The organism is Clostridium sardiniense (genome assembly GCF_019753795.1).
Classification (GTDB): domain Bacteria; phylum Bacillota; class Clostridia; order Clostridiales; family Clostridiaceae; genus Clostridium; species Clostridium sardiniense.
On record NZ_JAIKTU010000010.1, the window covers coordinates 57,672 to 115,342 of the forward strand.

Here is a 57,671-nt window from a genome sequence, read left to right on the forward strand (position 1 = left end):
CTTTTTTTGTATAATAAAATAGCTTTTTAGTATATTTAACCATTTGTTTAATGATAGTTTAGAAGGTGTATTTAATGTTAATATTTTCATATCAATATTGTATTTAGATTCCTTTTTGATTATATTTTTATATTATATAATTTAACATTTACAAGTAATTTTTATATTATTTACCTGTATTTTTAGATTAATATATTTATATATTTTTTGAATGTTTTCACAGACTCTTCTGTAGCCCAATTATCTATAATTATGAATTCATTTAATAGGTTTTATAATTCGATTATTAATTTATGATTATTAAATATTACATATAATAATATAAAAAGATAATGGAATTATACTTTATATAATCCCATTATCTTTTTGCATTCCTTTATAATTTCATCCCTAATTTCTTTAGGTTCTAAAACTTCAACATTACTTCCCATCTCCATTATCCAATTTACAATATCAGTTTTTCCCTCTATATTTCCACTATAAAGCAAATACCCTTCATTATAATGATCTTCAATCTTTTCTTCTATAACCCATTTATGTTCCTTAAAACATTTTGCATATGGGTAGAATATTTTAAGTTTAACTAAAAATTTTTCTCTACTATTATGTATACCAAGTCTACTGTTAAGATAGGCCTTAACATCAAAATTCCCTTTATCAAAGGTTTCATCTAAAACTTCTATCTTTCTTATTCTTACAAGTTTAAAATTTCTTATTTTATTTCTATATTCACAATGGGCAAGCATATAGTTTGCGCCTTGATAAATATAAACAGCATATGGCCATACAGTTCTTATCATATTTTCATCCTTAAGATTTGAGTAATCTATCTTAAGCTTATTTAAATTAATTATACTCTCATTTATAGTAATCCACTTTTGCTTCAACTCATCTGTATTTCTATTTATTCTTTTAAATTGAGCTGTAGCATTGGAATTCCAAAAACTATTATCATCTACTTTATAATTTGATAGGATTTTAGTTATTCCAGAATTAAAGTCTGTCTTTAAAGGAAATGTTCCTGCCTGTAAGTAATTCATTACAAGTTCTATAGCTTTTACTTCATCTTCAGTTAAATCTGCATTAATCCAAGCAGTTTTACCTTTTATGCTATAACCTCCATATCTTCCACGCTCTTCTTCTATTAAAATTCCAGCCATACACAAATCTTCTTTATACCTGCTGATTTGTCTAATATCAACTTCTAATTCCTCTGCAATTTCACGCCTAGTCATTTTATTTCTAGTTTTTAGAAGCATCAACATATTTAAAGCATTATTTACCTTGCCCATAATCACTCTCCTCTGTATCTTTAAAAATGTTCTAATTATAAAGCAAAAAAAATGAGATTCCGCCCCCTAGCAAAATCTCATCGGTCAAAATAATTCCCAACTTCCTATCATGATAGCAGTAGTTATTAGCTTAATTACACCCTATACTTTGAGAAAACTTCGTTTTATGTACCATGATTAAAAGGAATTACCGTACAATTATATAATACGCTATAATGGTGACATATAAATGTAACAATACATTTTATTATCTATTTTTCAAAGATTATATTATCATATTATATTATTATTATATATATATTTAAGTAATTCCTTTAATGATAATTTTAATTTTTTAAATATTTCTATTATATTACTCTATAAATGGAGTAACTGCTTATAAATACAATAAGTATTATTGTAGCATTAAATATTCTCATTATATTTTTTTCAGACAAATTTTTATTAAGCTTATATCCTAAGAACCCTCCAAGTATTCCCCCTATAACCATTACTGGTAATACCTTCAAATTATAACTTGAAAATCCTGTAGTTACTGCTATTGATAGTATTTTAGCCCCCTGTGAAAATAATATAACTATAATCGAGTTTCTTGCAGCTTCTTTAGTATCCATAGAAAATAACGTAGCAAATATTGCAACATTTATAGGTCCTCCACCAATGCCTAAAAAAGCTGAAATAGCACCTAGAATAATTCCAATTATAGCAATTATTAAACTACTATTTAAATCACGTTTTTTTATTCTATCTTTTACTCTCATATAGAAAAAAACACTAAGTAACAATACTATAATAAGTGTGCTTTGAAGTATTGAAACTGACTCAGAATGCTTATTTATTGAAACTAATATCTTAAGTATATTTTGTCCAATAACTCCTCCTATAATTGAACCACCTGCTATAATCATTGTTCTTTTTACATCTATTTTATCCTTCTTAGCAATCTGCTTCCCTATAGATACCACTGCCATTGCAAATATAGTTGCTGAGGATAGTAAGTTTACTGTTGGAAGAGAATATGAACTAATACTATCTAAAACTGGTTTTATTACAATTCCTCCACCTATTCCAGCTGCTGCACCTATTGTAGTTGCTATTACTGCTAAAAGAAAATATACTATTTCCATTTAATCTACCTTCTTACCTTTATTAAGGTTTTACATAAGCATACCCTTCATTTTGCTTTTTTATAAGTTCCATAACACCGGCTGGAACTACTTCAACAAAATCACAAAGTTCTTCTTTTTTTATTTCCATTTTAGTTAATGTGTTATTACAAGCTGCAAATACAACTCCCTTAGAAGCTAATTCACTAATTTCACTATAAAATCCTAACTTATTAGCATCTGCCTCTCTTAAATTAACTATTGGGTTGCCATGAACTAGCATCTCAACAGTTAAGGTAGGATCATCTTTTAAAATATTTTTAATATTACCTACAGCCATATTCCATTTATCTTTTTCATTTACATGTACAATAACTTTCATTATAATCATCTCCTAAGCTTTTCTATAGTTTATTATAGAAAATTAGAATGTAACTAGTATGATTAGTTTTTTAACATTGTATAAAGTGTTATACAAATAATTTATTGTTATTATTACAATTACTTATTTATTAGCTTATTTTAGAATATATTATGCACTTTTGACATATATTATATAGATATTTTTATTCTAATTTTCCTTTTTAAATTTAATTAAAAAAGAGATGTCTCTTGATTTTACTTAATCTAAGAGATATCTCTTTTCATTTTAAATTATTGTACTTCCAATTTAATTCCATATATTGTGTATGCATCTTCCCATCCACTAAATATATACATAATATAATTTCCTTTTCTTTCTGGTACTCTTATATAATCAATACCATCATCTTTAGTTGCAAACATTCTCTCATCTAGATCTACCCCCTTATCTCCATCTAGAACACAAAAACCTATGTATTTTTGTCCTCCTTCACTAAAATTTAATTTTAGTTCTTCTTCTGGAGATACTTTATATACGGGTAGTCCTTTTCCTCTAATAATATCATCACTTTCTTCTTTAATTATCTTTACATTACTTTTCTTTTGAGAGTACATAATTAATCTAGCATCTTCTGTTATACCTTCGTATGTTATTTTTAAGGTTGGATTTTTTTCTATTTCATTATTTAAAATATTCCCCTTATCTTTTTTAAATTCATCATAGTCTTTATTATAATCTTCTATAAATAATTTCATTCCTGATGCCTTATTAACACCCTCTACACTAATAACCTTTCCTACATGGAAACCACAGCCAATTAAAGCAATCGAGGCTCCTAGGAATAATGCCACTACTACATAAATCCTCAAATTTCTTTTCATTTCTTTTCCCCCATAATATTTTTCTTTAGTAATTAGTAAACATTATATAAATAAATATATATTTATTTATATAATGTTTATATTTATTTTATCATTTTTGGAACAAGATACCAATTGTTTTATTGTAATTTTTTATTATATTTTTTATTATAAAATTTAATTTTTCATTATAATTGTTTGAAATTTTTATTTTATTCTTAAAAAATGTACATCAATAGTTTTTTATAAATAAAATAACATCTTTTTATTGATTAGAGTAACAAAAAAGCTTTACCTAAATATATAGGCAAAGCTTTCTATTAATTTAATTTGGGAAATATTATAGTGCACCTTCTAATATTTTACGACTAACATCTAGAGTTATTTGTCCATTCTCTCCTATAGCCGTCATATTATGTTCTTCTAAGGCTTTAACTAAATCATCAATTTTACTTGCATCAATACCATAATCTGATAGTCTAGTTTTTATACCTAAGCTTTCGAAGAATTCTCTAGTCTTATCTATTGCAAGGTCTATTCTCTCTTCCTTAGTTCCAGAAGTTATATTCCAAACCCTCTCTCCGTATTGTATTAATTTATCTTTCTTTTTATCCCTCATTATATTCCAAAGTGATGGTAATATTATAGCTAAGGTCTTACCATGATCTATTCCAAACATTGCTGTAAGTTCATGACCTATCATATGAGTTGCCCAGTCTTCTGGTACTCCTGCCCTTAGTAATCCATTTAATCCCATAGTTGCACACCATACAAGATTTGCTCTTAATTCATAGTCTGTTGGATTATCTATAGTTTTCTTTCCTATTTCAATTAATGTTTGAAGTATACCTTCAGCAGTTCTATCTTGGAACATTGCATTTGCTGGATATGTTGCATACTGCTCTAGAACATGAATAAATGTATCAACTACTCCATTAGCTACTTGAGTCTTTGGAAGTGAGAATGTTAAAGTTGGATCTAAGAATGAGAATTTAGGAAACACTAATTGATTTCTAAATCCTCTCTTACCTATACTTGAAGTAACAACTCCCCCACAGTTCATCTCTGACCCTGTAGCTGGAAGTGTCACTACTGTTCCAAGTGGCAATGCTTTAGTTAAACCAAAGGCCGCCATTCTATCTCTTAAAAGATCTATAGCATATTCTCCATCATATTGTGATGCTAATGAAACAAATTTTGTTCCATCCATTACAGAACCACCACCAACAGCTAACAAGAAATCTATATTTTCCTTCTTAACTACATCTACAGCCTTCATTAATGTTTCAAATCTTGGATTAGCTTCTATGCCTCCAAATTCGACTACTTCTCTATATCCAAGTCCCTTTAATACTTTTTCTAGAGTACCAAATTTTTTAACACTTCCTCCGCCATAGAGCACAAGAACTTTAGCATCCTTTGGTATTAAATCATCTAATTCTCCTAAACGATCTTTTCCAAAAACTATTCTTGTTGGATTATAAAAATCAAAATTCATCATATAAAATTTCCTCCTTAAGTCATAGGTAATCTATTAATCTTTACTTAGATTACCTTCAATCAAACTTAGTATAGTCCTTAGAGTACACTTTAAGTCAATAAATTATTTACTATTTAGTTTATAGTTTAAAATTTATTAAAATCTAAAGCTTTATCCACCTACTAATATTATTGAAATTAAAAAGATTTCCTTTATATAAAAGCAATTCCTAATTAATTATTTCATTTAAATAATTCTATATATAAAATAAAGAAGCCTCATAAAAAAATGATGCTTCTTTATTATCTATAACTTAGTAGCTTCTAATGAATTAATACAAATCTTTTTAGTTAACTTTAATAAACATTCTTTTTCTTCTTTAGAAAAATTACTTAATAAAAAGTTTTTCCAATCATTTATTATCTTATTGATCTTTGGATAGACTTCTAAAGCTTTTTCTGTAGCATAAAGATTATATGTTCTTTTATCATCTTTCTTTGCTACCCTTTGTATAAATCCAAGCTTTTCTAACTGACATAAAGCTCTTGTAATATTGCTAGGATTTAAATGAATTATATCTATTAATTTATCCTGTGTTATTCCAGGATTTTCATAAATTTTTAGTATATAAAAGTGCTGGCTACTATTTAACCCTATATCTTTTAACTTCTTATCTAGATATATTTTATTATGTCTGTCAGTAATTGAAATCCATTTAAGTAAATCATCCATCATTTGTGCCTCCATAATTAGATTCAACCTAACTTTAATAATAAGATAAACTCACAATAAAATCTACTATTTTTTGAATAATCTGTATGCAGAAACTAAACATGCAATAAGACATAATGCAAATGAAACTGCAAAGGCTATATGCATTCCATAGACAAATAACATCGGCTGATTATCTATATAAGTTATTACTTTATAACCTGCTTTATGGCTCATTCCAAGATAAAGAATTGTAGTTGATAATGATATACCAATAATCATCCCTAAGTTTCTTGCAAGAGAATTTAAACTTCCAGCTATCCCTAACTTATTTGGTTTCACAGAGGACATTATTATTGAATTATTTGGTGATTGGAATAGTGCAACACCAACTCCATTCATAGTTGTAACTGCAACTAAATAAATAACTGATGTACTTTGATCTATAAACATATATAAAAATTGAGTTATTGTAACTACTACTAATCCTATAAATGTTAATATCTCTGATCCCATTCTATCTGATAAACTTCCACTTATAGGTGCAACAATCATCATTGCAATTGGAACAGACATTAATATAAATCCTGATACAATAGATGAATATCCTAAGGTCTTTTGAAGATAAAATGGCATTAAAACATTAAAGAATAATATTGCTGAAAATATTAAAAGTGCGCAGAATAACCCCATTGAGAATTCAAAGTTTTCAAACATCTTCATATCTATTAATGGTTCATCAATCCTATTCTCAACTCTTATAAATACAATTAATGAAATTATAGATATTATAAATAAAGTTATTACTGCAGGAGCCATAAATCCTGTTTCTTGACCTATAAAGATCGCTACAAATAATGAAACTACACTAATATCAAATAAAATAAACCCTTTATAATCTATTTTTATCTTAACTTTATCTTTATCTTCTTTAGGAAATACAAAGTATCCTAAAATTATAGCTACTATTCCTATTGGAATATTTATTAGAAATATATAATGCCATGAATAACTCTCGATTATAAATCCGCCTATTCCCGGCCCTGCAATGCTACCTAAAGATACAAAGCTTCCAAGAATTCCAAGTCCCTTTCCTCTCATTTCTCTTGGAAAATACTCAGTTATAATTCCAAAGTTTGTTGCCATAGTCATACTAGCTCCAATAGCTTGAACTGCTCTTGATACTAAAAGAAAAGTTAAACTAGTACTTATACCACATAGAAGTGATCCTATTACAAATATAACTGTCCCTATCTGGAAAACTTTAATTTTTCCTTTTGTATCACTTATTCTTCCGAAAAATATTAAAAGCATACATATTACAACTATATATAAAGAAACTATCCATTCAGCCTGATTCATGTTAATTGATAAATCTTGTGACATTACCGGCATTGCTATATTTACAATACTTCCATCTAATGTAGACATAAATGTAAATAAACAAGTTGCAATTAACATAAGCCAAATATTATACTTTTGTTCTGATTTACTATTATCTTTTATCATTTGTAATCCTCCCTTTTTTATTTTGTACAAATTTAAGTTATTTATCATATAACCTAATATATTTGCGCTCGCAATTTTACTGATAAAAAAATAAATCTTTGCGTTCGCAAATATAGTCTAATGTAAACTAGATTAATAGTCAATGTAAATATTCGGTAAGATATAATCTATACTTATTATGAAATCATTATAAAATTAAAAGGAGTTCAATTATTTCAACTCCTTTTATATCTATTTTATTTAATTTTATATTATGTAAGATTTCATTATCATTTACTACTATTTACTATTTTCATCTATGTAATTTTTTATATCCTCTATTTGTGCATTTGTAGATTTTATATTATCATCTATAGAATTTAATTCTTCACTTTTTGCTTTTAAAGTCTTTTCTTGACTTATGTATGTCTTTTCTAATTCTTCTTTTGTCTTATTATTTTTTGAAGTAAAAGCTGTACATCCTAATATAAAAAATATTACACCTAATATAATTGTACCTTTATTATATTTTATAAATTTAAAAATTTTATTCATCTAATATACCTCCATTAATAACATTTTGAACAAGGTGTTAAACCTTCTGCCTGTGCTTCACTTAATGTTATTTCAGTAGCCTGTGCTGAATGCGTGTTACCACAATGACTTGTACTATGATATTTTTTACCTGTTTTTGTTCTCCAAACCATAGCTCCAACTTGTTTGTTATCTGAGGATTTAGTATTGTCAGCATTCCTACTATTTGAAGAAGGTGCTACACTTTTAGATACTTCTGCCTCTTGCTTTTTCTTTGCAGCCTCTGCTTCTGCTTGCTCTTTCTTTTCTTTTTCTTCTTGTTCTTTTGCAAGCTTTTCTTCTTTAGCCTTGTCTATATCATCTTTTTTAGTTTGATATTCTGAAAGATTATTTTTTAGTTTATCTAAATCTTTTTTATCAGACTCTAATGATACATTCTTTTGTGATATTTGAGCTGCTATTTCTGTGTTCTTTGCTTGCATATCGCTTATTTCTTGGTCTGGAACATTGCCTGCAAAAGCAATTCCCCCTCCAATTAAAAAGCATGCTATACAAGAAATTAATATTTTCTTCTTATTTGATATAAATGACTTTATATTCAATTTTATCCCCCCTTGTTTATATAAGGAAATTATATCATGTATAATAGAAGTATTTTTTATTTTCAATAAACCAATTATTCTGAAATTTTTATTTGTTTTATGAAACTTTATATATAATAATATTTTTCTAAATTTTGTTATATATTTTGGATATTTTTTATAAAAATTGCTTTATTTTTTATAAGTTATTAATTTAACAATTTTATTTAATAAATAGAGTAATAGATTATAAAATCTATTACTCTATTACTTTTTTAAGTATTATTCCTTTTTTAAAGCTACCTCTTTGTGATTTCTTCTCTGCTCTTTTATTTAATAACTCCTCTTCTGAGTATCCTAAATTATCTGCAAGTGCAAATAGTACTTCCATAATATCTGTAAGTTCCTCTAAATTTTTATCTTCTAAATATTCATTTACTTCTTCATTTAATTTCTTTTCTAGGTATTTTTCTTTTTCTTTTCCCATTACTATTTTTATATCACATGTATTACCTGACTCTTCTATTATCTTTGGTATATCATCTCTCACTAATTTATTATACTCTTTCAAGATCTGCCACCGCCTCAATATTTTTATGGTCAATAAAATTATTTTCCCATATATTAAATCCTTGATTATACGCAATTTGATATAAAGGCTTTATTGTTTGCTCTATAGAACCTATAAAAATCTCTTTTTTAATTGGTTCATATAATTTAGTATCTTTATTAAAGCTTATATATAAATTTATATTATTATAATCTTCAAGTATTTTTCTTCCCTTTTCATTCTTCCTCATAAAATCAAAAGATTTAAATTGAAGTTCACAAAAATCATTAAAATATCTATCTAAATCAGGTAAATTATCACTTTTCTTGCTATTTATATTTTTAAATGTAGGTATTAAATTCCAAAGTTCATCATGTAATACAAAGCTCCAAGGAATAAAATGATCTATACTCATTACACCATATCTTTCATAATTCTCTTCATTCATTATTTGACCAGTATATATATCCTTTACCCCTATCTCTTTACTTACAAACTTCCAATAATCAGTTGGTGCTTTAAGGTTTCTATGAATTGGTGCCTCTAATTTAAATGCTATAGCTGGAACATTCGGATTTCTTTTTTGCAAGAAACATATTAGCTTGTACCTTATCCATCCATAAATTATTCTTTCATTACTTTCTATATATTTAGCCCATAAATCATTTACTATTATCCTTTTTTCACTTGGATCTGTTATATCTATTTTATAAAGTGAACCTTCATCTTCATTTGATAACTCAATAATTTTTCTATTTTTCTGACTCTTATCTAATCCTTTTATTTGGTTTTCATAAAAAGGTGATAATAGTCTATATGGAACCATATTACATAAATTTAATATATCTTTTTCTACCTCTTTATCAGTTTTACTCTCTAAAAACTCAATTAAATCTTCTTCTTTTGGATTTTTATTTATCTCATACCTATCCTTTATCTTATTTACCACTTCTCCTAAATTATCATGTACTCCAAAACTTAACTTAAATTCAACTAATGGATACCAAGCTGTAGCTATCATTCTACAAGCTAATTTTTTAAATGTTATCTCTTTATTTCCCTTTATTATTTCTTTTAATATTGCATCAAGCCAGAATAATTTATATGATGCTACCGTTACTTTTTCATCTAGTAATTTTTCTAACTTATTTATTCTTAAATTATTATCGTATGGTAATTTGATTTGCATTTATCTACTCCTATTTTTATTTATATGATTATTTTACCATTTTACTTTATCTATAATCTATATATTAGATGTATTCCTATATTATTAATTAACTTACAATTATTAAATCTCATAAAAAATAAAGCATCATTTCTGATGCTTTTGTATGTTTTAATTATTTAGTATTATATAAAATTTATTTATTACTTTCTATATATACTTGTAAATCTTCTAACTTATTATTTATATTTTGTATTTCATTATCTATAGAAGATATTTCTGTTTCCTTTTCCTTAAGTATAGATTCTTGGCTTGTATACTTATTCTCTAATTCTACCTTAATTGAGTTATTTTCTGATGCTCCAGCACCAATTCCCATAAATAAGAAAACTCCTGAAATAACTATAACTATTATATTACCTTTTATAAAATTTAATGATTTCTTCATTTAAATTGATCCCCCACTAATAACATTTTGAACAAGGTCCAAGCCCTTTAGCTTCTGCATCTGACTGTGATATTTGAGATGCCTTTGATGAATTTGTATTTCCACAATTATTTGTTCTATGATATTTTTTTCCCGTTGCAGTCTTCCATACCATAGCTCCAACAGGCTTAGTTACTGAATTATTTTCCTTGTTTCCACTACCATTTGATGTTTTTTTATTAGAAGGCTGATTATTTTTAGCTTCATTATCTTTAGCTATTTGTTGCTGTTTTTCTTTAGCTAGCTTTTCTGCTTCTTCTTTCTCTGCCTTTTCTTTTGCTAATCTCTCAGCATTTTCTTGCTCTTCTTGCTCTTTAGCCAACTTCTCTTGCTCTGCTTTTTCTATTTCATCTTTTTTATTTTCTAACTCAGACGTTGTACTTTGTAGTTTAGCAAGTTCTTCTCTCTTAGATTCTAATAAAGAATCCTTTTGAGAAACTTGTTCTACAATTTCTGAATGTCTAGCTTTAAAAGTACTAATTTCTTCATCTGAAGCATTAGTTGAAGTTGACATGGCTGTTCCAATTAAGAAACAAGCAATACAAGATATAATTGTTTTTTTCTTTTTCAATAAAAATGGCTTTATGTTCATTCTATTCCCCCCTCATTTTTCCTAGGAGATTATACCATATTTTTACTGGAATTTATTTAATTTAATCCCTCTAATATACACTTTGAAATAACATTTTGTTTAAAAAACTTATATTCTAAAAATTAAATATAATAAAATAAGTATATCGTTTAACAAATTATACCTATTTTAGACATTTTATTAATAATTTATTAAATTTTATATTATAATAAATCTAATATATATATCCCATAATACTTAATTTAATGTACTTAATAACATTCCATAATTAACTATTGTATAATTATTCTATAATATAAATCTTTATTAGGTGGTGATTTAAAGTGTATAAAGAATTAATGGATATTCCAGATTATAAATATTGGACTCTTATCAAGAAAATAGATAAAGGTTGGTCAGCAGATATAAAATATTACATAGAAGATTGTAATAAAAATAAATTACTCCTTAGACTTTCAGATATTAGTATGCTAAATCCTAAAAAGAAAGAGTTTGAAATAATAAAAAAATACAATTCTTTACCTTTTGAAATGTCAAAAGTAATTTCTTTTGGGATATGTAATAGTAAACAAAATATTTATATTCTCTTAACTTGGGTTGAAGGGGAATCCTTAATAACTGCTCTTCCAAAACTTTCTGAAAAGGCACAATATAGACTTGGCTTAGAAGCTGGAAATATTCTAAAAGAAATACACTCTATACCTATAAGAAAATCTGATATGCCTGTAGAAAATAGACAAGAACGAAAAGTGAAAAAACTAATTAAATATGAAAATAGTTCTATTCGTATTGATAACGATCAAGATGTATTAAAATTCATTAAGAAAAATATAAACAAATTAAATTCATTGCCTCCAGTATATACCCATGGCGACTTTCATGTTGGTAATTTAATTCTTACTCCTCATAATACTATAGGTGTAATTGACTTTAATAGATGGAAATGTGGAGATGTATATGAAGAGTTTTATAAAGTTCAATTCTTTGATATTGAAGTGAGTATTCCATTTTCAATAGGTCAAATTGATGGATATTTTAATAATGATCCTCCATTTAAATTTTGGGACATATTATCTGTTTACGTTGCACACTCTTCACTTACTGCAATAAATTGGGCTGAAACATTTGGAGAAGATGAAATTAATGGAATGAAATTAAGATGTATTAATGCTTTTAAAGACTTTAATAATTTTAAAAGCATTATTCCAAACTGGTACAAAGATAATTATAAAAAATATAGAACTATGATATAAATATATAAAAAAGAACTATTAGGTTAACCTAATAGTTCTTATACTTTCTATAATACTTTCAAAGTTTCTTTTAAAAACATTATGCAAAGCACTTAATTATTTTCTAGCTTTCATATCTGATTCTAGTTCTTTTGCAAATTCTTTTTCCATAGAAGCTTCTTCTTTTGCTTCTCTATCTAATTCTTGAGTTATTTTCTTTCCAAGAACATTAGCTTCTTTTTGATCTTCTTTATAAGCTTTGCTATTTTCATTTACAACCTTAAGATCTTCTTCTGCTTTATTTTTTATTTCTTCTTTTAATTCTTCAACTTTTTTACTCATAATAAAACCCTCCTAAATAGAAATTCAAATAGATTTCTAATATTTTTATACTCATATTATAACAAGATTATTTGAGAAAAAAATATCTTTGAATTAAGTTTAATTAAAACTATAATAAATCTTTACAAAGTAATATTTTTATTCATTTATAAACAAATTTATTATACTTTACTAGTTCTTAATAAAAGTTCTTCATCTATCTTAGAATAAATTGATTCTACATAATATATTCTATTACAAATTTTATATCTTATTTTAATTTATATTATATATTCTTTTATACTTGCTAAACTTATACCAGTTTTAATTGCTTTATAAATTTAATTAACATATAATGTAAATACAATCTATTTTTTTATAAAAGGAGGTCCTCATGAAAAAAATAATTTCTATAGCTCTACCAAGTCTACTTATACTTTCATTAATATTCATTGATCAATTAAATCCCCTTTCAAAATATATCTTAGTTGGATTATATCTTATATTTCCAATTGCATTTATCATTCAAGGTATACTTTGTAAAACTTCAAAAAATGATTTTATAGTAGGATTAGTACTATCTTCTATATCTATAATACTACCAAGCTATCTATTCTATAACATGGGTGGTGTGATAACATTTACAATAGTATATATACTAATTGGAACTTTATCCTTTTACTTATCAAACAAAGTAAAAGGAAAATCTATACTTAAAAGTAACTAATAAATAAAAGGTTTAGAATCTAAAAATATAAATTCTAAACCTTTTTATATGTCTTTATAAACAATAAATATCATGTGCAAAATACTTTATCTTACTCTTTTTTCTCTTTATTATTTCTGATACAAAGTAGAACACCAACAGTAGTAATAGCTATATTACAGCTTATCTCTGTAACCCAGCTATAGAAGAAAGTACTAAATATTATACTAAGGAAATATCCTATCATCGGACTTAAAAATATAATAACATATCCTATCCAATCAATCTTTAGTATATATTTAAAACTATCTAAAATACTTTTCCATGAAAGCTTATCCATCCTTCTCCCCCTAAATCCCTTAAATATTAATTATAACCCATATATATTTTACTATATTTTCTATAAACCTCCATTAAAAATATTAATTATATTTTAAAAATCTTTATTTTAAAAGTCTTACTATCATAATAGCTATCCCTAATTCTTTTATAACTTTTCATTTAATTCCATAAGTTTATCATAAAATTCCTTATACTAACTACTTAATACTTTCGTATTAGGTATAAAGATATCATAGTATCCACTGCTACTTAAATTTTATCTTTCTTTCCCTCTATCAATTAAATACTAAAATTAATTTTTATTATTTATATAGTTTAAAAATTAAAATCTAATTCTTATTAACTCAGATAAATATATACAAACTCTAAACTTAACTGATATTAATAAAAAAGCTTAGAAGTTATAAATCTATATCTTCTAAGCTTTTTATTTTACTTTAAATATTTATTTTAAATATTAATATAATTGCTTTCATCCCTCTATCATTAATATCTATTTTTTATATTAATTTTAGTACCTAAATTAGATATTTTATTTAAGCCTCTATTTCTATACTCTTTTGGGGGTATAATGTTGTACCCCAAATTGAAAAAGCACTTTGTTTTGTTAAAGGAACATTCTTTTGATCAAATACAGTTCTCCACCATTCCCACGCAAGGCCTGTACATTCTTCTGCTTTAACTCTTATATTTCTTGCATTCCCATCTAGTGGAATTTCGGTATAGAAATGAGCTGTTCTATCATATCCATTTCCATCCCAAGCCTTATGCTTTAAAACTTCATTTCCATCTTTATCATAAGAAACTTCATCCCAAGTAACATAGAACCTTGCTACATAGGCTCCACTATGATCTAAAGATATTTTTCCACTTGAATATTCTGTAGATGTAGTTTCTACATAATCAGTCTTATTATTAATTGAGGCTATAGCATTATCCTTTAAAAATACGCTTGTGTATGATATTGGATATCCAGGATTTTTAGCACTCATTTCAGCGTTAGACTTTATAACATTTCTGATTTCGTTAAAATCAGTAGTTATGATTTTGTTATGTTCTTTTGAATCTCCACCTAATACTACTGCTGTAAATGAGCTTTGATTAAGTATATCTTTGTATTCTGAATTGCTTTCAATATCTCCCTTTTGTAACAATGCTTTAAAAGCAGCTTTTACATCTTTACTTTTTGATGTTGATTCTAACTTTACAAAAATAGTTCTTCCATAAGAAACATTTGATACTAGTGCAGGTGGATTTTCATTATTTATACCTTTTGCTTGTAAATCCTTAAAAGTAACACTTTCATCAAATAAATCTGATGGCTTTTCAGGTAAATCAATGCTTGCTGTATAGAATATTTGCTTGTATGCAGCAACCATAACATTTTTCTGACCTTTAGATATTGCATTAAAATCTATTCCAAGTGAAGTTCCAACTGCTTTAGAATTAACTTTAAGTGCAGTTGAAAGTTGTGATTCACTGTATACCATTGACTCTGAATATTGTGTTCTTGATGGTAATGTATGTGTTGAAGAGTATTTAGAATTCCACTTAGATACTAGAGTATCTATCGCTGCTGATACATTAGAGTATGTAGGATTTTCTACTACAGCTTTATTTTCGCTTCCCATCCCCGGTAAATCTACACTCACAGTTAGAGGTCTTCTTTTAGCTATTATTATGTCTGGTCTATTTTCTACAAGTGATCTATTAGCAAGCTGTATTGCTCCTGGATAAGTTCTATCAGTTACAGCATCAATTAGGGCAATGTCTGCTGTTCTTGATGAGATATTCTTTTTCTCATGGTTAACTACTATAAATTTTCCTGACTCTCTTTTTCCTTGAGTTGGAACAAAGCTTTCTATTTTATCTCCATTTGCTGATAATATTTCATTACGATTATAAGTTAAATTATAAATTCCATTATTGATAGCATCACTATTAACTTGTCCCAAATCACTATTTTGTGCATTTTTATTCAATTCACTACCATAAGTAACTTGAATTGGTTGAATGATAAAACAACTGATTATCATTATGTAAAGTAATAGGTGCCTTAATATTTTTTTCATTTGTGTGTCCCCCTTTTTGTTTTCAAATTTTATTAATATTTTTAATTTTATATTAATAAACTGGTTAATTAATTATACTAAGGAAATATATTCTTAATCAATGTTTAAAATAAAACTTTAAATTTTATTCATAAGTGCCTAGTAGTATATACTTTAAACACTTTTTTATATTAAAAGTTTCATATTGTATATTTATTCATAAATCAACATCACATGCCCTTGCCAACCATCCAAAAATTCATATTTATTCACCCAATCTGCATATAAACATTATGTTTTATTACTTCATTCAAATTATCTATTTTAATAAATACGCCTCTCAATTTATATGAATATTTTATTAATAGAATTCATTTTTTACTTATATTTTTTCATAAAAATTTTCCCTTCTATTTTTTTCTATATATTAAATTTATTTTGCTTTAACTTATTCTAAATAAAATATATGTATACGAAAGTAAATTCCTAGAAAGATTTATAGCCAATTACTCTTATAATTTTTAATTCACTAAACTTAATATTTTAGTATACATAGCTACTGCTTTGAACAAACTAAGATAAACTTTTAACAATTAAAGGAGTAATTAATAATGAAAAAAATCATAAAAAATTCCCTATTGCTATTATTTTTATTTAATTTAGTTTTTGTCCCAATAAAAGCTATGACTATAGAAAATACATCCTATAAAGATGAATCTTACAGTAAGGCTGCCTGTGACTTAAAAATGGCTGAGAGAAAGCTTTGGATAGACCATGTCTTATGGACTAGAAGCTTTATTGTAAGTGATTTAGCTTCACTTGAAGATAAGGAACCTGTATTAGAAAGACTTCTTAAAAACCAAGATGATATCGGTAATTCAATAAAACCTTATTATGGTAAAGAAGCTGGAGATAAGCTCGCCGCTCTATTAAGAGATCATATAAAACTTGCCGGACAAGTTGTTGATGCTGCTAAAAGTGGAAAGAAGAGAGACTTAGAAAAGTATAATAAACTATGGTATGAAAATGCAGATGAAATAGCTAATTTTTTAAGTTCTGTTAATCCTAAATATTCAAATAAAGTTTTAAAAGATATGTTATATAGACACTTACAACTTGTCACAGAGCAAGCTGTAAATAGATTAAATAAGGATTGGAAAAAAGATATTGAAGCATTTGATGAAGGTGAAGATCATATGATTAAATTTGCTTATATAATTGCTGAAGGTATCATTAGACAATTTCCTCAAAAATTCAAATAATAATTATAAGTTTATTTTTATATAGATGTTTTTAATATTGTGCCCTATAAATACAGCAAAAAATAAGAAAGCTACTTTTAGTAACTTTCTTATCTGATTTTGAATATCTTTAAGTTTATCTAAATACTTTATCCTATCTAATGCCATGTTATTTTTCTGCTTTTACTTACTATCATAACCATTATTTATATTGTTTGATTTTTGTAATTCTGAATCTATTCTTCCTTTTAAATCATCGAAAGTTTTCTTTTTGATCTCCATTTAATTTTTTATTTTGTAATGAATCTAATAATTTTTTAGCTTGGCTATATTCTTTTTATTTATTAATTTTTAATTTTTACTTATACTATCGTTTTATATAATTAATATAGTTATTATTTTAATTCTTTATAATTTTAAATTTTTATATCTTCTATAAAAAGCTACAGATAGAAGCATATAGTTTAATAACATACCAATATACACTCCGTATAACCTAAGATTTAATACTTTAGCAAATGAAAATATAAAAATCATCCCTATAGAATTAATTATTATTGATGATATAAATACCCAGTTTACATCACCATATCCTTGAAGACTATACTTATATACAGTTAAAGGAATATATAAAATATTTATAATAAAAGCTAAAGTCATATATTCAATAGAACTTTTAATTAATTGTTGATCATCTGTTATTAAATATGGTATATAATTTTTAAGCATTAAAAATATTATTGATAAACTTAAATAAAATATCATAGAAAGCAACAAACATCTTCTAGCTGTTACCTTAATAAGTCTAATATTTTTAGCGTTTAAATTCTCTGCTATTATTGTAAGTGAAGCCTGAGAGTATGCATATATTGGCATAGATGCAATGCCTACTATTGATAAAAGCAAGTTATATGCTGAAACTTCTAAAACTCCTATTCGTGATAAAATTGAATTTATTCCTATAATAAGTAATGTCGATTCAAGTATTTCTTCTCCCATTATTGGCATAGATAACCTTACAGTATTCTTTAAATTTTCAATTAAATTTAAATTTAAAATTTTTATAACTTCGTCTTTCCTTATAGCAATTACATATACTACAACATTTAAAACAAGAGCCAGTATTGTTCCAATTGCATTGCCCTTAATTCCAAACCTTGAAAAGCCTAATTTTCCAAATATAAGTATGTAATCAAATAATACATTAGATACTGATGCTATCATATTTCCATATAGTATATACTTTGTCCTATTCATAATTTTAAAGTAAGAGGAAAAAGTGAAAAGTATCATATTTAATCCAATAGATAGACTAAATATATTAAAGTATTCAACAGCTTGAACTAAATTTTCTCCTTTAAGTCCATATAAATATTCTATTAAAGAATATCCAAACTTTAAAGTTCCAAGAAAGAATATCAATCCAACTATAGTACTTATAAATATATTAAGCATAAAGTTATTTCTTAATTTATCATAATCATTTTCACCCTTACATCTTGAGCCAATTATATTAAATCCTACTGAAATAGAACCTAATACTCCTGTTATACTATTTACAGTAGTTGATATAATACCTACTGAAGCAAATCCCACTAAGGATACTCTTCCAATCATTGCTTCATCACATATACTAATAATCATTGATGAAAAATTATTTAGCATTAAAGATATTGCTATATTATTTATCTTTTTATATTCTATATTACTAAAAGTACTTATTAAATTTTTTATTATCATTTAAACCACCCTTCTTTTTTACTTAAAAAAGAAGGGAAAATGCAGGCGCATAAAACATATTGTCATCTCCTTTATTTAATTTATGTGTAAATTAAATATTATAAAAATAAAATCATACCTATTTGCAGTAGGGTTCTTTATTTTTCCTTATCTATAATTATATTTCACTTGAAATTTTTGTAAAGAATTTTAATGTATTATAATTTTCATATTAAAAATAATTATTATATTATAATGGTTTTTAACTAATAATATTAATTAAATGTGTATATATTTAACAAATATGATACTTTATTAAAACCTTTACTTACATTTGTTTCTATATATTCACTTAAGTTTTATAATAGTCATATAATTGAAAATTAATAGTTTTGTGTGTGAAAGGAATAATTTTTATGAGTAAACATGAATTTTTAAACATTAGAATTCCTATCGAAAAGGATAATCCCTCTATACAAAGACATGAAGAATTATGTATTAAATGTGGTCAATGTAGACGTGTCTGTGAAAATGATATTGCTGTTGGAAGACTATATGATATTGAAAGTACTGGTGATAAGGCAATATGCATTAATTGTGGTCAATGCTCTGATGTATGCCCTGCCAATTCAATAACTGAAGTATATGAATATGAAGATGTACGTGCAGCTATAAATGACCCTAAAAAGATTGTTATATTTAGTACTTCACCTTCTGTACGTGTGGCACTTGGAGAAGAATTTAATTTACCTGCTGGTTCCTTTGTTGAAGGTCAAATGGTAGCTGCACTTAGAGCTCTTGGTGCTGATTATGTATTAGATGTTGATTTTGCAGCTGATCTAACTATTATGGAGGAAGCCTCTGAACTTATTGAGCGTATAACTAAGAAAACAAAGCCATTACCTCAATTTACAAGTTGTTGTCCTGCTTGGGTTAAATTCGCTGAGACTTTTTATCCAAGTATTCTACCTAACATTTCCTCAGTAAAAAGCCCTATTGGAATGCAATCTGTTACTATCAAAACATATTTTGCAAAGGCAAAAGGAATTAATCCTAGAGATATTGTTAATGTAACCGTAACTCCATGTACTGCTAAAAAATTTGAAATTCGTCGTCCTGAAATGAATTCTTCTGCTTCTTATAATAATATTCCAGAACTTAGAGATATGGATCATATTATTACTACTAGAGAACTTGCTAAATGGATGAAAGAAGATAATATTTCTTTTGATTCATTAGCTCCAAGTAAATATGATAAGCTTATGGGTGAAGCTTCTGGTGGTGGAATTATCTTTGGAAATACTGGAGGTGTAATGGAAGCTGCCCTTCGTACAGCTTATTACTTTATTACAAATGAAAACCCTCCTGAAAAATTATTAGATTTAACTCCAGTTCGTGGACTTGAAGATATTCGTGAAGCAACAGTTAGCATTGGAGATCTATCATTAAAAGTTGCAATTGTCCATGGAACTGATAATGCAAAGACATTAATAGATAAATTAAATGCTTCTGAAGTTTCTTATGATTTTGTTGAAGTTATGACTTGTCGTGGTGGTTGCATAGGTGGAGGTGGACAACCTAAGAGCGCTATCCCTATGGTTGATAATATTCGTTCTAAAAGAATTCATGCTTTATATAATAGAGATGAGCATAAGTCTATAAGATCAAGTTATGAAAACCCTGATATAAAGCGCGTTTATGAAGAGTTTTATGGTGAACCACTTAGTGACCTTGCTAAAGAATTACTTCATACAACTTATACTGATAGAAGTGATACTTTAGGTCCAAAGGGAATGGTCTGTGAAAGACTTTCTAACTATACACCAACTATAAACAACGATGTATCTACTAGTACATCTAAGAATGGTTCTAATGGTTCTAAGAAGAGCTATAAGTGTTCTATTTGTGGATATATTTATGTTGGTGATGAAATTCCTGATGATTATAAATGTCCAATTTGCGGTGCTAGCAAGGACGCCTTTGTTCTTTTGAACGACAACAATTCTACTGAAGATACTACTTCTGATGAAGATAATGATTCTAATAGAACTAAAAAAAGGTATAGATGTTCTATCTGCGGATACATTTATATTGGTGATGATATCCCCGATAATTATATATGCCCTGTTTGCGGTGCCAGTAAGGATGCCTTTGTTCTTTTAGAAGATAATAATTCTAATAAAGATACTGCTTCCAGTGAAACTAAGAAAAGTTATAAGTGTTCTGTCTGTGGATATATTTATGTTGGTGATGAAATTCCTGATAATTATACATGCCCTGTTTGTGGTTCTAGTAAGGAGGTCTTTGTTCCTATTGAAGAGTAATGTGAAGTAAAACTTTTATATTTATTCTTAATAATTTTATTGCAATATTATAAAAAAGTACTGTATAGAGAAAATCTATACAGTACTTTATTTTAAATAATAACTAATAAAATTTTATTCCTTTAAATTATAATATCCTAAAATAGTTAAGATTTTATAATTTAAATTTTATTATTCTATCTCATTATTAAGAAACTTCTTCTTCACTTAATAACCCTTTATTTCCTACTTTATCCTTAACTAAATTTAAACACATACCTATACCTACTCCAAATAAAGCTGGAAGTACCCATCCTAATCCTCTATCATAAAATGGCAACCATTTAACCATGTTTTCAATGACTGAAATATTAATAGAAGCATTACTTAATGCATAGATAACACTTACACAAGAAGTAATTCCTATAGTTACTCCATATACTATCTGATTTCCTTTAAAGAACTTATCACACATTGCCAGCATAATTAAAACTATAGCTACAGGGTATATTGCATCAAGAACTGGAACTGATACTTTAAGAATCTTTGTAAGTCCCATATTAGCCAGTACCATACTTGATAATGAAAGAACTCTAACCCAAGTTTTATAACTTACCTTTGAGCTTAACGTTACAAAATATTGACTACATGAAGTTATAAGTCCAACGCAAGTTGTAAGACAAGCTAATGTAAAGATTACTGCAAGAAGTACAGCTCCTGCGTCACCAAAGATATATAACATTACATTTGCAAGGGTTTGTGCTCCATTTTCAGTTCCGCCAAATCTTCCACCACTTGTTGCTCCTAAGTGGGCTAACATTGAATAGATTATAATTAATAATCCTCCTGCAAATATTCCTGCCTTTACTGAATTCTTAACTACTGCCTGTTCACCCTTAATTCCTTTAGATTTTATTACAAGTGATATAACGATACCGAAATTTAAAGCTGCAATTGTATCCATAGTCATATACCCATCTAAAAATCCACTTATAAAAGGTGAATCTATATAACTTCCTGTTACCTCTCCATAAGAACCTAATGGCTTAAAAACACTAGCTATAAAAATTGCTGAAATTAAGATTAATAAAGTTGGTGTTAAAATTTTACCCATACGATCAACTAACTTAGATGGAGTTAAACAAAGCCAGTATGCTACTAAGAAAAATACAAATGTATATATGAATAATGCTAATCCATGTGATATTAATCCTTCTGGTAGAAATGGTCTTACGGCCATTTCAAAAGGTAAACTTCCTGCCCTTGGAATTCCAAGCCCTGGTCCAATTGAAAGGTATATAAGAACTGTGAATACAGTTGCAAATAGAGGATGAACCCTACTTGCTAAGTTGTGAAGTCCTGAAGATTTTGCTACTGCAATAACTCCTAGAATAGGAAACCCAACTGCTGTAATAAAGAATCCTATCATAGTGACCCATGTTGCATTTCCTGCTGCTTGCCCTAAAAAAGGTGGAAAAATTAGATTTCCAGCTCCGAAAAATAATGAAAAAAGCATTAAGCTTACAAGTACTAAATCTTTTCTTGATAAATTATTCATTTTAAAATTCCCCCAATTAATCATTTTACTTTTTAAATCATTCCAGTTTTATGTCTCCCTCTATGTCCATATAAATGCCCCCTTTTTTTCTATTAATTTATGTAGTAACGCTAAACTACAATGTGGTATAAGTTATATACATTTTTTATAAGGATTTATCTAAGCACTTATTATTAAATTCTTAAAGTATAGCACTCTTAAAATCCCTAAAAAAATAAAAAAATCCCCGTCCCTATAAAAGGGACGAGGTCTAATCGCGTTACCACCCTAATTCTATAAACAAATTATTATAATAAAACTTAATTTAATATATAAATTAAGTATGTTTATAGCACCTTAACTACGTACATCTTAATACGCCTTTCCTGTAACGGTGAAAATCCGATAAAGCTTACTAAAAAATATTTTCAGCTTTACTTCTCAGAGATGATTTTCGGAAATACATTGAACATTGGCTTACAGCAAAATGCCAACTCTCTGTAGAACAATAATATACTTACTTTTTCTCGTCATAGAATTTAATTTTGGTCTTCATTAAATTTTATTATATTTTATACCACTGTTTTTAAATTGTCAATTGTTTTCCAAACTTTTTTTATTTAGTTATTATTCTAAAAAATTTTTCGTCTATTTTTTATATAAATATATTTATTTATATAAAAATATTTGCTTATAAAATATTATTCTTTTCCAAAAAATCTATATCCTCAAGTATTTTTTCAAAATCATCATCCTTTATTATATGATTATCCTCAGAAAATACTATACCTCGCTTAAAAACTCCTTTTATATATCCGAATTCGTGTGTAGAACATATTATTGTTTTTCCACTCTCATTAAGCTTTATTAATAATTCTCTTATGAATTTTTTCCCTTTAGGATCTATTTCATTTAGTGGTTCATCTAATACAAGAATTTCTGGATTTAAAGAAAGCACACTAGCAATTGCAACTCTTTTCTTTTCTCCTCCACTTAAATTATATGGTTCTCTATCTTTAAGGTCTTTTATATTTAATAATTCTAAACAATCATTAACTCTGCTTTGTACTTGCTCTTCCCTTAGTCCCATTTGTCTTGGCCCAAAAGCCACTTCATCATATACTGTTGAGCAGAAAAGCTGAGCATTAGAATTTTGAAATATAAATCCAATTCTTTTATGAAAACTTTTTGAAAAGGTAGTATCATTTAATTTCTTTTCTGTAATATCATCATCATCAAATATATATTTTCCTTCTTCTAGATTTAAAATACCATTTAAAATTTTCAATAATGTAGACTTACCACAACCATTAGGCCCAATTAAAGCTACTGATTCTCCCTCTTTTATTTCAATATTTATATCTCTAAGTGCAATCTTATCCTTATAGGAAAAATATACATTTTCTAATTTTATCATAAAACTTCATCCTTCTCTTTAGTTACTTTTTTCTATTTATACTATAAAAAATACTACTACCATTAATACGCTAACAAATAAATATATTGCATCTGCTACTGTAAATTTTAATTTTGAATATACTACATATTCTCCTGTAAAGCCCCTACATTCCATAGCTGAATACATCTCTTCACCCATTGTTTTTGATTTTAGAAATAAATTCCCTATAATTCTTGATAATGAATTTCTTTTTTCTTTATTTTTCCCAACAGATTTTAATTTTAATGCATATAACATCTTAAGTGAAAAATCTCCTAATACATATATATATTTTATAGTTATATCAAATACTAATATAAACATATCTGGAATAAAAAATATTTTAAGTGCTTTAGTTATATCACTCCATTTTGTTGTATATGAAAGTGTATTAACAAGCACTACTGTTATATATACTTTTAAAATTAACATTATACTACTTTGTGTGTTTCCCATAAAAAATATAGATGGCAATAACATTATTAGGGTAATTACAGGAACTATTAAGCTCACTACTAATATCTTTTTTATTGCAATTCCATCTAAAAGGCATAAATATACTAATGAGTATGCTAACATAAAATATACAAAATCCATGTTCTTAGATAGTGATAAAAATATAATTAATCCTATAGTAGATGATAATTTTACAAGTGGATTTATTTTATATATTAATACATCTGAACTATTATTCTCTCTTCGTATCTTAGAAAGTATTGTTATAATTCCAACTATACTTTTATCTAAAAACTTTTCTTTATCTCTAACCGGTTCATAATCATCCTTCTTTAATAACCATTCACTAACTTCCATAATCTATAGATTCTAAAAAATATATAACTATTTTTAGAATCTCAATTCACCTCTTTTATACTTATTAATAACCTTCAGCATATATAATAATAAATCATAGAAAAGCTAAGTGTTTACTTTAACCTTTCTATGATTTATTTGATATTTTTATTCTTTCTTAAGACTTGCAATTACTTTAAATAATATTATAAGTACTGCTACTCCTATTACTGCCGATAATATATATCCTGTAACAGACCCCAATCCACTAAATCCATATCCATCTCCAAGAGCATGATATGAAAAACCTGAATTCATTCCCTTAGGAATATATCCAATTAAATCCTTTACTTCATCAGCGCCCCATTCACCCCAAGCTGCACCTGATGTTATAAGTCCAATAGGTGTTAAGATTATCATTACAATTATAGCAATAATTGAAGATTTAAATGCTGTGTTTACGTTTTCTTCACCTGCATCATGAATCATTTCTGGTGATACTTTTTTAATATAAGCATAGACTCCTACCGTAACAGCCCCTTCAAGTAATCCAATTAAAAGATGTGTTGATACCATAGCTGGTATTGATACGCCTAATGAATATGGACAATATAAAGGTTGTCCTAGTGAATTTTTAAATAATAAAGGTTGTATTCCAAATTCTATTGCTGCACATAACGCTGCTATATTTAATCCTAAATAGCTTCCAAGAAAAACTGCTACATACTCTCCCTTATCACTTTTAAATTTTGATTTTAAAAATGTATAAGTATAATAACCAACAATAGGCATAATAAAGGCCATGTTAAATGTATTTGCTCCATATGCAAGTATTCCACCATCACCGAAGAATAAGCATTGTATTAACAAGGCTATACTAACGGCTATGGTGGCCGATGCTGGACCTAACATTATAGCTATTAATACGGCACCAACTGCATGAGCGCTAGTTCCTCCTGGTGCTGGAACATTAAACATCATTAATAGAAATGAAAATGCTGCACAAACTCCAAGCATTGGGATTTTCTTTTTACTTAAGTTTCTCCTTACTTTACTTATAGAATGTTTCCATACCGGAATCATAACAGCTCCCATAACTGCACAAGTAGAAGGACTTAAATAATTCTCTGGTATATGCATAGTTTCTCCTCCAAACAGTATGACATATTTCTATATTATTAAATATATTTAATAATATAGATTTCCTAAGTTTATTATTAACAACTTAATTCTATATAATAATTTTTTCCTATTCAAGGATTATAGGATTCTTATGTATTAAATTAACAAATATTTAAATATAGCGTAATAAAATAAATTATATATAGACTAAACTTAAATAAAAAAGCTTAAAGTAAATATATTTACTTTAAGCTTTTTTATCTAATAAACAGTTCTTAACCAATTATTAATTTTGCTACTGATTGCCCAATTACAACTCCTATAAGACTTAAAAATAAATTTAAAAACAAATTCAGTATTCCTAAATGTATTTTTCCATTTGTAATAAGAGTAATGGATTCTAATGAAAAAGTTGAGAATGTTGTAAGACCTCCAAATACACCTGTTGTTATAAATAACTTTGCCTTTGGAGACACTAAATCTGCTAGACTAAGCTGAACAATAAATCCTATAAGTATAGCTCCTACAACATTTACTATTAGGGTTCCATATGGTATTGGATTTTTAAAGTTCCTTGTAAAAAAATCTGATATTATATATCTTGTTGCTGCTCCAATAAAGCCTCCACACCCTACTATTAATACTAGTATGCCTTTCATCAAAGCATCTCCTTCCTAATCTTTAATTATTTTTCTTTTGCTTCTCTTATATTTACTAAAAATAAAGTAGTATCCTTCTATTAGAATTTTAATAAAACTACTATTAAATTTAGTGTTTAATTTAAACATTCTTCTAATATTGCAGTTATTAAAATTACCATGTCATAAAAATATGCTGTCTTCTAAATCTGAGCCTGATATTTGTTATAAATAATACCAATTTATACTTTATTCATAAATGTATTATAAGTTTTTAAAATAAGAATATTTGATATTATAACACAAACAATATTTTAAAAAAAATATCTTTCACAAAGATTTAATATCTAATTTTTATAATTTAGTAATGTATGCATCTAATTTTAAATTTATACAAAACTTAAGAGCCTATATAAAATATATAAGCTCTTAAATTTACATAGTAATATTATGAAATTTTTCATACGTAAACTATTATATTTTGTCCAACTTTATATTATATGTTTTCTTATAACCTTGAATATATAATATAAACCCTATAGTTTTAAAATTCTAATCCCAGTAAGCTTTTTCACCTAATAACATATCATCTAGTCCCTTTAATTGTTGTTCTGGTGTAGCTTTTATAGAGAAAATACTATCAAGAACTTTAAGAATTATATATGTTGCTACGAATGAATATACTGCAACTAAAGCTGCTCCAAATAATTGAACTAAGAATTGATGTCCTCCAGCTGATACTCCATTGACTGAAGCACTTGCCAATACTCCAATTAATAAACTTCCAGTAAATCCACCCATTCCATGTACTCCCCATACATCTAATGCATCATCCCATTTCATTTTGTTTTTTAATGATATACATAATGAACATACTATAGCTGCTACTATTCCTATTATTACTGCAGCCCAAGGTTCTACATATCCTGCACAAGGTGTTATTGTTGCAAGTCCTGCTACTGATCCTGTTAAAAGATCTGTAAATGCAATCCTTCCATTTTTGATTTTTACTATTATCATCCAAGCTACCATAGCTACTGCTAATGCAACTGCTGTATTTACAAAGGCTGTTGCTGCTAATTGATTTGCTGCCAATGCTCCACCTGAATTGAATCCAAACCATCCAAACCATAGTAACCCTGTACCAATTGCAACTATAACAAGATTATTTGGATCTGTTTTTTCTCCTGGTTTCATTACTCTCTTACCAAAGAATAATACACAAGCTAAAGCTCCAAATCCTGCACTAGTATGAATTACGGTACCTCCAGCAAAGTCAACAAATCCCATTTTAGCAAGGAATCCACCTCCCCATACCCAGTGACATACAGGTATATATATTAATATTGTCCAAACTATTAAAAGCCATATATAACCTTTTATATTTATTCTACCTGCAAATGCACCTGTCATAAGTGGTGCTGTTATAACACAGAACATCAATTGGTATACAAAGAACATAAGAAATGGTATAGTTGCTCCATGCATTGCATTTGCATATACTCCTACATTCCTAAGAGCAAAGAAATCTCCTATATTTCCTATAATTCCAAAATGGTCTGCTCCAAAAGCTAATCCAAAACCACCAAAAATCCATATTACAGTCACTATTCCCATTGATATAAATGACTGCATCATAATTATTAAAACATTCTTTTTTCTTACTAGTCCACCGTAGAAAAATGCAAGGCCTGGTGTCATTAAGCACACAAGGGCAGTACATATAATCATAAAGGCAGTATCTCCATTATTAATAACGTGTCCCATCAGTGTTTACCTCCTTATTATAAGTAATATTTGTGTAAACGTACTTTCTCAGGACTCAATAATTTTATTCTACCAAGATACACATATACATATACTACTTATATATGTTATGTAAAGTAATAGTTAATCTTAATTATAAATCCACTTACATCTTAATTTGATATACTCGCATTTATATATAAGATGAATAATTTATTTTATCTCTGAAATTATAAGTAAATACTATTAGATACATATACATAACTCCTCTAAAGACTTTACTTTTTAAGTACGTTTTTCTATAGAATAAATCTATTTACCTTAATTGTAATTGACGGTTATCATTAATTTATAATCTTTTACAAAGTTAATATTTATGTTTTTTTATACTCATATAGTTCTTAAATTTTATTAAAATCACAAATTTCAACCTTCAAACTACCTATATTTAAATCAAATTTAAAATAACTTCTAATTATTTTCATTTTCTATATAATATATTAAAAAAGAGAACCACTTTTTTATGATTCTCCTCTAAAATATTATGTAATGTAATATAATTATTTATATTTATTAAATTCCACATAATTTATTATTGCAACAATTACAGCTTAATTCTTTTTTCATATATTCTATATCTGTAATTACTATATGTTTCTTTTGGTATTTTATTAAACCATCCTCTTTTATTATTTTTAATATCCTACTTATAGTTTCAGGAGTAGTCCCAGTGTATTCTGCTAAATCAATATTTGATAACTTTACAGTTATCTTAATTCCATTATCAACTTTAATTCCATAACTATTACTAAACCTTATTAAAATTGAAAACAGAGCATTTCTTTTTGTATTAAATAATAAATCCCTCATTTGAAGATAATTTTTTTGCGCCATAAGATTGTTGTAATAAAAAAAATCACGCCATATCTCTTTATCAAAATTTTCTTCTTCAAATGGAATTATTCCTATAGTACAATTACTCTTTGCTTCTGCTCTAAAAAGAGATATATGATTATTGTTATCTAGAAATTGTGGTAATAACATATTAGGCGCTTTATAATACCCTACTGTAAACTCTTTAGAGTTTGGTAATATATGAGTAAGCTTGTACTCTCCTTCAAATATTATTATTACACTATTTCTATTAATCCCCTGAGTGAATAACATTTTATTGCTAGGAATAACTATCTTTCTTTTAACTAATGGGATTAACTTTTCTACTAAATCATTCGTAAATTCTTGCATAATCATAAGAAACACTCTCTTCTTTGTTGTAGTTTTATTCTAGTTTAATTTAACAAAACATTATTTTTCATTCAAGCATTTTTTTCTTTAATTTCTTTTATTTTACATATAGTTAAGTAATTATAAACATTATTATACTTTTATTCACTTATTTTATCTTACTTTATGATTTTATCTATTATATTGTTAATCTTAATTATTTCATTATATCTATCTTCTAGCTACTAATATTTAACCATTTATGAAAAATTAATAATATTTTCTAGGAAATATGTATCTTACCTTATCTTTTTATCATCACGTCCGTATACTAATTGCCTACTCCTTAATCTCTTAATATAATTATATTAATAAATAACCACGAAAGGATTTAATATATGAAAATAACTGTTGATCATACTGATACTAAAGAAAATGAAATAATCCTTAGATGCAAACCTATTGATTCAGCACTTATATTTAATTGGTTTGTAGGGATCTGCTTTTCTTCTTTTACTTGTTTTATAGGGTGGACTAATAGCTCTTATATATTAAATATATAATCTGATACTAAAAATTTAAATGATTGACTTAAAAAATTTCAAAATAAGAACTAGTAATCTTTGGTGTGTTGGCTTATAAATATGGATGGCTTGGATAACAATAATAAAAAAGATAGTATATTTAGAACTTTTAAATCTAGATATACTATCCTTTATAATAACTTTTCTTTTAAATGTTGTATACGTATATATTAAATACTTTATATTAATGAGTTTACCACTACCTTTATTTATCTAATCAAATAACTTAATTATCTCTTCTTCACTAAGTCTCTTAAGACCTTTACCATCCATAGCCTTTCCATCCATAAGACTTTGAATTAATTCTTTCTTATCTTCCTGCATAAGTACAATTTTCTCTTCAATTGTATCCTTAGCTACAAGCTTTATTACTTCAACAGTATTCTTCTGTCCAAATCTATGAGCTCTATCTGTTGCTTGGTCTTCAATTGCTGGATTCCACCATGGATCAAAATGGATAACTAAACTTGCTGATGTTAGATTTAGCCCAACTCCACCAGCCTTTAATGAAATTAAAAATACCTTTATATCCTCATCTTCATTAAATTCTTTTACTCTCTCTACTCTATCCCTTGCAGATGTTGATCCATCTAAGTACAGATAATTTACCCCATTACCCTTAAAATCTTCTTCTATTTTCTTTAATACTGAAGTAAATTGAGAGAATAATAATATTTTCTTTCTAGATTCACTTGCTTCTTCAACCAACTCTTTTACTATATTTAATTTAGCACTCTTACCTACATAGTCTGGTATTACAAGAGATGGATCTAAGCATAACTCTCTTAATTTTGTAAGGTATGCAAATAGATTCACTTTATCTTTTGAAGTTTCTATTTTCATCTTAACCTCTTTTACATATGACTTATATATCTGCTTTTGTTTTGAGTTAAGTTCTACTAAGTATTTCTTCTCAACCTTATCTGGTAATTCATCTAAAACATCTTTTTTAAGTCTTCTTAATATAAATGGTGTTATTAATGTTTTAAGTTCACCTATATCATCATTTCCAACAAATCTTTCTCTAAACCTTTCTTTTGTAAATAAATATCCTGGCATCACAAAATCAAATATCGACCATAGTTCCATTAGATTGTTCTCTATTGGAGTTCCTGTTAGTGCAATATTACATTTTGATTTTATTTTCTTTACTGAAACTGTAGCTTGTGCTGAATGATTTTTTATATTCTGTGCTTCATCTATTATAAGATAATCAAAAATTAAATCATTATATTTCTCCTCATCATTTTTTAGAGTACCATATGTAGTTAAGATTACATCATACTTTTTATAATCATCTAATACCTTCCCCCTTGAAGCCTTACTTCCATGTACTAAGCCAAGTTTAAGTGTAGGTGCAAATCTTTCAAATTCATCTTTCCAATTATAAATTACTGATGTTGGCATAACTATAAGTGTTTTTGTTTTCTTTTGAGATAATATAAATGCTATAACTTGAATAGTCTTTCCAAGTCCCATATCATCTGCAAGTATGCCCCCAAATCCTAATGCTGTTATTTCATTAAGCCATTTAAATCCTGCTACTTGGTAATTTCTAAGTGTTGCATTTAATTTTTTGGGCACAAGTTTTCTTTTATATTCTTTGTTTAAAAGCTTCTGTACTATATCTTGAAGAACCTTACTTCCTTTTATAAATGATAAATTTCTATCCTTTAGCTTTTCTTGAAGATATAGCATTTTATTTTTATCTATTTCTATTTCATTATCAGATATTTTATCTAGTCCTAAATCCTCTATAAGATTTAAAAACTTAGCAACTCCTGGATCTTCTAAATCTAAATATGAAGTTTTATTCTTATAAAATCTTTCACCATTTTTCATTGAGTTTATAGCTTCTCCAAGTTCTTTCACTGTAAAATCATTAAAACTATATTTAAGCTTATAAAAGTTATCAAACTCATTTAATTCTGAAAAAATCTTTGATGAATCTATTAGTTTCAAAGTTTCTAACTCCTTAGAAACTTTGACTATTCCAATCTCCCTTAGCTTTAAGAATCCACTACTTAAAAGATCATATATATCTTCATCATCTCCAATAAACATAAAATCTTTGTCATTCTTAATGAATTTAAATCTTTCAAGTTCCATATCTATAAGCTTTTCTTTCATATCATCTCTTAAAAAGCTTCTATTAGATTTATCTTTAATTAAATCTATAATGTACCCAAAATAATTTAATTTAACATTGCAATATATATTATCTTTTTCTTTATAAAAATAAAATTTAGGTTTTATTAATTTCTTTTTGTATTCACTTGTATACTCATCTAATACAACTTCATTGGTTATATTTTTAAGATTTTCTAATAAAGTATTTAGACTTTCTAGCGATTTCTCATATTTTATCTCACTATTTTTTAAGAAGCTTTTATATATTGGAAGATAAGAATTTAACTGTTTCTTTCTTGGTAGATATATATTTCTATCAAAAAACATTGCTTCCCCATTAGTACTTAATAGCTCTGGGAATTTATTATGATGCTTTAATATAAATTCATTACCTTTAAGCCTAACTGTTAGCGCGACTGGAACATTACTTTTCTTAACTCTTACCTCGTAATTTATAAAATCATAATTAAATGTAATCTTTTTATTTTCATCTATTAATTTAAAAAAGTCTTTTATCTCATTTTGATACAGGGTTATATATTTACATTTTGCTCTTTGCTTATTTTCTTTTATAAATTTAATTATATCTTTATCACTATCTAAAAACTCATCTTTTATTGGGTTATAAGTAAATCCTTCATTAAATTTTATTGTTCTTTTACTGTTACTCTTTTCTATGAAGTCTTTAATGTCTACAACTAAATGAGTACCTCCTGAACCTATTCTAAACTCACACTTAAAAGAAGGTATTCTATCATTTTTGATGCATTTTATCATTATATCTAAATTTAAAAACCTCTTACTTTCTAAATCTTTTTTTGTTTTCTCTAGAATCTTATCATCTGAATTTTTATTTTCTACCTTTTTTTCTTCTACACTATTATTCTTACTTTTTATTTTTTTCTTTGCTGCATTATAAAATGTATATGTAGTTCCAACTATGTGCTTGCATACATAATTTCTTATTTGCCTTCTATTCTCTTCAAAGGTCTCACAAGTACATTTAGTGTCAATTATCCTATCTGTTTTAATATCAATCTTTATATGAGTACTATATGCCTTGCTTTTATTATCATTTAAAACTTTTCCATAGATGTGATAAACTCCATTAATGCTTTTACCTGCTAGATCTTTTATAAAAGATTCTTTTGATAACTTCTCTCCTTGAGTTTTTGTAAATGATGAACTAATCCTTAGTATATTATCTTTTGCTAATTCTAAATTCAAAGGATTCACCCCCTCTTATTTTCTAAAGATATTCTATCATAGTTTATGAAAAATAAAGAAGTTGTATATTAAAATTTATACAACTTCCTTTTTAAATTTATTTTACTATCTAATTCTCTTGAATCAATATCCTTTACAAATGGGAACTTGTCTAATTCCTTCTTTAACTTCTCATCTATTGATAAAAACTTTAATGCTAAATGAATATGTTCATTAGAACTTCTACTTTATAATATAAGTTTCCTAACAAAATCATTTGCTGGATGATTCTTTATAACTTCTGGTTTATTAAACTGTACAATTTCCCCTTTATCCATAACTAATACTCTAGTTCCAAGCTTCAATGCTTCTTTAATATCGTGAGTTATAAAAATTATAGTAACACCTAACTCTTTATGAATTCTAATAATTTCATCTTGTAGCTGCTTTCTTGTTATTTCATCTACTGCACCAAAAGGCTCATCCATTAATAATATATCAGGTCCTGCAGCTAGCGATCTTGCAATACCAACTCTTTGCTTTTGACCTCCTGATAATTGATCTGGATATCTCTTTAAAATACCTTCTTCTAGTCCCACTATTTTAATTAATTTTAAGACAGACTCTTTTATTTTATCCTTATTTTTTTTATTAATTAAATCTGGAACATATGATATGTTTTTTTCCACTGTCATATGAGGAAATAAAGCAGTTCCTTGTATTGAGTAGCCAATCTTCCTTCTAAGCTCTATTAAATTCTCATTCTTTATATTATTTCCATTTATAAATATATCACCTTTATCAGGAACATTAAGTCCATTAATCATTTTTAATACTGTTGTTTTTCCGCAACCAGAGCTTCCTATTACAGTAATAAATTCTCCTTTATTAATATTAAGATTAAAATCATCAAGAATTATCTTATCATCATACTTCTTCTTAATATTTTTCATTTCTATAATTACCTTATTACTCATAATAATCCTCCTATTTTAATAAGCCTTTTTCAGTTAAAAACTCTTTAGCAACTGCCTTTGGCTCCTTCCCCTCTACTTCTACTTCATAGTTTAATTTAGACATTTCTTTATTATCTAGTTTATTATTTAATTCTAATAAAACTTCTTTTATCTCTGGATGCTTGTCTATCACTTCTTCTCTAACTACATTGCCACACATATAAGATGGATAGAAATTTTTATCATCTTCAAGTACAACTATATCAGATGTATTTAATTGACCATCTGTTGTAAATATATTCATAACATCAATATCTTTATTTTTTACGGCATTATACTTAAGTCCTATATCTAAATCCACATTTTTCTTAAATTTAAGCCCATAAGCTTTACTTAAAGCATCAAATCCATCTTCTCTTTCATAAAAATCATATTCAGCTCCAAAGACTAAATTCTTAGAATATTTGGCTAAATCAGAATATGTTTTTATATTATACTTATCTGAAATCTCTTTTCTTATTGCTAAACCATAAGTATTGTTAAATCCATACATTCCTACCCACTGAAATTTATAATTTTTATTATATTCTTTTTGCAATTCTTTAAACATGGATTCATTATATATCCCTTTCTTATTTAAAACATTATTCCATGCCGTTCCTGTATACTCTGGGTATATATCGAATTCTCCCTTTTCCATTGCTGGCTGAATATTGGATGTTCCACCTCCAACTCCTTGAGTTAATTCAACCTTTAAACCTGTTTTATTTTCAATTAAGCTACTCATCATTTCGCCAATAATATATTGTTCAGTCATTGGTTTTGTTGCAATTTTTATAGTATCTTTTTCAGCTTTAATATTTAATACTGAAGTGATTATAATTCCTAGTATTAATATAGAAGATATAATATAAATTACTTTTCTTTTAACCTTATATTTTTTATTATTTTTTCTATTTAAAGACTTTTCTATAATTCCAAGTATTGTGTCTAATACTAATGCGAGTACTGCAATTAATATACTACCAGCCATAGTCATAACTTCATTATTTGTTGTGATACCTCTATATATTGCTACACCAAGACCACCTGCACCAATAAATGAAGCAATACCAGTTAAAGCTATTGTCATAACTACCATATTCCTTAATCCAGACATGATTACTGGAACTGATAATGGTAATTTTACTTTATACAATATTTGAAACTTAGTACTTCCCATCCCTTCTGCCGCCTCAATAATAGATGGATCTATATTTTTAATTCCAGTATAAGTACTTCTAACCATTGGTAGTAATCCATATATAGTTAATGCAATAATAGCAGTAGTATTTCCTATTCCTGAAAATGGAATCAAAAATCCTAATAATGAAATAGATGGTATTGTATAAATGAAATTTACTACTCCCAAAACAAAACTAGATGATTTTTCATACTGACTAATTATTACTCCTAAAATAAGTCCTAAAATTGCTGCAATAATAATAGCTGTCATTGAAATTTCTAAATGTTGAATAGTTAAGTCAATGAAAAAATCTTTTCTATCAATATACATATCTAATATTTGGTGAATCATTCTTTTCCCCCTCGTATTTAATTAATTTTGCTTAACAAATACTTTATATAATATTCCTTAATATAATTATAGATTTCATGCTCTATCATATATATCCACTTTTAATACATTGTTATGCACAACTTTGCTCAAACTTTTACACATGTAATTCACTAATCTAAAACAAAAACACCTCCTTTTCAATCATAATATTATGATAATATCACAATATTATGATGAAATTTTGAATAATTAAAAATTATTATTTATCAATAATATATTCTATTTAATATAAGTAATCCGAAAATACTTTCCTCAAAAAGAAATTTATTAAGTATTAACTGATGTTAAAAAATTTAAAGTTGATTTATAAAATTACTATATTATTTTTTAGTCCTATACCTAAACCTAAGCTATATCTTATTCATTAAACAAAAGAGATGCTTATAATTCTCCATAAGCATCTCTTCTGTTGATATATTCTATTTTAATAATTTAAATATTTACTAATTTAACCTCTTTATTTTTTATAACTAATACTATCTTACCTAATTATTCTGTATTTCTTTCTAATACATTTGCACCCAAAACTATATCTTTTATTTATAATTCTAATATTTTCAAAATATCTTTTGGCTCATTTAGATTATAATCTGCTTCTATTTCTGAAGTATCATAGGCACCCCATACGGCTAGTCCAAAATCCATTCCAGCAGACTTTGCCGCTTTGTAATCTGCAATAGTATCACCTATGTACAATGAATCTTTTGGATCTATATCTAATATCTCTACAGCTTTTAATAATGGTTCTGGATGAGGTTTATGATTATCTGTATCATCTGCCAAAACAACACTTTTCATATATCCTTGTAATCCTGTCTTAAAGAAATCTATTTCATATTGAGACTTCATCTTTGAACTTGATATTCCACATAATATTCCATTATCATCTAAAGATTTTATAACTTCATGGAACCCATCATATAGCTTTGCTCCATCTTTATATTCATTTACATACTTTACCCACTTATCATAAGATTTTTCTATATCTTTAAATCCTAATAATTTTAAAGTCTTTTTACCTGCATATGCTCTATATTTTAATAAATCATCATATTCTATATCTTTACCTAACTCTTCTTTGATTAGATTTTGCAGAGGAATTATATTCATTTCCTCTGTATCTAACATAGTTCCATCTAAATCAAATATTATACACTTATATCTTTTCATAACTTACTCCCTCTATTCTCTTTTAATCAATAGCATATCTAATACCCATATATTATTTACCTTAACTCAATTATCTTTAAAATATTTAAACAATATATAATACAAGCCTATCATCTAATGTTAAAAATTTCAATTAATATAAAAAAGAAGGCATTATTTTCATTATGCCTTCTTTTTTCATCCAAAGTTTAAAGTATTATTTTAAACTTTTTACTTTATAAGATCTATTATCTCATCTATCTTCTTTGCACCAAAATAAATCTTTTCATCATTTATAATTACAGCTGGTACACTCATTACTTTAAATTTATCCTTTATGTCTTTATATCCTGAAATATCAAGCATTTCAGCTTCTACATTCTTATTTTCTATAGCTATTCTTTGTGATGATACTACAACATCTGGACATAGATGACATGATAATGATACGCAAACTTTAATGTTTGTTTTCTTTTCTATACCTTTAATTGCTTCTAATATATCACTTGAAATTTGTTGCCCTGGTCCACCTAAATTGTATATAGCTAATATAAATGAATTTAGTTCATGTCCACCGGGTACTCCATGGAACTTAACTCCACTATAATTTTTATCATTATCCAAAAGTGCAACTACAGGGTACTTATCTGTATTTATCTTATCTTGAATTTCTAAATTTTCACCCTTAGTATAAATCTCTGCACTTACCTTTTCTCCAAGGTCTGATATATCTAATACTAAATCTCTAAGTTCTATAGACTTAGCATTACTTTCATCTACTATAGATACAAGAGTAACTTCTTTTTCTAATCTATCTAATATACCCTTTAATTGAGTTCTTAAAGCATCATTTAAAAGTTTGCTCTTTCTTGAAACATTATCTAAATTCTCATTTGTTACTACTTCCTTCTCAGCTTTTTTATGAACTATATACTCTTCATCTTTTATACCAAGTCTTTCTTTAAGTTCAATAACATATCTTTCAGCTGTAGTTGCAGCAATCGCTCCATCTGAAACAGCAGTAACTATTTGTCTTAATTGCTTTGGTCTTAAATCTCCTGCTACATAAACACCAGGTACATTAGTTTCCATATTTTCATTAGTCATTATGTATCCAAATCTGTCTAGCTCTAAAATCCCCTTAAATAAATCACTTTGAGGTGCATATCCTACAAATACAAATACTCCAAAGGCTCCATCTTCTTTTTTAGCATTATACTCAAAGGTTTTGCTAGTTACATTATCAATAAATCTAGCATAGTTAACCATTTCATCACCTTTAACTTCAAGTACTTCTGTATTAAATTTAACTTCTATCTTAGGATGTGAAAGCACCTTATCTGCAATTGATTTAGCACATGTAAACTCTGGCTCTCTTGCAATTACTGTTACTTTAGTTGCATATTTAGTTAAGAATATTGCTTCTTCTGCTGCTGCAAAACCAGCTCCAATTACAAACACCTCTAACCCTTCAAAGAACTGTCCATCACAAGTTGAACAATATGCTACTCCTCTACCTGTAAACTCTTTTTCACCTTTAAATCCAAGCTTTCTAGGAGAAGCTCCTGTAGCTACAACTACTGCTCTACCTTTTAATTCACCCTTATCAGTCTTTAAAATCTTAACATTGCCCTTTAATTCTACCTCTGTAACTTCAGCAGAAATAAAGTTTACTCCAAAGTCCTCTGCTTGATTTCTCATCTCTTGCATAAGCTTTGGTCCATTACTATCTCTAGCCCCTGGATAATTAGATATCTCATAAGTTTTATTTACTTGACCTCCAAGCTCTTCCTTTTCTATGATTAGCGTATTTAATTTAGCTCTACCTGCATATATCCCTGTTGAAAGTCCTGCTGGCCCTCCACCTATTACTAATAAATCATATATTTTTTCCATACGTACCTCCCAAATTTCATTACATTTCATCACTTTCAAAATATCATTAAAATTTTAACTCATAGAATCTTAATGTTAATTTGAAGAAAAAGATGAATTAATATTTTAAGTAATCATATCAATTCATCTTTTCATAACTAAGTATTTAAACTAATTTTAATTATCTATTATAGTTTTATAACTAAATTTACTATTAATCTTCTATTATAGCTTTCCCACTAAATCTAAGCTTGGTGTTAATGTTTCTTCACCTGGTTGCCATTTAGCTGGACAAACTTGATCTCCGTGTTCTGCAACAAATTGAGCTGCTTGAACCTTTCTTAATAATTCATCAGCACTTCTTCCAATACCTAAATCATGTATCTCGTAAGCCTTGATTTCTCCTTCTGGATTAATAACGAATGATCCTCTTAATGCTAGACCTTCTTCTTCAATCATAACTTCAAAATCTCTTGCTAATTTTCCTGTTGGATCTGCAAGCATTGGATACTTAATCTTTCCAATTGTTTCTGAAGCATCAGCCCATGCTTTATGAACGAAATGAGTATCTGCTGATACTGAGTAAACCTCGCAGCCTATTTCTTTAAACTTTTCATAGTTATCTGCTAATTCTCCAAGTTCTGTTGGACATACAAATGTAAAGTCTGCTGGATAGAATACAAATACTGACCAGTGTCCCTTTAATGATTCTGATGTTACCTCTCTGAAATCTCCATTGTGGTATGCTTGTACTTTAAACTCTGAAACTTTTTTATTTATTAATGACATTTTAAATTCCTCCTTGATATTTATTATCAAGTGATATTTCCTATCACTTATCTCTTGTAATTAATAATAATTATTATTTAGTAATTTGTCAACAACTTTTTGAATTAATTTTTATCTTAATAAAAAAGATAGGTTATCTTAACATATAACCTATCCTTTATTGATCCTACCTTTAAATTTTAAGATATTCTTATAAATTAATAAAACTCTCTAACCTTCAAAGCTATTAGCTTTTTAAATCTAAAAAATCACTTTAGATTTATTATTTAATTAAATCTAGTGAATTCTCCTCTTCTATATTAAAATAACTATCTATATCTTCAATTTCATTAGGCCATTTTATCTCATCTAATACCCAGTGTTTTTCATCTCTTTTAAATCTCCAAAATTGCTCATACCTTTTATGCTTAGATTTATTCCCATCTATAATTGAATTCGTTTTTTCATTTATTGTATAATCTACCATTGAACATTTTATATTAACCCAAATCATATCTTCAAATCTATCTTTAGAATTTAATGCTCCAATAGGTATAACTTCTAATAGCTCTATATCTTTTAATATATTTTTTTCTTCTCTTACTTTCATCCATTCTGTTTTTGTTTTATGAAGTGTATAAAGTTTTTTACTCATATACTCTCTTGCTATATCTTGATTTCTTTTAGTCCAGGCCTCTTGAACAAGATAAAAGGCTGTTGTTATATCATTTGAAATATCATTGTATTCCCAACCTAAATCATATTTTTTAAACTCTTTAATAGCTGATAAAAATCCATCTTTTTTTCTCTTTAAAATTATTTTACGTTTTACTTTTTCAAAACCTCCTACAAAGGTAAAAATACCAAGTGCTCCTGATATAATCTGTGATTCTACACTCGCACCTGAAGAACCTCCTCTGCCTGATGAGCCCCCAGACCTTCCTCCAGATCCTCCTCCAGCGCCACCACCACCTCCGCCTGATCCTCCCCCAGCTATTGGGAAAGCAGAAGTCGTTGGAAGAATTAAAATAACCACTATTAAAATTTTTATAATTTTCTTATAATGCTTTTTCATTTAGAATTTCTCCTATCTTCTTCTAGCTTCCTGATGATGAAGCAGCAGCTGCTCCTGCTGCTGCAGCTGCACTTGCTGCTGCTATTTCAATAGCTATTTGTATTGTTAAAGCTACATTATTAGTAGTATCTATTAATCTTTGTTTATCTGTGTCAGTTAACTTGTCAACATAATATGAAGCAACAAGGCCTGTAGCTATCATATTTCTAATAGTTGAACCTAATGTAAAACTTCCAAATCCCTTTTCAGATTTTATTCTTTCATTAACTTCTCTTACTTCTTTTGCGAAAGTATTAGGATCATCTGCTATAACCGCTGCTATTCCTAAGATTGGTAATGAATAATATCTTAACGGTACTCTATTATCCCTTAGTGCTTCATCTACTTTAACAATCCTACTAACTTTTTCATCCACACTTCCACTAAATAGAGGTAATATATGTGATAAACTTTGTGTATTATTGCCTATTCCAAATCCATTATCTCTTAAAGCTTTATAACATTCTTCTATTTCATTTAAAGTTAATTCCATATTTCCAGAAGTCGTTGCAATCATAGCTGCAGCTGATATATCTTCTTGACCTGTTAAAAATCTATGATTCTTTTTCATATAATCATAAACCATTCTAGTATTTCTTACTGCCTCATCAATATTCACTCTATATCTTGCATTAAATATTACAATAGAAGATAAAATTAAATACTGATTTGTAAAGAAATGATTTTTTAACCTTTCATTAATAGTCATAAGTTCTTTAAAGCTACCTTCCATATCACTTTCAAGAGATATGGTAATTGCAGTAGTTAACAAATTATTTCCTCTAAAGTTTGATAACATAGATGTATTGTCCTTAATAATTTTTATAGCCTCATTAATTCTAGTAGCATCTGCATTTTTACCCTTTAATGTTAATGATAAAGCATTACACTTTCTAAAAGAATTTCCTGTAAATATTCCGCCTGCATTATCTAGCTCCATGCTATTATTTACTAATAATTGAACCTTCTCATAATTCATAATAAACACCCCTTAAAAGTTTTAATTAAATATATTATATAGTATATTATACCTTATTTCAAGTTTTTTAATACATTAATTCTAAAAAATGTTAATATTATTAAATCTTGCAATATATTATACTCATAATATTTACTTTAGCATTTCTGAAAATAAAAAAGATTAATTAAGAATTTAGATTTAACCAATCCTTAATTAATCATTTTTTCTTTTTATCTAAATGAATTCTCCATTTTCATATTGCTTTTTCCCAAGAAATATACTAAATCCAATAAATAAAACTATTACTACTAATAAAAATGCTAAGTCATTATTATTAAAATTATTAGCTAAATCAATTAATCTTTTTTGAGGTAACAAACCTCTTAAAAACTCCATTACATTATTGCTATCTACAATATTTACAATACATCCTCCTAAAAGGCATGTAATCATAGCTATTGCAGAACCACCCATTGTTACAGCTACTTTATTTTTGCAAAGAGTAGAAATTAATATAGCAAAACTACTACTTAATATTCCAACTAATACTATTAATAAAGACATTAGCCCATAGCTAACACTTAATTTAACATTTAATACATTTAGTACAAGTAATGTTAATATTACTGTAGGTAGTGTTAGAGTTAACATTGAATACAAAATCTGTCCTATCATATACTGAAAATAAGAAAGTTTTCCATGAAGTACCCTTACATAAACACCATTTTCTCTATCTGTTAGGAAATTATCCATAACCATTAAAGAACCAAAGAATAAGAACATTATTAAGAACCCTATTATTTTTCCTTCAACAGTTTGGCTCTCCTCACTTCCCTCATAAACTTCACCTCTTAAACTAGCTTCTAATGATAGTTTAATATCTTTATTTCCATAACTAATTACCTTTGGCTCACCACTTCTAAAATCTATTTCAGCTAAATAAACTCCTTTTATAAGATCCGTAGTACTTGGTTCTTTATCCAAAAATACTGGATTTATATTAGAATTCTCCTCCATTGATTCTTTCATCATAGTCTCTTGCTGCATATCAGCTCCAACTATTGCAAGTTTACCTTTTATATCATCAATTTGACCAAAATAAACTCCAAAATACACTACAATTGGTAATATTATAATTACTATAAATAATATAATCTTTTCTTTAATAATTCTCTGCAAATTATTTTTAACTACTAATAATATATTTCTCATTTAATTTCTCCCTTTCTATAAATATTTTTCAGTTTTAAATGTTCTAGTGCAAATCCCTATAAATATTATTGCTAAAAATATATTTACACCTATTGTTATAAAAAGTAAGAAATTATTATTATCATAAATACTATTTAGTAATCCATCCATTAACCATTTTACTGGTGATATCTTTGATAAAGCTGCTGGGAATTCTCCTAATGATTCTAAAGAAATGAAAGCGCCTCCAAGTACACATAAAAAAACTTGTAGCATATTAAAAATCATATTAATCGGTCCAACATCATCTAATATTGTGCATAATAGAATACCTAATGCATTTGACATAAGTGATAAAGCAACAAAGGATAGAAAAATTATAAACTCATTTCCATTATAATTTATACTAAATAATACTTTAAAAAGTATCATTGATACTCCAGCACCTACTCCACTAAATATTGTTCCAGTAATTATTTGAGATAAATATATACCTATATTACTAATTGGAGTAAATATTAGTCTTAAATTACCTTCCTTTATAGGTTTGTCCATAAAGTTATATACACTAGCAAGTCCTGCCCCTGAGAATATAAATATCATCATACTAATTGAATAATACTGATATGACGTTACTTCTCCCCCAAAGTTATTTTGAGTTAAATACCCTATTATTGAAGTCAATAGTACTGGGTAAATAAAGTATGTCAATATCATAACTGGAGTCTTGACCATTAATTTAAATTCAAACTTCACCATATTAAGTAAATTCATAACGTCCTCCTAATCTCTTAAAGTTCTACCTGTTAGATTCAGGAAGACAGTTTCTAAATTTTGCTCTTCAGTAACTATATTTTTTATTTTTACATCATTCTCTATAAGCTTTAGAATTATTTTATCTAGGTTATTAGACTCCTTTAAGGTACTTACCCTTAAACATTCTTTACACTCTACCTTTTCTACTCCTTTAACTGATAGTAATATATCCTTATCTATTTCATCTACCTCAGTTGCAGAAATGTTATAAACAACCTGTTCTTCCATTTGACCTTTTAATTCTTCTAATGTTCCTTCTGCTATAATTTGCCCATTATCAATTATTAAAGCCCTATCACTTATAGCCTCTACTTCTTCCATATAGTGAGTAGTATATATTATTGTTGTTCCACTCTTTCTTAACTCTTTAATTGATTCTAAAATATGATTTCTTGATTGTGGATCTATCCCAACTGTAGGCTCATCTAAAATTAGTAGCTCAGGATTATGCGCTAAAGCACAAGCTATATTTAACCTTCTCTTCATTCCTCCAGAATACGTCTTAGGTAAATCATTAGCTCTATCTAAAAGTCCAACCATTTCTAATGCTTTCTCAGATTGAGTTTTTAGCTTCTCTCCTTTTAATCCATAAAAACTTCCAAAGTATTTTACATTTTCTAAAGCTGATAAGTTTTCAAATATAGCTAAGCTTTGAGGAACTATTCCTAACTTGCTTTTATATTCTTTTTTATTTTTCAATATATCTTTTCCCATAAATTTCATTTCACCATCTGATGCCTTAAGAGCTGTGGAGAGTATATTTATTGTAGTACTCTTTCCTGCTCCATTTGGCCCTAAGAACCCTAAAATTTCTCCCTTATTTACAGAAAATGAAATTCCTTTAACCACCTCGTTATGACCATACTTTTTCTTTAAATTGCTAACCTCTAATATCTTCATAAATTTCCCCTTTATATTTTTCTACATTTCATACCATTGACTATATCTTCACAAGTATCCTTTAACATCCCAATAATTTTTTCATCTGTTAGTTCTGATGCAAAAGCTTCATTTGTAGCCATTATTGATAATCCAACTTGAAAAGCTTCTAACTTAGTTAAAAGCATTTTAAGTTCTTCTTCTGAAAAATTTTTAAGTTCTGGATCTTTTTTCATTTCCTCAATAATTATTGGCATCATATTTTCATTATAGACCTCTAAATAGTTACTTTCTTTTAATAAAATATCCTTAAAAATTGTGCTATAATTCTTAGCAAATTTTATACTAGCTATCCCTATGTCAAAAAATGCATCTCCCGTATTTTCTTCTACTATCATATCAGTACTAATTTCTTGTACTTTTGAAATTACAGCCATTTTCAATTCATCTAATTCGTTAAAGTTTACATATATAGGTGCAATTGAGCTTTTTAACTTTGAAGCAACTTTTCTTATAGTTATACTATCCATACCTTCCTCTCTAGCAATTTCAAATGCAGCATCTATAATTTGTTCTTTAGAAAATTTGTTTTTTGGTGGCATTTTTATTACCTCTTTTCTTATAGTACATTATATATCGATAGATATATATCGATAGATATATATAATTTTACATCATGCTTACATATATTGTAAATATATTTTTATAATAAATTTTATATAAGAAAACCGTACCTATATATGGTACGGTTCTTAGTTAAAATCTATTTATTATCCTACTTTATTTTTATTATCTGTGAATTTTTATAATTATCTAATGGAAGTCCATGATCTCCATAGTTAAGCTCTATATTTTTCTTTTTATCTACACCATCAAATATAGCAACATAACCATCATCCACTTTTGATATAGTATAGCTATTACAATACCTATTAAAATTTTGCTCACCTTCATTATCATAGGTGGATAAAGCTAAACTATCAAATATTGCTAATGGCTCATACTCGCTTTTAAAATAAAATTCAAGTTTATCTCCTTGCCACTCAATTTTATAAAATTCACCTTTTAATCCATTCTGTGATTTTATTATTTTAGGATACTTGATATTACCTTTCTGTCCACTCTCAATCTTAACTGTATCATCATTACCTGTCCATTCTAATGATTCTTTAGTATCAGATAAAATAACATTTATAGACTTAGCCTCTCTTACTACATCAGCTGTTAACTCTGGGAAGTCCATATTATCACCATATGTTCTAGTATATATCTTTCCATCTACTTCTATATAATATTTTGGTCCCCATGAATCATAAATATACTTTATATCTTCACCTGAAAAAGTAAGTTCACTTCCCATTGCATTTGATTCTAAACTCTTAATTTTTGTTTTATCATTAATTGATTTATTTATCACTATATTATATTTATCCTTAAACGCTGAAGAGAAATCCACTTTTGCATCAAAATTTAAATCTAATTCAACTTCTTTAAAATCCTCAGATAACTTTTGTATATTAAGTGTCAAATCTCCTTGCTTAGGATAAGTATCTCCATTTAAGTCTTCTGTGTAATTTAATATCATAGTATAATCATTAAGATAATAGCTATCTTCACTTGAAGAACTATAAATTCCTGCTTTTCTTTTATCCATATTTACTCTTAACATAAAATTATCTTGTTTTGCTTTTTTCTTTAAAGGCTCCTTGCTTTCAATCTTAACTACTGCCTGCAATTTATTGGGTATAGAAATAATATTTTCTATAGTAACTTTATATCCATTACTCTCCTTTGATTGACCAATATAATTTGTATATTTTTCATATCCTTTAAATAATCCTAATTGCTTATAAATATTATTTAATACAGGTATGTTTGAAGCAACAGCTGGAGTACTTATTACTCCTACTAGAATAACTACTACTGCACTTGCTACTATCTTTCTTTTGATGTTTCCTCTTTTTCTAAGTTTCTTTTTAACATTCTTTTTTGTTCTTTTAATTTCTATTTCTGATATGTTTATCTCTGATAACTCTATATCCTCTATAGTTTCACTATCTAAATTATCTAATATATCCTTTGGATTCATAATTAGCACCCCTTATTTACTAGCTTTTCTCTAAGCTTTTTTCTACCCCTAAATACTTTTAGATTAATTAACTTCTCTGATATTCCAAGATATTTACTAATAACTTTAGTATCTTCATCTAAATAAAATTTTCTTAAGAATATCTCCTTATCTATTTCTTTCATATTATTAATTTCATTTCTTACTTTTGCTAGATTATCTTTATGATCCAGTTCATCATCTAAGGTTCTTGTACTACCAAGTTCAACTGATGATATATCCACCTTATCTGGTTCACGTACTTCTTTTCTTAATAAATCTATAGCTGTATACTTAGCTATTACTATAATCCATTTTACGAATTGTGCATTCTCTTTATTGAAGTATTTAGTATTATCCCATATCTTTAGAAATACATCATTCATGCACTCTTCAGTTAATTCTCTATTTTGTAATACGCCATATGAAACCTTAAATATAAGATTTGAGTAGTTATCAATTAAATAATCTAAAGCTTTAAGATTTTTATTCTTTAAACCCCTTATAAAATTCTCTTTGTTAACCATAGCCTTCCCCCTGCTAGTTTTGAAAGTACTTTCTTTTCACTAATTAGTCGTACGGTATATATTAAATATTTCATTTATTTATAAAAAAATTGCTTGAAAATTTAAAAATATTTTTAAGTGCACATTTATAGTAGCAATAACTTAATAAACTTACAATGTAAAAATAGCACCTAGAATGATTTATTAATATACTCATTCTAAGTGCTATATCTAATACTTTTTAATATTCATATTTTAACTTTCGAAGTAATTTCAGATATAATTATTTGATTATATCGTATTTCTTCTAATTTAAATGCTTCATTTACAATAAAGTAAGTCTCAACAGGGTGCCAAATAAATACCCAATAAGATACTCTTCTAACTCAGTTGAAATATTAAAATCATCGGAACATAAAAAGAGCAAGATTATATTAAATCTTGCTCTAAAAATATTATAAATAGCATAAGTAACAGTATTAAAGTAAAGTCATTTGGTATTAAAGAAATAATATCTTATTCTTAATACTAAACAAGTAAATCTTCTTTTGCATGAATAAAGCTAGTAATTAAATCATTATATGGAGCAGCTATTCCTAACTCTTTTGCTTTTCTTGAAACATATCCATTAATGTAGTCAATTTCTGTACGACGGTGATGCTGAATTAAATCTTGGTGCATTGATGGGTAATGCTCACCAGCTTGACTTGGATCATATATTGCTTCTATTCCCTTTGCAGTTTCTTCAACATCTAATGTTACTCCATAGTGTTTTGCTACTTCTGAGAATTCAGTAATAATTTTACGAATTATGTTTGAAGTCTCACCTAAGCTTCCAAATTGTTTTATATTACAATCTAAAAGTGTACAACAACTATTTAAAGTACCGTTAACGCAAGCTTTACGCCAAATTGAAAATACAACATTTTCACTATAATGAGCCTTTAAACCAGCTTGACTTAATACATCACAAATTTCTTTTGCTGCATCAGTCATACTTGAATCAATATTTTGAACTTCTAGGCTACCGTCACCAGTTAATGTAACATGGCCAGGACCAACTAATCCTGCTGTCCATAAAGTTACTCCCATGAAGACATTCTTCTTATCTACATATTTAGCAACTGTTTCTTCATGTCCTAAACCATTTAATAAACATAATACTTTAGTATTTGGACCTAATATATTTTTAATAGAAGTTAACATTGTTTCTAACCCCATTGATTTAGTAAATAATATAACTAAATCTGGAACTTCTGTTGCATCCTTTGGTAGAACAGCTGGAATTTTTACATTTTTGCTTGTTCCATTTTCATCAATTCTTAATCCATTTTCATTGATAGCCTTTACGTGATCTTCCCAACCATCAATTAATAATACATCATTTCCTTTTTCATGTAACATATAACCATAACGTGAGCCCATTGCGCCGGCTCCAGCAATTGCGATTTTCATTAGTTATTCACACTCCAATTCATTAGTTTTGTATAAATTTTTTCATTAGCTTTGTATAAATTTAAAAATTTCATCTGTATATAAATGTAGAACTTTTCTGCAAACTAGATCAATTATAAATCCACCTACAAATGGGATAACGATGAAAGCTACGATAGCGCTAACGATAGCACCTGCTGCTCCAGCCGCTGCATTAACAGAAGCAATTGGACCAACTAAACCAACTAGACCAAATCCAGCACTACTTGGTGTTCCAAGAATATTGAACATATATGCTCCAATTCCTCCTAAAATAGCATTAGCAACAACTGGAATAGCTAATCTTGGATACTCTACTAGGTTTGGCATCATCATTTTCATTGCTCCTAATAATACAGCTAAAGTAACTCCACTTTGGTTTATTCTTCTAGAACCAATAACTAATATAGCTGTACACGCAGCAACACCAATTGCTGCAGAACCTGCTCCTAATCCAGTAACTCCAATAGCAATACCAATAGCTACTGTTGAGATTGGAGAAATGATTAAAATTGAGAATGAAACGCTAATTAAAATAGCCATTAATAATGGTTGCAAAGTAGTAAACGTATTAATTAAGTTACCTATATAAACTGTAATTTGCTTTACATAAGGAAGCATGAATAATCCAATCGCACCTACGCCTGCACCTACTATAATTGGTAAAAGTAAAACTGTTAATGATCCTAATCTATCTCCAATTAAACGAATAACATATACTGCTAAAAAGGAAACTAGCATAACATTTATTAAATCACCAATTCCCACCATTTGCACTCCTGCTTCAGTAACTTTATAAGCTCCTGAACCTAAAAATGCTGCGGCTCCAACAATAATTGATTGCATAGGATTAAATTTAAATTGTAATGCTATTAAAACCCCAACCATTACTGGAACAAGGAATTGCATAATATTTACAACATTATAAAGGTCTCCAAAGATTGGATAACTTCCTCTTAATGCTTTAAAAATCTCTCCTAAAATTGCGTTTGGTATTAATCCAACAACAATTCCTGTAGCAGTTCCAGCTAAAACTTTATTTAGATAATCTTTTGGAGTTAATCTGTCAGCCCTTTCTACTTCATTATCTTTTTTCTTCTCAGATGTACTCTTCTGTGACATTTTTTCGCCTTCTTTCTTTTGTTGAATATTTTAATCAATATTTATTTGATGATAAAATAAATACTAACTAAATAGCTAACTTTTAATGGAATTAACTATGTTATAATATAAGCTAAAATTAAAGAATACTTATATATAAGTATTTCAAAAAGGTTATTAAAATATAAATAAATATTATAGAAAAGTATATTTTACTGTTTTATTTATGTACTCTATTTTGTTAAAAAAATATCTATTATCTATAAAAAAATGATACCTGTTTAAATAAATATAAAAGCTATTTTATTTTGCTCTTCTTTAAATAATATTTGCTTTTTCCTTAGTTAATATTCTCTACATATTTTATTAAATCACCAAGAACTATTTATTTTCAATTAGGTTATATACAATAAATATGCCTATTAATTTTATCTACATCATTGCAATTATTTAATTTATATAACTCTTTTACATTTCTATCAACACAGTATAAATATACACAAGAAATAATTAATTAATATTTTAATGTTAAATTTTCTACAATTATAAATATAGTTAGCCCATAGTTATTTATAATTTATAAAGCGCCTTAGAAAATCTTGTTAACTATTACCTAATGATTAAACATATTTCCTGCAAACGCTAGTCCTTATATATATTAATTTCACATTACGTCATTTGTCAATAAATTTGTCGAAAAAACTTTATAAAAATTTCATTCTTTATATATATTTTTACATTTTTATTAATTTATATATAAAATTTTTGTAATATTTTTACTCATATGAACATTTTATACTCTCCATACAAATCATTATTTCAATCTACTTAGCATAAATTACGTGGCTCCAATTTAATGAATAATAAAAAAGAGATAATAAATATTTAAATTTATTATCTCTTTGATAGTAAAGAATGTAAGTTTCCTTACCTTATTTACTACCTTTAAATATTCTTCATTGTCTTATTTTCACCACATAACTTTTCAAAATCTTTAGTGAAAACATCCACTGCACAAGTAACAGAATCATTTTTTACTAATCCTTCAATAACATCAGGACTTACTGTTGAAGCTCCTACTCCATATTTAGCTAATTCTAGTACTTGTTTAGAGTTTTTAAAACTAGCTCCTAATACTTCACATTTCAATCCATTATTTTTAAAGATATCATGAATTTCTTTTGCAACTTCAATACCATCAAAACCTAGATTATCAATTCTATTAATATATGGTGCTGCATAATCAGCTCCTGCTTTTCCTGCTAGATATGCTTGCATAGAAGTATATATAGCAGTTGCAGTAATATTAACACCTTTAGCTTTTAATGCTTTAATTGCTTTTAGTCCTTCTCTAGTAACAGGTACTTTAATAAATGTATTATCACCTAATTCTTTTAGTATACGTTCTGCCTCTTCTAGCATTCCCTCTGCTCTTTTAGATATAACTTGAACATGAAGTTCTGCATCTTTTCCAATAAACTCACGTATCTCTCTTAATACTTCAAAAGGATTTCTTCCTGACTTTGCTAATATAGTTGGATTTGAAGTTACACCATCTACTGGGAAATACTCATATATATTTTTAATTAATTCAATATTTGCATCATCAATAATAAATTTCATAGCTTTATCTCCTTATAATGTTTGTTCTGTTCTTTCAATAATATCGTCTTGTGTTTGCTTTGATAGCACATTAAAGAATGCAGAATATCCAGCTACACGAACAATTAGATCACGATGTTTTTCAGGACTCGCTTGAGCATCTAATAAAGTATCCCTAGAAACTACGTTGTATTGTACATGGAATCCTTCTAATCTATTAAAGAATGTTCTAATTAACATTGCTAATTTAATCTTATTCTCTTCTGTAGATAACATAGCAGGAGTAACTTTTTGATTTAATAATACTCCTCCTGTAATTTCATGAGTTGGTAATTTTGAAACTGTCTTAAATACAGCAGTTGGTCCATTTTGGTCCATTGCATGTGATGGTGAGCATCCTTCAGCAAGAGGTGTTCCAGCATTACGTCCATCTGGAGTTGCTAAAGTACCTTTTCCTTGACCTACATTTGCTGATATTGATGAAGTTCCTGCATATCTAACTCCACCAATTGGGCCTCTTCCGTATCTTGTATTTGGGTATTTTTTAACCTCATCTATATAAGTGTTATAAGCATCAACAACTAGCTTATCTACATAATCATCATCGTTACCATATTTAGGAGCATCCTCAATCAATGATTTTTGAATCATTTTGCCTTTGTCACTTGCAAAGTCCTCCATTAAAGCATTCCATAGCTCTGTTGTAGAAATTTTCTTTTCTTCAAATACTAACTTTTTAATTGCAGCAAGAGAATCAGCTAAGTTTGCAATACCTACTTGTAATCCTGAGATAAAGTCATATATAGCCCCACCTTCTTTTAAAGGTTTACCTCTACCAATACAATCCTCAGTTAAAGCGCTACATAGCACATCTGGTACATCATCTTCTAAAACTAAATCACAGCAATTTTCAATAATAACACTATGCTTAGTAAATTCACGAATAGTAATATCCCAAGCTTCTTTTAACTCTTCATAACTTGTCATATTATCAAAATGTGTTAATCCTTCAACTAATTTAGTTTGACTAGCAAGGTCCACCCCTTCGTTCATTGCAATTAATAATGTCTTAGGGAAATTTATAAAACTCATACCTGTACAACGATATCCCCATTTACCAGGAACAGCAACTTCAACACAACCAATTGCACTATAGTTATAAGCATCTTCTTCTGTAACACCTTTTTCAATAAATGAAGGAATAATAACTTCATCTGAATTAAAGGCTGGCATTCCAGTTCCTAATTTAAGAACTTCAATTGCTTCATTCATAAATTTATCATCTAAGCCTTTATGATATCTAACAGTTAGGTTAGGTTGAGGTAATTTTGTTTGAGCAACAGATTTTAGAATTAAGTAAGATAATTTATTAACTGCATCTTTTTTATCTATAGTTTGCCCACCAACAGTAACATTTTGATATAAAGGTGATCCAGCACTAAATTGTGTATGTGACCAGCTTCTTACTTTATTAATTGTGAATGTTTTAAGCCATAAATTTGTTAATAATTCAACAGCTTTATCTTCAGTAATATCTCCACTTTCTAAATCCTTTTCTAAATATGGATATAAGTATTGATCCATTCTACCGTATGATAATGAGTGTCCATTAGATTCAATTTGAAGAATTAAATGAACAAACCACATTGATTGAACCGCTTCATAGAAGCTATCTGATGGTTCATATGGAACTTTATTCATTATTCTAGCAATTTCTATTAACTCCATTTTTCTAGCTTCATCATTTTCTTTTGCTGCCATCTCTTTTGCTAAATCAGAATATCTTTTAGCAAAAGTTTTAATTGCATCCATTACAATTAGGATTGCTTCATAGAAATGATATTTTTTTATATTATGGAAGTCAGTAAGGTCTAGTGCATCTCTTGCAGCAATAGTCCTTTCTTCGTATTCCTTTAATCCATTTTTCATAATGCGTCCATAATCAACTGCGATATGGGCATCACCACTAGTAATATTTCCTTCTGCTTTAATAATTCCTAAATCATATAACACCCTACTATTTGGAGGAATATTTGCTAATCCTTTATCAAGAGTTGTGTTATGTTCCCAATATGGAGCTATATTTCTAAGTTCTTCTTTAGTCTCTTCATCAATATAGAAAACATCACCGTCTCTTTTTTCAAACTCATCCAACTCTCTGACTACCCAATCCATAGCATATTCAGGGAAAATAGGAGCTGCTCTATTAGCTTTTGCTTGGTTACCAACAATTAATGTTTGCTTTTCAATAAAGATAGGCATCTTCTCTAAAATGTTTTTAAGCATGTATGCTCTTTTCACGATTATCGGCTTATCTGCATGTTCTCTATAAGCCTCAGTAGTAAGAATTGCTCTTGTAGCATCAACTGATGCTTTAGTTTCTAATAATTCTTCTCTAAAATCATACATTCTATTAGTTAATAATCCAAAATGATTTTTCATTCTTTCTCCTCCTTAAGGGAAATATATTATTTAAGTTTCATTCATAAGTTATTTTCCTTTCGTCTATAATTATATACTATCATATTAAGTATCATTGTCAATATTTTATTTCATAAAGAATATATAAAAGTTTCATTTGAAACAATTTTATTTACTTTGATAACCTATGATGCTATTATATAAATATAATAAGGGGAGGAAGTAATATGAAAGATAGAGGTATAATATTTAATATTCAAAAATTTAGTATTCATGACGGTCCTGGAATAAGAACTACTGTATTTTTTAAAGGTTGTCCTTTAAGATGCAAATGGTGTTCTAACCCTGAATCACAGCTAGATAGTGTTCAAATACTATGGAATGAATCAAAATGTTCAAGATGTAAGACATGTATTAGTACTTGTAACCAAAATGCTATTAGCATAATTGATAATAGAATCACTATTGATGGTAAAAAATGCATGGGATGTTTACAATGTATCGCAAATTGTCCTAATGATGCTCTTAAAAATGAAGGTGAATATAAAGAAATTGAAGAAATTCTTGATACATGTCTTCAAGACAAAGATTTTTATGATGAATCAAATGGAGGTGTAACAATTTCAGGTGGTGAAGGAATGAGTCAACCAGCATTCCTAAAGGAACTAGTTTCAGATTTAAAAAAAGAAAATATTCATGTTGCAATTGAAACAACTGGATATATTGATCATGAATTATTTAAAGAACTCTCTATTTTGTTTGATCTACTATTATTTGATGTTAAGCATTATGATAGTAATAAACATTTTGAAGGTACCGGTGTTTATAATGATTTGATTACTCAAAACTTGAAATGGGCAATTGAAAATGGAATAAATATTTTGCCAAGAATTCCAGTTATACCTAATTTTAATAATTCTTTAGAAGATGCTAGTGGAATAGCAGATTTATTAAAAGATGTTGGTGCAGAACGTGTGCAACTTCTTCCATTCCACCAATTTGGCGAAAAAAAATATGATATGTTAAATAAAGTATACACTCTAAAAGATACAAAAGCTTTGCACCCTGAAGATTTAAATAACTATCAAGAAGTATTTATTAATAAAGGAATTAATTGCTTCTTCTAATAAAACAGGGCCACCTCATAACTATAATTTAGTAAATTATATGAATAGCTACGAACAAAAATAAAACCAGTAGAATGAATATTTCTACTGGTTTTATTATTAAACTTGTACTGATTTCTTAAGATTCTATAAGTATAAGTTATATTTTAGGGACTGGCTATTTTGATAAAGTCCCTTTTAATATTCTACTTTTTTTACTTCTATATTTTTACTAGACAAATATTCTTCATATTCTTTAGGTATATTTACATCCGTTACAACAGAACTAATCTCATCAGTTGCAATTAAATTAACAACGCCTTTTTGAGAAAACTTAGTTGACTCAGTAACAATGATCACATGATTAGCTTGTTTTGCCATATCACGTACTGTTTCACTTCTCATATAATCCTTGCCTGTAAATCCTGATGCTTCTGAAAACCCATCAGTTCCAATAAATAATTTATCTACAAAGAAAGATTCTACACATTTTCTAGTAATAGGCCCAACCATTACTTGAGACTCATTTTGATATTCTCCACCTAACAAAATAATTCTTGTATTAGATTCTTTTCTTATATATTCAGCAATAAAAGCTGAATTTGTAATGATGGTAATATCTCTTTTTGTTCTTGCTATTTCAAGGGCAACTAATGCACAACAAGAACCTGATTCTATCATAATAGTTTCCCCATCCATTACTGACTCAGTAGCGACCGTTGCAATCCTTCTTTTAATATCATAGTGATAAGCTAACCGATTATTAATATCATCACTTGAATTTAATGTTGCAAAACCATGCTCTCTAATAATAAGACCTTTATTTTCTAATTGTATTAAATCTTTACGAATAGTTACTTGAGATACATTTAATAACTCAGATAACCTAGTAACTTCTATTTTTTTATTCTCTGTTAATAATTCTAAAATTTTAGTATGTCTATCTAACATCTTAGCCATATATTAATTCACCACTCTTTTCATTAATACAATATCATACAATTATTTCGTTTGCAATTTAAATAGCCTTCGTTTATTATTATTTACTCCAAAAACGAAAGCTATTCTAGTCTTATTTATAACACTAAATTTATTAACAGATATATTTGCAAAAATCACTCTATATTTTTTTATTATTTATTAATTTAAATTCATTTACTCTCATACAACACACTCACTTTCTATATCTTTCGTTATATATATCTCTTCCCCACCCCTCATATAACTTCTTGTAGTACCTCTATTGGTAAATCCATTTCTGTCATAAAACCTTTGGGCACTTATATTATTTTTTGCTGTATCTAAATCCATTCTGGTAAACCCATTGTCTATTAAGTCTTTAGAAATTAATCTAATAAATTTACCTCCAAGACCCTTGCTTCTATGATTATCATCTATCCATATAACATTCACGTAGGCAGTATTTATTTTATTTAAATATAAGATTTTAACTTCTCCTACTTTTTTATTCTTATAGACTAAATCAATAATCCCTTTATTATATTTACTTACCCCAGTCTTAATTAACTTAATATCTTCATAAGCAGAGGCATCGCATGAATAAAAAGATTCTTCACCTATTTCTATTAAATCAGTACTATAATATATATTTTCATGTTCAATATGATATACATACTCTTTAAGTAAATCTGCAATGTAGATTTTACTTTCATGAAGCTTACCATGACGTGCATTACAGCTTAATCCTAAACTATGATTAAAAGCAAAGTAGCTGTCAAATTTATTATTACTAAAATTCTCTTGAGCCTTTTTTATTAATAAATTACCTGCATCAGCTCTGCCTTCATTGAAATAAATATTTCTTATTATACCTATATTAGGCGAATAAAGTTTCTCACCAGTAGTATCAAAATATATATGAGGCTGTCCAAACTGAATAAACCCTAGAACTTCCTTATCTTCCTCTACTAAGTAAGTTTCTATATAATCAAACATTTTTTCACCTTCATAACTATCTTCAAAGAAACAAGTTTTTAAACCTTCTATATCAACTTGATAGAAATACGGAATATCCTTTGAAATCTCTTTCCAATAATTAAATATCTTATAAAAGTTACTTCTATTAACACTTATAATTTTCATATCTTCCCTCTCCCATCTAATACCTATTAATATCATATTTTAAATTTATCCTTTTATAAACCTATTACTTTTTTCTGAAATAAAAATAAGCCATAAACTACATAAATAGTCTATGACTTGTTTAATCTTTATTTATATTTCTCTTTTAATATTATTCTATCTATACTCTTTTTTGATAAAAAATACTTTTCTGCAAGAGCTATTCTACTAGCTCCGCTCTTATATTCATCATAAATTTTTAAATCTCTTAATTTAATTTCACTTCGTATATTAGTTGTCTCTCCCCAAGCTTTTCTATTATTCTCTTTCTTTGGGATGTATATATACTCACCTTGTACATACTGCTGAATAAGTTCCATGACTTCTATTGGAAGTATGTC

51 protein-coding genes and 1 other annotated feature (1 of these 52 only partly in view) are annotated in these 57,671 nt (G+C 27.3%); of the genes, 6 read left to right on the forward strand and 45 right to left on the reverse strand.

Annotated features, from left to right (window positions below; genetic code table 11):
• Positions 1 to 338: 338 nt before the first annotated feature.
• The 13 genes from K5V21_RS12895 to K5V21_RS12955 all read right to left on the reverse strand — a co-directional run bounded on the left by K5V21_RS12895 (position 339) and on the right by K5V21_RS12955 (position 11,213).
• Entirely contained in the window at positions 339 to 1,292 is a 954-nt protein-coding gene (locus tag K5V21_RS12895; protein ID WP_204593518.1) for a helix-turn-helix transcriptional regulator, read from the reverse strand.
• Positions 1,293 to 1,639: 347 nt separating this feature from the next.
• Positions 1,640 to 2,419 (reverse strand): sulfite exporter TauE/SafE family protein, encoded by a 780-nt coding sequence (locus K5V21_RS12900; RefSeq protein WP_221861600.1) that lies wholly within the window; start codon positions 2,417 to 2,419, stop codon positions 1,640 to 1,642.
• A 22-nt stretch (positions 2,420 to 2,441) separates the two neighbouring features.
• The gene (locus K5V21_RS12905) at positions 2,442 to 2,780 is read right to left on the reverse strand and encodes a DsrE family protein (protein ID WP_221861601.1); all 339 of its coding nucleotides are present in this window, start codon (positions 2,778 to 2,780) and stop codon (positions 2,442 to 2,444) included.
• A gap of 272 nt (positions 2,781 to 3,052) precedes the next feature.
• Positions 3,053 to 3,643 carry a hypothetical protein gene (locus K5V21_RS12910; RefSeq protein WP_221861602.1) on the reverse strand — a complete coding sequence of 197 codons (591 nt, stop codon included), beginning with the start codon at positions 3,641 to 3,643 and terminating at the stop codon, positions 3,053 to 3,055.
• A 319-nt stretch (positions 3,644 to 3,962) separates the two neighbouring features.
• Positions 3,963 to 5,123: an iron-containing alcohol dehydrogenase gene (locus K5V21_RS12915; protein ID WP_221861603.1), complete on the reverse strand. Its 1,161-nt coding sequence runs from the start codon at positions 5,121 to 5,123 to the stop codon at positions 3,963 to 3,965.
• Positions 5,124 to 5,408: 285 nt separating this feature from the next.
• The gene (locus K5V21_RS12920; protein ID WP_245000722.1) at positions 5,409 to 5,837 is read right to left on the reverse strand and encodes a MarR family winged helix-turn-helix transcriptional regulator; all 429 of its coding nucleotides are present in this window, start codon (positions 5,835 to 5,837) and stop codon (positions 5,409 to 5,411) included.
• A 63-nt stretch (positions 5,838 to 5,900) separates the two neighbouring features.
• Complete coding sequence (locus K5V21_RS12925) at positions 5,901 to 7,322, reverse strand: MFS transporter (protein WP_221861604.1); 1,422 nt, start codon at positions 7,320 to 7,322, stop codon at positions 5,901 to 5,903.
• A gap of 279 nt (positions 7,323 to 7,601) precedes the next feature.
• Positions 7,602 to 7,856, reverse strand: coding sequence for a hypothetical protein (locus tag K5V21_RS12930; protein ID WP_221861605.1), 255 nt, complete (start codon positions 7,854 to 7,856; stop codon positions 7,602 to 7,604).
• Positions 7,857 to 7,870: 14 nt separating this feature from the next.
• Complete coding sequence (locus K5V21_RS12935) at positions 7,871 to 8,437, reverse strand: hypothetical protein (RefSeq protein ID WP_221861606.1); 567 nt, start codon at positions 8,435 to 8,437, stop codon at positions 7,871 to 7,873.
• A 238-nt stretch (positions 8,438 to 8,675) separates the two neighbouring features.
• Positions 8,676 to 8,987, reverse strand: a complete 312-nt coding sequence (locus K5V21_RS12940) for a nucleoside triphosphate pyrophosphohydrolase (RefSeq protein WP_221861607.1) — start codon at positions 8,985 to 8,987, stop codon at positions 8,676 to 8,678.
• A complete protein-coding gene (locus K5V21_RS12945) occupies positions 8,974 to 10,155 on the reverse strand; it encodes an HNH endonuclease domain-containing protein (protein ID WP_221861608.1) in 1,182 nt (393 codons plus the stop codon). Before K5V21_RS12945 ends, K5V21_RS12940 begins: the two co-directional genes overlap by 14 nt.
• A 175-nt stretch (positions 10,156 to 10,330) precedes the next feature.
• A complete protein-coding gene (locus K5V21_RS12950) occupies positions 10,331 to 10,582 on the reverse strand; it encodes a hypothetical protein (RefSeq protein ID WP_221861609.1) in 252 nt (83 codons plus the stop codon).
• Between the two features lie 16 nt (positions 10,583 to 10,598).
• The gene (locus K5V21_RS12955) at positions 10,599 to 11,213 is read right to left on the reverse strand and encodes a hypothetical protein (protein WP_221861610.1); all 615 of its coding nucleotides are present in this window, start codon (positions 11,211 to 11,213) and stop codon (positions 10,599 to 10,601) included.
• Positions 11,214 to 11,536: 323 nt separating this feature from the next.
• Here K5V21_RS12955 and K5V21_RS12960 point away from each other — a divergent pair, with 323 nt between their 5' ends.
• Positions 11,537 to 12,466, forward strand: a complete 930-nt coding sequence (locus tag K5V21_RS12960) for an aminoglycoside phosphotransferase family protein (RefSeq protein WP_307495049.1) — start codon at positions 11,537 to 11,539, stop codon at positions 12,464 to 12,466.
• 96 nt (positions 12,467 to 12,562) lie between these two features.
• Here the strand turns inward: K5V21_RS12960 and K5V21_RS12965 are convergent, their stop codons facing one another.
• A complete protein-coding gene (locus tag K5V21_RS12965; RefSeq protein WP_221861611.1) occupies positions 12,563 to 12,787 on the reverse strand; it encodes a hypothetical protein in 225 nt (74 codons plus the stop codon).
• Positions 12,788 to 13,160: 373 nt separating this feature from the next.
• On the opposite strand from K5V21_RS12965, the gene K5V21_RS12970 reads away from it, so the two are divergent.
• Positions 13,161 to 13,493 (forward strand): hypothetical protein, encoded by a 333-nt coding sequence (locus tag K5V21_RS12970; RefSeq protein WP_221861612.1) that lies wholly within the window; start codon positions 13,161 to 13,163, stop codon positions 13,491 to 13,493.
• 91 nt (positions 13,494 to 13,584) lie between these two features.
• On the opposite strand, the gene K5V21_RS12975 is transcribed toward K5V21_RS12970, so the two are convergent.
• A complete protein-coding gene (locus tag K5V21_RS12975) occupies positions 13,585 to 13,812 on the reverse strand; it encodes a hypothetical protein (RefSeq protein WP_221861613.1) in 228 nt (75 codons plus the stop codon).
• Positions 13,813 to 14,350: 538 nt separating this feature from the next.
• Complete coding sequence (locus K5V21_RS12980) at positions 14,351 to 15,886, reverse strand: thiol-activated cytolysin family protein (RefSeq protein ID WP_245000723.1); 1,536 nt, start codon at positions 15,884 to 15,886, stop codon at positions 14,351 to 14,353.
• A 590-nt stretch (positions 15,887 to 16,476) separates the two neighbouring features.
• Here K5V21_RS12980 and K5V21_RS12985 point away from each other — a divergent pair.
• Entirely contained in the window at positions 16,477 to 17,127 is a 651-nt protein-coding gene (locus K5V21_RS12985) for a glycosyltransferase (protein WP_221861614.1), read from the forward strand.
• A gap of 387 nt (positions 17,128 to 17,514) precedes the next feature.
• Here the strand turns inward: K5V21_RS12985 and K5V21_RS12990 are convergent, their stop codons facing one another.
• Complete coding sequence (locus K5V21_RS12990) at positions 17,515 to 18,846, reverse strand: MATE family efflux transporter (RefSeq protein WP_221861615.1); 1,332 nt, start codon at positions 18,844 to 18,846, stop codon at positions 17,515 to 17,517.
• Between the two features lie 395 nt (positions 18,847 to 19,241).
• Between K5V21_RS12990 and K5V21_RS12995 the strand changes: the two genes are divergently transcribed.
• Positions 19,242 to 21,149 carry a [FeFe] hydrogenase, group A gene (locus K5V21_RS12995; RefSeq protein ID WP_221861616.1) on the forward strand — a complete coding sequence of 636 codons (1,908 nt, stop codon included), beginning with the start codon at positions 19,242 to 19,244 and terminating at the stop codon, positions 21,147 to 21,149.
• A gap of 187 nt (positions 21,150 to 21,336) precedes the next feature.
• Here the strand turns inward: K5V21_RS12995 and brnQ are convergent, their stop codons facing one another.
• The 7 genes from brnQ to K5V21_RS13030 all read right to left on the reverse strand — a co-directional run bounded on the left by brnQ (position 21,337) and on the right by K5V21_RS13030 (position 29,652).
• Positions 21,337 to 22,686: a branched-chain amino acid transport system II carrier protein gene (brnQ, locus tag K5V21_RS13000; RefSeq protein WP_221861617.1), complete on the reverse strand. Its 1,350-nt coding sequence runs from the start codon at positions 22,684 to 22,686 to the stop codon at positions 21,337 to 21,339.
• Positions 22,687 to 22,922: 236 nt separating this feature from the next.
• Positions 22,923 to 23,208, reverse strand: a binding site (T-box leader).
• A 148-nt stretch (positions 23,209 to 23,356) separates the two neighbouring features.
• Positions 23,357 to 24,082 carry an energy-coupling factor ABC transporter ATP-binding protein gene (locus K5V21_RS13005; protein WP_221861618.1) on the reverse strand — a complete coding sequence of 242 codons (726 nt, stop codon included), beginning with the start codon at positions 24,080 to 24,082 and terminating at the stop codon, positions 23,357 to 23,359.
• A gap of 36 nt (positions 24,083 to 24,118) precedes the next feature.
• Positions 24,119 to 24,916: an energy-coupling factor transporter transmembrane component T family protein gene (locus K5V21_RS13010; protein ID WP_221861619.1), complete on the reverse strand. Its 798-nt coding sequence runs from the start codon at positions 24,914 to 24,916 to the stop codon at positions 24,119 to 24,121.
• A gap of 147 nt (positions 24,917 to 25,063) precedes the next feature.
• Positions 25,064 to 26,035: a cobalt transporter CbiM gene (gene cbiM / locus K5V21_RS13015; protein WP_221861620.1), complete on the reverse strand. Its 972-nt coding sequence runs from the start codon at positions 26,033 to 26,035 to the stop codon at positions 25,064 to 25,066.
• Positions 26,036 to 26,292: 257 nt separating this feature from the next.
• The gene (gene crcB / locus K5V21_RS13020) at positions 26,293 to 26,679 is read right to left on the reverse strand and encodes a fluoride efflux transporter CrcB (protein WP_204593497.1); all 387 of its coding nucleotides are present in this window, start codon (positions 26,677 to 26,679) and stop codon (positions 26,293 to 26,295) included.
• Positions 26,680 to 27,207: 528 nt separating this feature from the next.
• Entirely contained in the window at positions 27,208 to 28,422 is a 1,215-nt protein-coding gene (locus K5V21_RS13025) for an ammonium transporter (protein ID WP_204593496.1), read from the reverse strand.
• Positions 28,423 to 28,974: 552 nt separating this feature from the next.
• Positions 28,975 to 29,652: a Crp/Fnr family transcriptional regulator gene (locus K5V21_RS13030; RefSeq protein ID WP_221861621.1), complete on the reverse strand. Its 678-nt coding sequence runs from the start codon at positions 29,650 to 29,652 to the stop codon at positions 28,975 to 28,977.
• A 371-nt stretch (positions 29,653 to 30,023) separates the two neighbouring features.
• Between K5V21_RS13030 and K5V21_RS13035 the strand changes: the two genes are divergently transcribed.
• Entirely contained in the window at positions 30,024 to 30,188 is a 165-nt protein-coding gene (locus K5V21_RS13035) for a hypothetical protein (RefSeq protein ID WP_221861622.1), read from the forward strand.
• Between the two features lie 234 nt (positions 30,189 to 30,422).
• On the opposite strand, the gene K5V21_RS13040 is transcribed toward K5V21_RS13035, so the two are convergent.
• The 18 genes from K5V21_RS13040 to K5V21_RS13125 all read right to left on the reverse strand — a co-directional run bounded on the left by K5V21_RS13040 (position 30,423) and on the right by K5V21_RS13125 (position 54,103).
• Positions 30,423 to 33,566 (reverse strand): DEAD/DEAH box helicase, encoded by a 3,144-nt coding sequence (locus K5V21_RS13040; RefSeq protein ID WP_221861623.1) that lies wholly within the window; start codon positions 33,564 to 33,566, stop codon positions 30,423 to 30,425.
• Positions 33,567 to 33,793: 227 nt separating this feature from the next.
• Positions 33,794 to 34,522, reverse strand: a complete 729-nt coding sequence (locus K5V21_RS13045; protein ID WP_221861624.1) for an ATP-binding cassette domain-containing protein — start codon at positions 34,520 to 34,522, stop codon at positions 33,794 to 33,796.
• Between the two features lie 10 nt (positions 34,523 to 34,532).
• Positions 34,533 to 36,077, reverse strand: coding sequence for an ABC transporter permease/substrate-binding protein (locus K5V21_RS13050; protein ID WP_221861625.1), 1,545 nt, complete (start codon positions 36,075 to 36,077; stop codon positions 34,533 to 34,535).
• A 582-nt stretch (positions 36,078 to 36,659) separates the two neighbouring features.
• Positions 36,660 to 37,289: an HAD family hydrolase gene (locus K5V21_RS13055; protein ID WP_221861626.1), complete on the reverse strand. Its 630-nt coding sequence runs from the start codon at positions 37,287 to 37,289 to the stop codon at positions 36,660 to 36,662.
• Between the two features lie 210 nt (positions 37,290 to 37,499).
• On the reverse strand, positions 37,500 to 39,164 hold the full coding sequence (locus K5V21_RS13060; RefSeq protein ID WP_221861627.1) for an FAD-dependent oxidoreductase: 1,665 nt from the start codon (positions 39,162 to 39,164) through the stop codon (positions 37,500 to 37,502).
• Between the two features lie 204 nt (positions 39,165 to 39,368).
• Positions 39,369 to 39,932: an alkyl hydroperoxide reductase subunit C gene (gene ahpC / locus K5V21_RS13065; RefSeq protein ID WP_204593488.1), complete on the reverse strand. Its 564-nt coding sequence runs from the start codon at positions 39,930 to 39,932 to the stop codon at positions 39,369 to 39,371.
• 262 nt (positions 39,933 to 40,194) lie between these two features.
• The gene (locus K5V21_RS13070) at positions 40,195 to 40,986 is read right to left on the reverse strand and encodes a Tim44 domain-containing protein (RefSeq protein WP_221861628.1); all 792 of its coding nucleotides are present in this window, start codon (positions 40,984 to 40,986) and stop codon (positions 40,195 to 40,197) included.
• 22 nt (positions 40,987 to 41,008) lie between these two features.
• Complete coding sequence (locus K5V21_RS13075; protein WP_221861629.1) at positions 41,009 to 42,004, reverse strand: DUF4003 family protein; 996 nt, start codon at positions 42,002 to 42,004, stop codon at positions 41,009 to 41,011.
• 216 nt (positions 42,005 to 42,220) lie between these two features.
• On the reverse strand, positions 42,221 to 43,198 hold the full coding sequence (locus K5V21_RS13080; protein ID WP_221861630.1) for an ABC transporter permease: 978 nt from the start codon (positions 43,196 to 43,198) through the stop codon (positions 42,221 to 42,223).
• Positions 43,199 to 43,213: 15 nt separating this feature from the next.
• Positions 43,214 to 43,951 carry an ABC transporter permease gene (locus K5V21_RS13085; protein ID WP_221861631.1) on the reverse strand — a complete coding sequence of 246 codons (738 nt, stop codon included), beginning with the start codon at positions 43,949 to 43,951 and terminating at the stop codon, positions 43,214 to 43,216.
• Positions 43,952 to 43,960: 9 nt separating this feature from the next.
• Positions 43,961 to 44,893, reverse strand: a complete 933-nt coding sequence (locus tag K5V21_RS13090; RefSeq protein ID WP_221861632.1) for an ABC transporter ATP-binding protein — start codon at positions 44,891 to 44,893, stop codon at positions 43,961 to 43,963.
• Positions 44,894 to 44,904: 11 nt separating this feature from the next.
• On the reverse strand, positions 44,905 to 45,474 hold the full coding sequence (locus K5V21_RS13095; RefSeq protein WP_221861633.1) for a TetR/AcrR family transcriptional regulator: 570 nt from the start codon (positions 45,472 to 45,474) through the stop codon (positions 44,905 to 44,907).
• Positions 45,475 to 45,647: 173 nt separating this feature from the next.
• Positions 45,648 to 46,961, reverse strand: coding sequence for a DUF4179 domain-containing protein (locus K5V21_RS13100; RefSeq protein WP_221861634.1), 1,314 nt, complete (start codon positions 46,959 to 46,961; stop codon positions 45,648 to 45,650).
• A 2-nt stretch (positions 46,962 to 46,963) separates the two neighbouring features.
• A complete protein-coding gene (locus K5V21_RS13105; protein ID WP_221861635.1) occupies positions 46,964 to 47,506 on the reverse strand; it encodes a sigma-70 family RNA polymerase sigma factor in 543 nt (180 codons plus the stop codon).
• A gap of 507 nt (positions 47,507 to 48,013) precedes the next feature.
• Positions 48,014 to 48,940, reverse strand: coding sequence for a 2-dehydropantoate 2-reductase (locus tag K5V21_RS13110; RefSeq protein WP_221861636.1), 927 nt, complete (start codon positions 48,938 to 48,940; stop codon positions 48,014 to 48,016).
• Positions 48,941 to 48,985: 45 nt separating this feature from the next.
• Positions 48,986 to 50,080: a PTS transporter subunit IIC gene (locus K5V21_RS13115; RefSeq protein ID WP_221861637.1), complete on the reverse strand. Its 1,095-nt coding sequence runs from the start codon at positions 50,078 to 50,080 to the stop codon at positions 48,986 to 48,988.
• Positions 50,081 to 51,004: 924 nt separating this feature from the next.
• Positions 51,005 to 51,682, reverse strand: a complete 678-nt coding sequence (locus K5V21_RS13120) for a fructose-6-phosphate aldolase (protein WP_221861638.1) — start codon at positions 51,680 to 51,682, stop codon at positions 51,005 to 51,007.
• A 12-nt stretch (positions 51,683 to 51,694) separates the two neighbouring features.
• Positions 51,695 to 54,103 (reverse strand): glycyl radical protein, encoded by a 2,409-nt coding sequence (locus tag K5V21_RS13125; protein WP_221861639.1) that lies wholly within the window; start codon positions 54,101 to 54,103, stop codon positions 51,695 to 51,697.
• A gap of 206 nt (positions 54,104 to 54,309) precedes the next feature.
• Between K5V21_RS13125 and K5V21_RS13130 the strand changes: the two genes are divergently transcribed.
• Positions 54,310 to 55,209 (forward strand): glycyl-radical enzyme activating protein, encoded by a 900-nt coding sequence (locus K5V21_RS13130; RefSeq protein WP_221861640.1) that lies wholly within the window; start codon positions 54,310 to 54,312, stop codon positions 55,207 to 55,209.
• A gap of 177 nt (positions 55,210 to 55,386) precedes the next feature.
• On the opposite strand, the gene K5V21_RS13135 is transcribed toward K5V21_RS13130, so the two are convergent.
• The 3 genes from K5V21_RS13135 to K5V21_RS13145 form a co-directional block, all read right to left on the reverse strand.
• Positions 55,387 to 56,139: a DeoR/GlpR family DNA-binding transcription regulator gene (locus K5V21_RS13135; protein WP_221861687.1), complete on the reverse strand. Its 753-nt coding sequence runs from the start codon at positions 56,137 to 56,139 to the stop codon at positions 55,387 to 55,389.
• Positions 56,140 to 56,349: 210 nt separating this feature from the next.
• A complete protein-coding gene (locus tag K5V21_RS13140) occupies positions 56,350 to 57,291 on the reverse strand; it encodes a GNAT family N-acetyltransferase (protein WP_221861641.1) in 942 nt (313 codons plus the stop codon).
• Between the two features lie 128 nt (positions 57,292 to 57,419).
• On the reverse strand, positions 57,420 to 57,671 hold the 3' portion of the coding sequence (locus tag K5V21_RS13145) for a CD3324 family protein (RefSeq protein ID WP_221861642.1). 21 nt of this gene lie beyond the right edge of the window; the window shows 252 of its 273 coding nt (coding positions 22–273); the start codon falls outside the window, past its right edge; its stop codon occupies positions 57,420 to 57,422.

What these genes read in the sequence shown, in the direction of transcription:
- K5V21_RS13055 (WP_221861626.1), bottom strand. Translation starts at nt 37,289, where the DNA reads ATGAAAAGATATAAGTGTATAATATTTGATTTAGATGGAACTATGTTA.
- K5V21_RS13140 (WP_221861641.1), bottom strand. Translation starts at nt 57,291, where the DNA reads ATGAAAATTATAAGTGTTAATAGAAGTAACTTTTATAAGATATTTAAT.
- K5V21_RS13060 (WP_221861627.1), bottom strand. Translation starts at nt 39,164, where the DNA reads ATGGAAAAAATATATGATTTATTAGTAATAGGTGGAGGGCCAGCAGGA.
- K5V21_RS13110 (WP_221861636.1), bottom strand. Translation starts at nt 48,940, where the DNA reads ATGAAAATCGCAATTGCTGGAGCCGGCGCAATGGGCTCACGTTATGGT.
- K5V21_RS13085 (WP_221861631.1), bottom strand. Translation starts at nt 43,951, where the DNA reads ATGAATTTACTTAATATGGTGAAGTTTGAATTTAAATTAATGGTCAAG.
- K5V21_RS12995 (WP_221861616.1), top strand. Translation starts at nt 19,242, where the DNA reads ATGAGTAAACATGAATTTTTAAACATTAGAATTCCTATCGAAAAGGAT.
- K5V21_RS12930 (WP_221861605.1), bottom strand. Translation starts at nt 7,856, where the DNA reads ATGAATAAAATTTTTAAATTTATAAAATATAATAAAGGTACAATTATA.
- K5V21_RS13075 (WP_221861629.1), bottom strand. Translation starts at nt 42,004, where the DNA reads ATGAATTATGAGAAGGTTCAATTATTAGTAAATAATAGCATGGAGCTA.
- K5V21_RS13025 (WP_204593496.1), bottom strand. Translation starts at nt 28,422, where the DNA reads ATGGGACACGTTATTAATAATGGAGATACTGCCTTTATGATTATATGT.
- K5V21_RS12905 (WP_221861601.1), bottom strand. Translation starts at nt 2,780, where the DNA reads ATGAAAGTTATTGTACATGTAAATGAAAAAGATAAATGGAATATGGCT.
- K5V21_RS13135 (WP_221861687.1), bottom strand. Translation starts at nt 56,139, where the DNA reads ATGTTAGATAGACATACTAAAATTTTAGAATTATTAACAGAGAATAAA.
- K5V21_RS13105 (WP_221861635.1), bottom strand. Translation starts at nt 47,506, where the DNA reads ATGGTTAACAAAGAGAATTTTATAAGGGGTTTAAAGAATAAAAATCTT.
- K5V21_RS12955 (WP_221861610.1), bottom strand. Translation starts at nt 11,213, where the DNA reads ATGAACATAAAGCCATTTTTATTGAAAAAGAAAAAAACAATTATATCT.
- K5V21_RS12915 (WP_221861603.1), bottom strand. Translation starts at nt 5,123, where the DNA reads ATGATGAATTTTGATTTTTATAATCCAACAAGAATAGTTTTTGGAAAA.
- K5V21_RS12895 (WP_204593518.1), bottom strand. Translation starts at nt 1,292, where the DNA reads ATGGGCAAGGTAAATAATGCTTTAAATATGTTGATGCTTCTAAAAACT.
- K5V21_RS13080 (WP_221861630.1), bottom strand. Translation starts at nt 43,198, where the DNA reads ATGAGAAATATATTATTAGTAGTTAAAAATAATTTGCAGAGAATTATT.
- K5V21_RS13030 (WP_221861621.1), bottom strand. Translation starts at nt 29,652, where the DNA reads ATGATTATGCAAGAATTTACGAATGATTTAGTAGAAAAGTTAATCCCA.
- K5V21_RS13010 (WP_221861619.1), bottom strand. Translation starts at nt 24,916, where the DNA reads ATGGAAGTTAGTGAATGGTTATTAAAGAAGGATGATTATGAACCGGTT.
- K5V21_RS13115 (WP_221861637.1), bottom strand. Translation starts at nt 50,080, where the DNA reads ATGTCACAGAAGAGTACATCTGAGAAGAAAAAAGATAATGAAGTAGAA.
- K5V21_RS12985 (WP_221861614.1), top strand. Translation starts at nt 16,477, where the DNA reads ATGAAAAAAATCATAAAAAATTCCCTATTGCTATTATTTTTATTTAAT.
- ahpC (WP_204593488.1), bottom strand. Translation starts at nt 39,932, where the DNA reads ATGTCATTAATAAATAAAAAAGTTTCAGAGTTTAAAGTACAAGCATAC.
- K5V21_RS12965 (WP_221861611.1), bottom strand. Translation starts at nt 12,787, where the DNA reads ATGAGTAAAAAAGTTGAAGAATTAAAAGAAGAAATAAAAAATAAAGCA.
- K5V21_RS13005 (WP_221861618.1), bottom strand. Translation starts at nt 24,082, where the DNA reads ATGATAAAATTAGAAAATGTATATTTTTCCTATAAGGATAAGATTGCA.
- K5V21_RS12950 (WP_221861609.1), bottom strand. Translation starts at nt 10,582, where the DNA reads ATGAAGAAATCATTAAATTTTATAAAAGGTAATATAATAGTTATAGTT.
- brnQ (WP_221861617.1), bottom strand. Translation starts at nt 22,686, where the DNA reads ATGAATAATTTATCAAGAAAAGATTTAGTACTTGTAAGCTTAATGCTT.
- K5V21_RS12975 (WP_221861613.1), bottom strand. Translation starts at nt 13,812, where the DNA reads ATGGATAAGCTTTCATGGAAAAGTATTTTAGATAGTTTTAAATATATA.
- K5V21_RS13130 (WP_221861640.1), top strand. Translation starts at nt 54,310, where the DNA reads ATGAAAGATAGAGGTATAATATTTAATATTCAAAAATTTAGTATTCAT.
- K5V21_RS12920 (WP_245000722.1), bottom strand. Translation starts at nt 5,837, where the DNA reads ATGATGGATGATTTACTTAAATGGATTTCAATTACTGACAGACATAAT.
- K5V21_RS13070 (WP_221861628.1), bottom strand. Translation starts at nt 40,986, where the DNA reads ATGAAAAAGCATTATAAGAAAATTATAAAAATTTTAATAGTGGTTATT.
- cbiM (WP_221861620.1), bottom strand. Translation starts at nt 26,035, where the DNA reads ATGCATATACCAGAGAATTATTTAAGTCCTTCTACTTGTGCAGTTATG.
- K5V21_RS13090 (WP_221861632.1), bottom strand. Translation starts at nt 44,893, where the DNA reads ATGAAGATATTAGAGGTTAGCAATTTAAAGAAAAAGTATGGTCATAAC.
- K5V21_RS13120 (WP_221861638.1), bottom strand. Translation starts at nt 51,682, where the DNA reads ATGAAATTTATTATTGATGATGCAAATATTGAATTAATTAAAAATATA.
- K5V21_RS13050 (WP_221861625.1), bottom strand. Translation starts at nt 36,077, where the DNA reads ATGATTCACCAAATATTAGATATGTATATTGATAGAAAAGATTTTTTC.
- K5V21_RS13100 (WP_221861634.1), bottom strand. Translation starts at nt 46,961, where the DNA reads ATGAATCCAAAGGATATATTAGATAATTTAGATAGTGAAACTATAGAG.
- K5V21_RS13095 (WP_221861633.1), bottom strand. Translation starts at nt 45,474, where the DNA reads ATGCCACCAAAAAACAAATTTTCTAAAGAACAAATTATAGATGCTGCA.
- K5V21_RS12945 (WP_221861608.1), bottom strand. Translation starts at nt 10,155, where the DNA reads ATGCAAATCAAATTACCATACGATAATAATTTAAGAATAAATAAGTTA.
- K5V21_RS12970 (WP_221861612.1), top strand. Translation starts at nt 13,161, where the DNA reads ATGAAAAAAATAATTTCTATAGCTCTACCAAGTCTACTTATACTTTCA.
- K5V21_RS12990 (WP_221861615.1), bottom strand. Translation starts at nt 18,846, where the DNA reads ATGATAATAAAAAATTTAATAAGTACTTTTAGTAATATAGAATATAAA.
- K5V21_RS12980 (WP_245000723.1), bottom strand. Translation starts at nt 15,886, where the DNA reads ATGAAAAAAATATTAAGGCACCTATTACTTTACATAATGATAATCAGT.
- K5V21_RS13125 (WP_221861639.1), bottom strand. Translation starts at nt 54,103, where the DNA reads ATGAAAAATCATTTTGGATTATTAACTAATAGAATGTATGATTTTAGA.
- K5V21_RS13035 (WP_221861622.1), top strand. Translation starts at nt 30,024, where the DNA reads ATGAAAATAACTGTTGATCATACTGATACTAAAGAAAATGAAATAATC.
- K5V21_RS12900 (WP_221861600.1), bottom strand. Translation starts at nt 2,419, where the DNA reads ATGGAAATAGTATATTTTCTTTTAGCAGTAATAGCAACTACAATAGGT.
- K5V21_RS12910 (WP_221861602.1), bottom strand. Translation starts at nt 3,643, where the DNA reads ATGAAAAGAAATTTGAGGATTTATGTAGTAGTGGCATTATTCCTAGGA.
- K5V21_RS13045 (WP_221861624.1), bottom strand. Translation starts at nt 34,522, where the DNA reads ATGAGTAATAAGGTAATTATAGAAATGAAAAATATTAAGAAGAAGTAT.
- K5V21_RS12925 (WP_221861604.1), bottom strand. Translation starts at nt 7,322, where the DNA reads ATGATAAAAGATAATAGTAAATCAGAACAAAAGTATAATATTTGGCTT.